This window comes from Pseudoneobacillus rhizosphaerae (genome assembly GCF_917563885.1).
Lineage (GTDB): Bacteria > Bacillota > Bacilli > Bacillales > Cytobacillaceae > Pseudoneobacillus > Pseudoneobacillus rhizosphaerae.
This window is the reverse complement of sequence record NZ_CAKJTG010000028.1, coordinates 1-54,983: the sequence shown is the minus strand read 5'-3', so window position 1 is coordinate 54,983 and position 54,983 is coordinate 1. Positions and strand designations below refer to the sequence as shown.

The 54,983-nt window shown below is 37.2% G+C and carries 56 protein-coding genes, 1 tRNA gene and 1 rRNA gene; 55 read left to right on the top strand and 3 right to left on the bottom strand.

Annotated elements, in window-relative coordinates:
• Positions 1 to 40: 40 nt before the first annotated feature.
• From rrf to rsmI, 10 genes are all read left to right on the top strand, one after another.
• A 5S ribosomal RNA gene (gene rrf / locus LRP83_RS19395) occupies positions 41 to 156 on the top strand.
• Positions 157 to 387: 231 nt separating this feature from the next.
• A complete protein-coding gene (locus tag LRP83_RS19390; RefSeq protein ID WP_290369587.1) occupies positions 388 to 591 on the top strand; it encodes a sigma factor G inhibitor Gin in 204 nt (67 codons plus the stop codon).
• A gap of 336 nt (positions 592 to 927) precedes the next feature.
• Positions 928 to 2,361 (top strand): aminotransferase class I/II-fold pyridoxal phosphate-dependent enzyme, encoded by a 1,434-nt coding sequence (locus LRP83_RS19385; RefSeq protein ID WP_230498357.1) that lies wholly within the window; start codon positions 928 to 930, stop codon positions 2,359 to 2,361.
• 10 nt (positions 2,362 to 2,371) lie between these two features.
• The gene (gene tmk / locus LRP83_RS19380) at positions 2,372 to 3,001 is read left to right on the top strand and encodes a dTMP kinase (RefSeq protein WP_230498356.1); all 630 of its coding nucleotides are present in this window, start codon (positions 2,372 to 2,374) and stop codon (positions 2,999 to 3,001) included.
• 110 nt (positions 3,002 to 3,111) lie between these two features.
• Positions 3,112 to 3,441 (top strand): cyclic di-AMP receptor DarA, encoded by a 330-nt coding sequence (gene darA / locus LRP83_RS19375; RefSeq protein ID WP_230498355.1) that lies wholly within the window; start codon positions 3,112 to 3,114, stop codon positions 3,439 to 3,441.
• A 20-nt stretch (positions 3,442 to 3,461) separates the two neighbouring features.
• A complete protein-coding gene (gene holB, locus LRP83_RS19370) occupies positions 3,462 to 4,466 on the top strand; it encodes a DNA polymerase III subunit delta' (RefSeq protein WP_230498354.1) in 1,005 nt (334 codons plus the stop codon).
• Positions 4,459 to 5,286, top strand: coding sequence for a PSP1 domain-containing protein (locus tag LRP83_RS19365; protein ID WP_230498353.1), 828 nt, complete (start codon positions 4,459 to 4,461; stop codon positions 5,284 to 5,286). Before holB ends, LRP83_RS19365 begins: the two co-directional genes overlap by 8 nt.
• Before the next feature lie 12 nt (positions 5,287 to 5,298).
• A complete protein-coding gene (gene yabA, locus LRP83_RS19360; protein WP_230498352.1) occupies positions 5,299 to 5,676 on the top strand; it encodes a DNA replication initiation control protein YabA in 378 nt (125 codons plus the stop codon).
• A gap of 60 nt (positions 5,677 to 5,736) precedes the next feature.
• A complete protein-coding gene (locus tag LRP83_RS19355) occupies positions 5,737 to 6,477 on the top strand; it encodes a tRNA1(Val) (adenine(37)-N6)-methyltransferase (protein ID WP_230498351.1) in 741 nt (246 codons plus the stop codon).
• Between the two features lie 53 nt (positions 6,478 to 6,530).
• Positions 6,531 to 7,412, top strand: a complete 882-nt coding sequence (rsmI, locus tag LRP83_RS19350) for a 16S rRNA (cytidine(1402)-2'-O)-methyltransferase (RefSeq protein ID WP_230498350.1) — start codon at positions 6,531 to 6,533, stop codon at positions 7,410 to 7,412.
• Positions 7,413 to 7,467: 55 nt separating this feature from the next.
• Here the strand turns inward: rsmI and abrB are convergent, their stop codons facing one another.
• Positions 7,468 to 7,752, bottom strand: coding sequence for a transition state genes transcriptional regulator AbrB (abrB, locus tag LRP83_RS19345; RefSeq protein WP_230498349.1), 285 nt, complete (start codon positions 7,750 to 7,752; stop codon positions 7,468 to 7,470).
• Positions 7,753 to 8,258: 506 nt separating this feature from the next.
• Here abrB and metG point away from each other — a divergent pair.
• The 18 genes from metG to mfd all read left to right on the top strand — a co-directional run bounded on the left by metG (position 8,259) and on the right by mfd (position 26,997).
• On the top strand, positions 8,259 to 10,214 hold the full coding sequence (gene metG / locus LRP83_RS19340; RefSeq protein WP_230498348.1) for a methionine--tRNA ligase: 1,956 nt from the start codon (positions 8,259 to 8,261) through the stop codon (positions 10,212 to 10,214).
• Between the two features lie 190 nt (positions 10,215 to 10,404).
• Positions 10,405 to 11,172 (top strand): TatD family hydrolase, encoded by a 768-nt coding sequence (locus LRP83_RS19335; RefSeq protein WP_230498347.1) that lies wholly within the window; start codon positions 10,405 to 10,407, stop codon positions 11,170 to 11,172.
• 237 nt (positions 11,173 to 11,409) lie between these two features.
• Positions 11,410 to 12,588, top strand: coding sequence for a G5 and 3D domain-containing protein (locus tag LRP83_RS19330; RefSeq protein ID WP_230498346.1), 1,179 nt, complete (start codon positions 11,410 to 11,412; stop codon positions 12,586 to 12,588).
• Between the two features lie 174 nt (positions 12,589 to 12,762).
• Positions 12,763 to 13,320, top strand: a complete 558-nt coding sequence (gene rnmV / locus LRP83_RS19325) for a ribonuclease M5 (protein ID WP_230498345.1) — start codon at positions 12,763 to 12,765, stop codon at positions 13,318 to 13,320.
• A complete protein-coding gene (gene rsmA, locus LRP83_RS19320) occupies positions 13,317 to 14,195 on the top strand; it encodes a 16S rRNA (adenine(1518)-N(6)/adenine(1519)-N(6))-dimethyltransferase RsmA (RefSeq protein WP_290369585.1) in 879 nt (292 codons plus the stop codon). The genes rnmV and rsmA overlap by 4 nt, the downstream gene beginning before the upstream one ends.
• A gap of 139 nt (positions 14,196 to 14,334) precedes the next feature.
• Positions 14,335 to 15,210 carry a sporulation peptidase YabG gene (gene yabG / locus LRP83_RS19315; RefSeq protein WP_230498359.1) on the top strand — a complete coding sequence of 292 codons (876 nt, stop codon included), beginning with the start codon at positions 14,335 to 14,337 and terminating at the stop codon, positions 15,208 to 15,210.
• Positions 15,211 to 15,538: 328 nt separating this feature from the next.
• Positions 15,539 to 15,802 (top strand): biofilm formation stimulator Veg, encoded by a 264-nt coding sequence (veg, locus tag LRP83_RS19310; protein WP_230498344.1) that lies wholly within the window; start codon positions 15,539 to 15,541, stop codon positions 15,800 to 15,802.
• Between the two features lie 132 nt (positions 15,803 to 15,934).
• Positions 15,935 to 16,114: a small, acid-soluble spore protein, alpha/beta type gene (locus LRP83_RS19305; RefSeq protein ID WP_230498343.1), complete on the top strand. Its 180-nt coding sequence runs from the start codon at positions 15,935 to 15,937 to the stop codon at positions 16,112 to 16,114.
• A 393-nt stretch (positions 16,115 to 16,507) separates the two neighbouring features.
• The gene (ispE, locus tag LRP83_RS19300; RefSeq protein ID WP_230498342.1) at positions 16,508 to 17,377 is read left to right on the top strand and encodes a 4-(cytidine 5'-diphospho)-2-C-methyl-D-erythritol kinase; all 870 of its coding nucleotides are present in this window, start codon (positions 16,508 to 16,510) and stop codon (positions 17,375 to 17,377) included.
• A 57-nt stretch (positions 17,378 to 17,434) separates the two neighbouring features.
• Complete coding sequence (gene purR / locus LRP83_RS19295; protein WP_230498341.1) at positions 17,435 to 18,271, top strand: pur operon repressor; 837 nt, start codon at positions 17,435 to 17,437, stop codon at positions 18,269 to 18,271.
• Positions 18,268 to 18,642: a RidA family protein gene (locus tag LRP83_RS19290; protein ID WP_230498340.1), complete on the top strand. Its 375-nt coding sequence runs from the start codon at positions 18,268 to 18,270 to the stop codon at positions 18,640 to 18,642. Before purR ends, LRP83_RS19290 begins: the two co-directional genes overlap by 4 nt.
• Before the next feature lie 124 nt (positions 18,643 to 18,766).
• Complete coding sequence (gene spoVG / locus LRP83_RS19285; RefSeq protein WP_230498339.1) at positions 18,767 to 19,057, top strand: septation regulator SpoVG; 291 nt, start codon at positions 18,767 to 18,769, stop codon at positions 19,055 to 19,057.
• 175 nt (positions 19,058 to 19,232) lie between these two features.
• A complete protein-coding gene (gene glmU / locus LRP83_RS19280) occupies positions 19,233 to 20,606 on the top strand; it encodes a bifunctional UDP-N-acetylglucosamine diphosphorylase/glucosamine-1-phosphate N-acetyltransferase GlmU (protein WP_230498338.1) in 1,374 nt (457 codons plus the stop codon).
• Positions 20,607 to 20,621: 15 nt separating this feature from the next.
• On the top strand, positions 20,622 to 21,578 hold the full coding sequence (locus LRP83_RS19275; protein WP_230498337.1) for a ribose-phosphate diphosphokinase: 957 nt from the start codon (positions 20,622 to 20,624) through the stop codon (positions 21,576 to 21,578).
• A 181-nt stretch (positions 21,579 to 21,759) separates the two neighbouring features.
• Complete coding sequence (locus LRP83_RS19270; protein WP_230498336.1) at positions 21,760 to 22,392, top strand: 50S ribosomal protein L25/general stress protein Ctc; 633 nt, start codon at positions 21,760 to 21,762, stop codon at positions 22,390 to 22,392.
• An 89-nt stretch (positions 22,393 to 22,481) separates the two neighbouring features.
• Positions 22,482 to 23,039 (top strand): aminoacyl-tRNA hydrolase, encoded by a 558-nt coding sequence (pth, locus tag LRP83_RS19265; protein ID WP_230498335.1) that lies wholly within the window; start codon positions 22,482 to 22,484, stop codon positions 23,037 to 23,039.
• Between the two features lie 103 nt (positions 23,040 to 23,142).
• Positions 23,143 to 23,373, top strand: coding sequence for an anti-sigma-F factor Fin (gene fin, locus LRP83_RS19260; RefSeq protein ID WP_230498334.1), 231 nt, complete (start codon positions 23,143 to 23,145; stop codon positions 23,371 to 23,373).
• A gap of 99 nt (positions 23,374 to 23,472) precedes the next feature.
• Positions 23,473 to 26,997: a transcription-repair coupling factor gene (mfd, locus tag LRP83_RS19255; RefSeq protein WP_230498333.1), complete on the top strand. Its 3,525-nt coding sequence runs from the start codon at positions 23,473 to 23,475 to the stop codon at positions 26,995 to 26,997.
• Positions 26,998 to 27,171: 174 nt separating this feature from the next.
• Here the strand turns inward: mfd and LRP83_RS19250 are convergent, their stop codons facing one another.
• Positions 27,172 to 27,318, bottom strand: coding sequence for a hypothetical protein (locus LRP83_RS19250; protein WP_230498332.1), 147 nt, complete (start codon positions 27,316 to 27,318; stop codon positions 27,172 to 27,174).
• Between the two features lie 89 nt (positions 27,319 to 27,407).
• Here LRP83_RS19250 and spoVT point away from each other — a divergent pair, with 89 nt between their 5' ends.
• From spoVT to LRP83_RS19210, 8 genes are all read left to right on the top strand, one after another.
• The gene (spoVT, locus tag LRP83_RS19245) at positions 27,408 to 27,944 is read left to right on the top strand and encodes a stage V sporulation protein T (protein WP_290369588.1); all 537 of its coding nucleotides are present in this window, start codon (positions 27,408 to 27,410) and stop codon (positions 27,942 to 27,944) included.
• A gap of 112 nt (positions 27,945 to 28,056) precedes the next feature.
• The gene (locus LRP83_RS19240) at positions 28,057 to 29,673 is read left to right on the top strand and encodes a putative polysaccharide biosynthesis protein (protein ID WP_230498330.1); all 1,617 of its coding nucleotides are present in this window, start codon (positions 28,057 to 28,059) and stop codon (positions 29,671 to 29,673) included.
• 5 nt (positions 29,674 to 29,678) lie between these two features.
• The gene (yabN, locus tag LRP83_RS19235; RefSeq protein WP_230498329.1) at positions 29,679 to 31,145 is read left to right on the top strand and encodes a bifunctional methyltransferase/pyrophosphohydrolase YabN; all 1,467 of its coding nucleotides are present in this window, start codon (positions 29,679 to 29,681) and stop codon (positions 31,143 to 31,145) included.
• A 187-nt stretch (positions 31,146 to 31,332) separates the two neighbouring features.
• Complete coding sequence (locus LRP83_RS19230) at positions 31,333 to 31,605, top strand: RNA-binding S4 domain-containing protein (RefSeq protein ID WP_230498328.1); 273 nt, start codon at positions 31,333 to 31,335, stop codon at positions 31,603 to 31,605.
• A 208-nt stretch (positions 31,606 to 31,813) separates the two neighbouring features.
• Positions 31,814 to 32,119 carry a sporulation protein YabP gene (yabP, locus tag LRP83_RS19225; protein ID WP_230498327.1) on the top strand — a complete coding sequence of 102 codons (306 nt, stop codon included), beginning with the start codon at positions 31,814 to 31,816 and terminating at the stop codon, positions 32,117 to 32,119.
• Positions 32,116 to 32,757 carry a spore cortex biosynthesis protein YabQ gene (gene yabQ, locus LRP83_RS19220; protein ID WP_230498326.1) on the top strand — a complete coding sequence of 214 codons (642 nt, stop codon included), beginning with the start codon at positions 32,116 to 32,118 and terminating at the stop codon, positions 32,755 to 32,757. Before yabP ends, yabQ begins: the two co-directional genes overlap by 4 nt.
• A gap of 12 nt (positions 32,758 to 32,769) precedes the next feature.
• Positions 32,770 to 33,162: an FtsB family cell division protein gene (locus tag LRP83_RS19215; RefSeq protein ID WP_230498325.1), complete on the top strand. Its 393-nt coding sequence runs from the start codon at positions 32,770 to 32,772 to the stop codon at positions 33,160 to 33,162.
• An 84-nt stretch (positions 33,163 to 33,246) separates the two neighbouring features.
• A complete protein-coding gene (locus tag LRP83_RS19210) occupies positions 33,247 to 33,741 on the top strand; it encodes a S1 domain-containing RNA-binding protein (RefSeq protein WP_230498324.1) in 495 nt (164 codons plus the stop codon).
• 317 nt (positions 33,742 to 34,058) lie between these two features.
• Here the strand turns inward: LRP83_RS19210 and LRP83_RS19205 are convergent.
• Positions 34,059 to 34,132 (bottom strand) — tRNA-Met (locus LRP83_RS19205).
• A gap of 343 nt (positions 34,133 to 34,475) precedes the next feature.
• Between LRP83_RS19205 and spoIIE the strand changes: the two genes are divergently transcribed.
• The 19 genes from spoIIE (at position 34,476) to lysS (ending at position 54,507) form a co-directional block, all read left to right on the top strand.
• Positions 34,476 to 36,953, top strand: a complete 2,478-nt coding sequence (gene spoIIE / locus LRP83_RS19200) for a stage II sporulation protein E (RefSeq protein ID WP_230498323.1) — start codon at positions 34,476 to 34,478, stop codon at positions 36,951 to 36,953.
• Positions 36,954 to 37,046: 93 nt separating this feature from the next.
• Positions 37,047 to 37,784, top strand: coding sequence for a VWA domain-containing protein (locus tag LRP83_RS19195; protein ID WP_230498322.1), 738 nt, complete (start codon positions 37,047 to 37,049; stop codon positions 37,782 to 37,784).
• On the top strand, positions 37,753 to 38,805 hold the full coding sequence (prkT, locus tag LRP83_RS19190; protein WP_230498321.1) for a serine/threonine protein kinase PrkT: 1,053 nt from the start codon (positions 37,753 to 37,755) through the stop codon (positions 38,803 to 38,805). The genes LRP83_RS19195 and prkT overlap by 32 nt, the downstream gene beginning before the upstream one ends.
• 121 nt (positions 38,806 to 38,926) lie before the next feature.
• Positions 38,927 to 40,315, top strand: coding sequence for a tRNA lysidine(34) synthetase TilS (gene tilS, locus LRP83_RS19185; protein WP_230498320.1), 1,389 nt, complete (start codon positions 38,927 to 38,929; stop codon positions 40,313 to 40,315).
• Between the two features lie 25 nt (positions 40,316 to 40,340).
• Positions 40,341 to 40,886, top strand: a complete 546-nt coding sequence (gene hpt, locus LRP83_RS19180; RefSeq protein WP_230498358.1) for a hypoxanthine phosphoribosyltransferase — start codon at positions 40,341 to 40,343, stop codon at positions 40,884 to 40,886.
• A gap of 98 nt (positions 40,887 to 40,984) precedes the next feature.
• The gene (gene ftsH, locus LRP83_RS19175; RefSeq protein ID WP_230498319.1) at positions 40,985 to 42,916 is read left to right on the top strand and encodes an ATP-dependent zinc metalloprotease FtsH; all 1,932 of its coding nucleotides are present in this window, start codon (positions 40,985 to 40,987) and stop codon (positions 42,914 to 42,916) included.
• Between the two features lie 224 nt (positions 42,917 to 43,140).
• Entirely contained in the window at positions 43,141 to 43,920 is a 780-nt protein-coding gene (locus LRP83_RS19170) for a type III pantothenate kinase (protein WP_230498318.1), read from the top strand.
• 22 nt (positions 43,921 to 43,942) lie between these two features.
• Positions 43,943 to 44,821, top strand: a complete 879-nt coding sequence (gene hslO, locus LRP83_RS19165; protein WP_230498317.1) for an Hsp33 family molecular chaperone HslO — start codon at positions 43,943 to 43,945, stop codon at positions 44,819 to 44,821.
• A gap of 77 nt (positions 44,822 to 44,898) precedes the next feature.
• Positions 44,899 to 45,801: a peptidyl-prolyl cis-trans isomerase gene (locus LRP83_RS19160; RefSeq protein WP_230498316.1), complete on the top strand. Its 903-nt coding sequence runs from the start codon at positions 44,899 to 44,901 to the stop codon at positions 45,799 to 45,801.
• 198 nt (positions 45,802 to 45,999) lie between these two features.
• Positions 46,000 to 46,926, top strand: coding sequence for a cysteine synthase A (gene cysK, locus LRP83_RS19155; protein WP_230498315.1), 927 nt, complete (start codon positions 46,000 to 46,002; stop codon positions 46,924 to 46,926).
• A 135-nt stretch (positions 46,927 to 47,061) separates the two neighbouring features.
• Positions 47,062 to 48,453, top strand: coding sequence for an anthranilate synthase component I family protein (locus LRP83_RS19150; RefSeq protein WP_230498314.1), 1,392 nt, complete (start codon positions 47,062 to 47,064; stop codon positions 48,451 to 48,453).
• Positions 48,450 to 49,055 carry an aminodeoxychorismate/anthranilate synthase component II gene (pabA, locus tag LRP83_RS19145; RefSeq protein WP_230498313.1) on the top strand — a complete coding sequence of 202 codons (606 nt, stop codon included), beginning with the start codon at positions 48,450 to 48,452 and terminating at the stop codon, positions 49,053 to 49,055. Before LRP83_RS19150 ends, pabA begins: the two co-directional genes overlap by 4 nt.
• On the top strand, positions 49,056 to 49,919 hold the full coding sequence (gene pabC / locus LRP83_RS19140; RefSeq protein WP_230498312.1) for an aminodeoxychorismate lyase: 864 nt from the start codon (positions 49,056 to 49,058) through the stop codon (positions 49,917 to 49,919).
• 11 nt (positions 49,920 to 49,930) lie between these two features.
• Complete coding sequence (gene folP, locus LRP83_RS19135) at positions 49,931 to 50,752, top strand: dihydropteroate synthase (RefSeq protein ID WP_230498311.1); 822 nt, start codon at positions 49,931 to 49,933, stop codon at positions 50,750 to 50,752.
• A 2-nt stretch (positions 50,753 to 50,754) separates the two neighbouring features.
• Entirely contained in the window at positions 50,755 to 51,114 is a 360-nt protein-coding gene (folB, locus tag LRP83_RS19130) for a dihydroneopterin aldolase (protein WP_230498310.1), read from the top strand.
• 2 nt (positions 51,115 to 51,116) lie between these two features.
• Entirely contained in the window at positions 51,117 to 51,635 is a 519-nt protein-coding gene (folK, locus tag LRP83_RS19125) for a 2-amino-4-hydroxy-6-hydroxymethyldihydropteridine diphosphokinase (RefSeq protein ID WP_230498309.1), read from the top strand.
• Positions 51,587 to 51,808 carry a helix-turn-helix domain-containing protein gene (locus LRP83_RS19120; RefSeq protein WP_230498308.1) on the top strand — a complete coding sequence of 74 codons (222 nt, stop codon included), beginning with the start codon at positions 51,587 to 51,589 and terminating at the stop codon, positions 51,806 to 51,808. The genes folK and LRP83_RS19120 overlap by 49 nt, the downstream gene beginning before the upstream one ends.
• Positions 51,809 to 51,833: 25 nt before the next feature.
• Entirely contained in the window at positions 51,834 to 52,820 is a 987-nt protein-coding gene (gene dusB, locus LRP83_RS19115; RefSeq protein ID WP_230498307.1) for a tRNA dihydrouridine synthase DusB, read from the top strand.
• A 202-nt stretch (positions 52,821 to 53,022) separates the two neighbouring features.
• Entirely contained in the window at positions 53,023 to 54,507 is a 1,485-nt protein-coding gene (gene lysS, locus LRP83_RS19110; RefSeq protein WP_230498306.1) for a lysine--tRNA ligase, read from the top strand.
• The last annotated feature ends 476 nt before the right edge of the window (positions 54,508 to 54,983 follow it).

The window sequence follows — 54,983 nt, the reverse complement described above, 5'->3', positions numbered from 1 at the left end:
AGTTTTTGCGTAAGCAAATAACATTTCCTTATGAATACAGTCTGGTGGCGATGGCAAGAAGGTCACACCCGTTCCCATACCGAACACGGAAGTTAAGCTTCTTTGCGCCGATGGTAGTTGGAGGATTCCTCCTGTGAGAGTAGGACGTCGCCAGGCAAATTAAAGAGCAACCCAATTGGGTTGCTTTTTTGTGCATAATAAAATGGTTACTGTTACTATTTTTTTAAAAAGGATAAGTAATCTCATGATAAATCTGCGTATAGACATACACCTAATGAACAATTGCATCATACAATAGTATTCAAGTAACCTATCGACGTGAATTTTCAAATTATTTGAATAGAATCGTTAATATTGAGCACACTAGGGGTATGGAGGTGGAGTATTTTGAGTTCGCTATTAACAGAAAGACAGATTGGGGAAAGTTGTGTCATTTGTGATCAAATGAAATGGAAAGGAATACATTTATACACTTCATTTATCTGCACTGACTGTGAACAAGATTTAATTCAAACCGAGACCGATCACCCTAAATATAAACATTACTTAAAACAACTAAGAAAAGTAACAACACCAGAGATTTTTTCATGAATGCTTTTATAAAGTCCGCAAAGGGCTTTTTTTTTATAGAATAAGAAAGTATAACTTTTTTTGACTTCGAGAATTGTCCAGCTCCAGCGCCCAGCGTCTAGTGGATTTCACACTCCTCCCTACGATAAGTCAACATCGAATCGCAAAAAACGCGATTCGTGTTTCCTTTATCTCAGTCAAAGTGCTCCAGTCCATACGCCGCTAAACGGGCGCTTGCGCTTTTCTTATAAAGAAATTGTCTAAATAATGTAGATATATTGAGATAATTCTCATTAGATGGGATTTTCCTCAACTATTTGATAAAATGAATGAGACAATTTAAAAGGATGTATGAGTATGGATCACAAAAGGACTCCTCTTATGGAGGCATTGAAGCAGCATAATAAAATAAGGCCAATTTCCTTCCATGTTCCAGGGCATAAAAACGGAGCCATTTTCCCACAGCAGGCTGGACAGTTTTATCAACCTTTACTATCAATAGATGTTACCGAGCTTACGAATTTGGATGATTTACACTCACCAGAAACAGTCATTCAAGAAGCGGAAGCTTTATTAACTGATTTTTATCAATCAAAGCAAAGCTATTTCTTAATTAATGGTTCAACGGTCGGAAACTTAACCATGATTTTAGCCTCCTTTAAAGAGGATGATATAGTTTTTGTTCAAAGAAATTGTCATAAATCCGTTTTGAATGGCCTAAAATTAGCAAAGCTAAAACCTATTTTTATTGAGCCTCATTATGATGAGGAGTGGAGGGTTCCAACTGGAATTTCTAAAGCTTCCATAGAAGAGGCTTATAAAGCCTATCCTACTGGTAAAGGAGTTATCCTAACCTATCCAAATTATTATGGTTTTGCTTTTGACATAAAATCCATTATTGATTTTTGCCATTTGCACGATTTAGTGGTATTAGTAGATGAGGCACATGGTGCTCACTTTATTGCTGGAGATCCATTTCCCCCCTCAAGCTTACAGCTAGGGGCAGACATAGTTGTGCAGTCAGCACATAAAACCTTACCAGCTATGACGATGTCGGCTTTCCTACATGTTAATAGTGAACGGATAGCTAGAGACAAGGTACGTTTCCTTTTACAGGCTTTACAGTCTAGCAGTCCATCGTATCCTTTAATGGCCTCATTAGACATTGCACGAAGCTATATTGGCACTTACAGTGATATAGATAAGGAATATTTGAAACAACAAATTAAGGCATTTATTACTGAACTAAAAGGAATCACTTCTATAAGTGTCCTATATCATTCAACAGGTGGGGATATCCTTAAAATAGCGATTCAGTCGAATAGAGGCTTAAGTGGGTATCAAATTCAAAAAAATCTTGAGTCAGTGGGAGTTTTTTCAGAGCTTGCTGATCCATACAATGTGCTTCTTGTTTTTCCTTTACTTAAAAGTGAAGTAGAATTCCATTTGTTTGAGATAACCAATCTATTTAAGAAGGCACTAGAAGAAACGGACGAGCATATTCATTCAGATAGATTTATTTCACAAAAGGCCAAACAGACATTTACTAGTTTAATGGTTGGGTATAAGATCCAAGAAGACACACCTTGTAGGGTTATTCCAATTATAGATTCGATTGGAAAAGGCTCTGCGGAGATGGTTATCCCATATCCTCCTGGGATTCCATTATTAATGGAAGGTGAGGAAATAACTGAAGATAAGATTGAAGAGTTACATCAGCTCATGAATCTTGGTGCAAGATTTCATGGTGGGGCTTACTTAGCAGAACAAAAAATAAAGGTATTTGAGTGAGGAACGAGTAATGAATAGAGGAATGTTTATTTCGTTAGAAGGTCCTGAAGGGGCTGGTAAAACGACAATTATTAGTATGTTAATGACTGAATTAAAGCTCCGAGGCTATCAGGTGTTACAAACCCGAGAGCCTGGCGGTATAGAGATAGCTGAGAAGATTAGAAATGTTATTTTAGATAAAAGCCACACGGCAATGGACCCACGAACAGAGGCGTTACTATATGCGGCTGCAAGAAGGCAACACTTAGTAGAAAAAGTAGATCCAGCGCTTGAAAGTGGAAAAATTGTCCTATGCGATCGCTTTATCGATAGTTCGTTAGCTTATCAAGGACATGCACGTGGTCTTGGAATAGATGATGTGTATTCTATCAATCAATTCGCTATTGGAGACCAAATGCCTGACCTTACCATTTATTTTGACATTGACCCAGTGATTGGTTTAAATCGTATCAATCAACACGACAATCGCGAGGTAAATCGGTTAGATTTAGAAGATATTCAGTTTCATTATAAGGTGAGAGAGGGATATGAGCTTTTGTTGAAGAGGTTTCCTGATAGGATGAAGAAAATAGATGCAGCAGACCCGTTAGAGGTTGTTTTTTCAAAAGCGAAGGATTTGATTCTTTCAAGCCTAAAGTAGTACAGTTATTAGAAAATTTAGTATTTTAATGAGGATTAGCCATGTATCGTTTAGAGATACCTGTTATAATATAGTAACAGGTAATCCTAAATGAAAAGGGGTTGGATGATATGAAATTAATTCTAGCTGTAGTACAGGATCAGGATAGTAATCGCCTATCTGCACAGCTTGTTAAACATAACTTTCGTGCAACAAAGCTTGCAAGTACTGGTGGGTTCCTAAAATCAGGTAACACGACCTTTATTATTGGTACGGAGGATATTCGTGTAGACAAATGTCTCCAGATAATAAAAGAAAACTGCCAATCAAGAGATCAGCTTGTAGCACCTGTTTCTCCTATGGGAGGTAATGCAGATTCCTATGTTCCTTATCCAGTTGAGGTAGCAGTAGGTGGTGCTACGGTGTTTGTATTACCGATTGAGCATTTTCATCATTTTTAAAACGTTAGTGAGTGATCATTTTGGTCAAAACTTGGGAGCAACTTCAGGAGCTTCAACCAATTGTGTTAAAAATGTTAAAAAACAGCTTAGAGAAAAATCGAGTGGCTCATGCCTATCTATTTGAAGGGGCAAGAGGTACTGGGAAAAAGGATTTTGCCTTTCTATTAACTAAGGCACTACTCTGCCTTGCTCCTATAGAAAATGTTCCATGTGAAACATGTATAAACTGTAAACGCGTAAATCATGGCAATCATCCTGATGTCCATTTAGTAGAGCCTGACGGATTGTCAATTAAAAAGGGACAAATTAAGGCGTTACAAGAGGAGTTTTCTAAAACAGGGGTTGAATCAAAGAAAAAGTTTTATCTTGTGACTCATGCCGACCGAATGACTACAAACGCTGCTAACAGCTTATTAAAGTTTTTAGAGGAACCAAATTCACAGACAGTTGCCATTCTAATGACCGAACAAATACAGCAAATACTACCAACTATTATCTCAAGATGTCAAATTTTATCGTTTCAACCACTTTCCTCAGAGAAAATGCTTGAAAAGCTTGTTGAATTAGGAGTAAAAAAGGAACAAGCTCCTTTATTAGCTTCTATGACTAACAACATAAATGAAGCATTTGCATTAAATGGGGATGATTGGTTTGCACAAGCGCAAAAAATAGTGGTAAAATTGTATGAGGTGCTTAGAAGGGGTTCACTGGAGGCATTAGTATTCCTCCAGGAAGAATGGTTCGGGCACTTTAAAGAAAAAGAGCAAATCGATCGTGGCTTAGATTTACTTCTTTTAATTTTTAAGGATTTACTATATATACAAGTTGGGAAATCAGACCAAGTTGTTTTCGTTAATGAGCGGCAGCGATTAGAACATTTTGCATTTACTTGCTCTCCTAACAGCCTTTCTAGACAATTATCTGCGATACTAGAGGCTAAAAGAAAATTGCAATCAAATATGAATCCCCAATTATTAATGGAGCAGCTTGTGTTGAATTTGCAGGAGGGATCTTCTTTTGTATGATGTTGTAGGCGTACGCTTTAAAAAAGCAGGTAAAATATACTACTTTGATCCCGGTGAAATATCTATTGAAAAGGACGATTTCGTCATTGTTGAAACCGTTCGTGGAGTAGAGTTCGGTAGATGCGTTATCGCTCCCAAACAAGTTGGCGAGAATGATGTCGTACTCCCGTTAAAAAAGGTTCTGCGCATTGCAGACCAAAAAGATCGGATGATTGTGGAAGAAAATAAACAAGCAGCACATGATGCATATCAAGTGTGTAGTGATAAGGTGAATGAGCATGACCTTGATATGAAGCTTGTTGATGTAGAATATACATTTGACCGAAACAAAGTCATTTTTTACTTTACTGCTGATGGACGAGTTGATTTCCGTGAACTAGTAAAGGATTTAGCGGCCATTTTCCGGACACGAATTGAGCTGCGTCAAATTGGTGTAAGAGATGAGGCAAAAATGCTCGGCGGAATTGGACCTTGTGGAAGAATGCTTTGTTGCTCTACTTTCTTAGGAGATTTTGACCCAGTGTCTATTAAAATGGCAAAAGATCAAAACTTATCTTTAAATCCTACCAAAATTTCAGGATTATGCGGTCGATTAATGTGTTGTCTTAAGTATGAGAATGATGAGTATGAAGCAGCTAAGGAGCAACTACCAGATCTTGGGGAAATCGTTCAGACATCATTAGGTAGAGGTAAAGTAGTTGGTTTAAATATATTAGAAAGAGTACTTCAAGTACAATTCAAGGACCAAGAACGAGTTCTAGAATACACTCTTGAAGAAATTATTAAAGAGGGCGCTGTTTCATTACAATCCACAGATTAAGAGGTGGAGAACGTGGATAAAAAAGAAATTTTTGACTCCGTAATTAATATGGAAACACAAATTGGTCAATTATATACCCAGCTAGGTGAGTTAAAGCAACATTTAGCAGAGATTTTAGAAGAAAATAACTCACTGAGGCTAGAAAATGAACATTTAAGACGCCGACTTGATCAAACAACAGTTCCCAAAAAGGCTAAGACCCAAAAAGGGCTAAAGCCCAATAATGATAATGTTGTAGAGATAGAGGATAAATCGATTGATATTGGTGAAGGCTATGACAATCTTGCTCGGCTGTACCAAGAGGGTTTTCATATCTGTAACCTCCATTTTGGAAGTCCACGTAAAGAAGGCGACTGTCTTTTCTGTTTATCATTTTTGAATAAAAAATAAGGAGGCTGCTTCATAAGTGAAATGCTTATGAGTCAGCTCCTTTTTTTTGGAGGTTAGATAATGGTTGAATTAAAGGGTGACGAGAGGCTAGACTATTTACTAGCTGAAGAATTACGTATTATTCAAAGTCCATCGGTATTTGCCTTTTCTTTAGATGCAGTACTTCTGTCTAAGTTTGTTTATGTACCGATTCAAAAAGGAACCTTAATTGATTTATGTAGTGGTAATGGTGTTGTTCCCTTATTTTTAAGCACTAGAACAAAAGGGAATATTACGGGTGTGGAAATTCAAGAACGATTGTTTGATATGGCATGTAGGAGTATTGAATATAATCAACTAGAATCAAGAATAAATATGATTCATGGTGATATTAAGGAAATAGCAAGTCAAATTGGTCACGGTAAATTTGATGTTGTAACTTGTAATCCACCGTACTTTCCGACCCCTTCTCAGGAGGAAATTAACAAAAATGAACATTTAGCCTATGCCCGACATGAAATATTATGCACATTAGAGGATGCGATTAAAGCTTCAAGCCAATTGGTGAGAGCAGGTGGTAAAGTAGCATTTGTCCATCGTCCAGGTAGGCTAATGGACATTGTCTCACTAATGAGGAAATATAAGCTTGAGCCAAAGAAAATTCAATTTGTCTACCCAAAGCAGGGAAAAGAGGCAAATACATTATTAGTTGAAGCCACGAAAAATGGTAGCCCGGACCTAAAAATATTGCCTCCACTATATGTCTATACTGATAACAATGAGTATACAGATGAGGTTAAAAGAATCTTATATAATGAATAAAGTCAATTAAGTCCAAATGATTACATATATAATTGAAGGATTGGGTGGTTAGTTTGTGGCAACAAAAAAGCTTTGAACATGAGCAGGACAAAGGAATATTGTATTTAGTTCCAACACCTATCGGTAACCTAGAAGATATGAGTATGAGGGCAATTAGAATCCTAAAAGAAGCGGATTGGATCGCTGCTGAGGATACAAGAAATACAAAAAGGCTATGCAATTACTTTGAAATTGAAACCCCACTCATTAGTTATCATGAACATAATAAAATGCCGAGTGGATATAAAATTATTGAGAAATTGAAGGAAGGGGCGAAAATTGCGTTAGTAAGTGACGCTGGGATGCCGACAATCTCAGATCCAGGCAATGAATTAGTAGCATTAGCAGCTGAAAATCAATTAACGGTAGTTCCATTACCAGGAGCAAATGCGGCACTCACAGCATTGATCGCATCTGGATTATCGACACAGCCCTTTTATTTCTATGGTTTTTTAGATCGTCAAAAAAAGACAAAACGCAAAGAACTCGAGCAATTAGCAACGATAACTTCCACTTTCATTCTTTACGAATCACCACATCGGTTAAAGGAGACATTAGATTTAATGGAGGTAGCTCTAGGTGATCGAAAAATCGTCCTTTGTCGAGAGCTTACCAAAAAGTTTGAAGAGTTTATTAGAGGGACAATTTCTGAGGTAAGAGAGTGGGCTTCTATTGATGAGATACGAGGAGAATTTTGTATCCTTATTGAAGGTGCAAAAGAAAGTCTGGAACCAGTTGAAATGAATTCTTGGTGGGAAGCATTAAATGCCAAGGAACATGTTGAACATTATATTTCAGTAAAAGGAATGACATCTAAAGAAGCAATAAAACAAACGGCAATAGACCGTGGCTTACATAAGAGAGATGTTTATCAGGAATATCATATAAATGAATAAATCTCAACAAAAAAAGTAGCTTCCTTTATGCACGAAGCTACTTTTTATTATATGATTATTTCGCTACAGTAAAAGCGTTTTGAATTTCATTTAATAATTGCTCTGCGCCTTCAGGGCTTAGAATTAATTTTCCACCAGCAAGAGAAATATTGTTATCAGAAACTTCACCAGTTACTTGACAAGTCATATTCGGCTTATATTTCTTCAAGATAATACGATCATCATCTACATAAATTTCTAAAGCATCTTTCTCAGCAATACCTAAAGTACGTCTTAATTCAATCGGAATAACTACACGTCCAAGTTCATCAACCTTACGAACAATACCTGTGGATTTCATTTTTTACAATCTCCTCTCCAAATGTGAAGCATCTATATCTGGTTTATCTTTCGTCATTATTCGACAAATTCTGTGCTAAATTTATAATACCAGTGTTTCCCATATACGTCAATTATTTTTCAACTGAAAAAATATGTAAATTTTATGAAGTGTGAAAATATCCAATTGTATCAACGGTTAAGAGGGGATGTGGTACAAGAAATTATGAAATTGCCATTTTAAAAAATGGGAATTAATCTACCATAAAAGTTATGCTTATATATAATCATTCGACAAAAAGCAACAAAGTTCCCGTTGGGTTCGACAATATAAGATTCGACAAGAGTGGAATCTTTTTGAGGGAATTACAGGTGGTAATATATCCCTTTATTGAGTTCCCTTTCTTTAATCAAGTTGCTTTCACTATTTTGTTTGCACTATTTACTTTTTTTAGGTATATTTTGTTGATATAAGAGGTTATGATGACGTATATCTAAGCGTTTGTAGAAATATAGGAGGGAATTCAAATGGAGGAAAAGTTAAAAACGTTTTACATTACAACTCCGATTTATTATCCGAGCGGTAATTTACATATCGGCCATGCTTATACGACAGTAGCGGGTGACGCGATGGCGAGATACAAGCGTTTACGTGGTTTTGACGTTATGTATTTAACTGGAACAGATGAGCATGGGCAAAAAATTCAACGCAATGCTGCGGAAAAGGGGAAATCACCACAACAATATGTGGATGAAATCGTTTCTGGAATACAAGATTTATGGAAAAAGTTAGATATTTCTTATGATGACTTTATCCGCACAACAGAAGACCGTCACAAAAATATTGTCGAGAAAATATTTGCAAGATTGATTGAACAAGATGATATTTATCTTGACCATTACGAAGGCTGGTATTGTACTCCTTGTGAGTCATACTTTACAGATCGTCAGCTCGTTGATGGTAATTGTCCCGATTGTAGTCGCTCCGTTGAGAAAGTGAAGGAAGAATCATACTTTTTTAGAATGAGTAACTACGCAGATAGATTGCTGAAGTTTTATGAAGATAATCCTGACTTCATTCAACCAGAATCGCGCAAAAATGAAATGATTAATAATTTTATTAAACCAGGTCTAGAGGATTTAGCGGTTTCACGTACTACCTTTGATTGGGGAATTAAAGTCCCAGGTAATCCAAAGCATGTCATTTATGTTTGGATTGATGCGTTATCCAATTACATTACAGCACTAGGCTATGGAACAGATAAAGATTCAAAGTACTTAAACTATTGGCCAGCAGACGTCCATTTAGTAGGGAAGGAAATCGTTCGCTTCCATACCATTTATTGGCCAATCATGTTAATGGCTCTAGATATTCCTCTTCCTAAAAAGGTATTCGCACATGGATGGTTATTAATGAAGGAAGGAAAAATGTCTAAGTCAAAGGGTAATGTAGTAGACCCTGTAATGTTAATCGACCGTTATGGCTTAGATGCTTTACGTTATTATCTGTTAAGAGAAGTTCCGTTTGGCTCAGATGGTGTTTTCACACCGGAAGGCTTTGTAGAACGTATCAACTTTGATTTAGCCAATGATTTAGGAAATTTATTGAACCGTACAATAGCGATGATAAATAAATATTTTGATGGCGAAATTCCAATATACAATGGTTCAGTAACCGAATTCGATGATTTACTTTTACAAGTCAATAATGATACGGTAACAAAATATGAGGATGCCATGGAAAAAATGGAGTTCTCGGTTGCATTGACAAATGTCTGGCAACTCATTAGCAGAACGAATAAATATATTGATGAGACACAGCCTTGGGCATTAGCAAAAGATGATTCGAACCGTGAACATTTAAGTAGTGTAATGGCACACTTAGCGGAATCATTACGTAGAACAGCTATTTTATTAAAACCATTTTTAACTCAAACACCAGATAAAATTTTTCAACAATTAGGGTTAGTGAATGAAAGTGAACAAACATGGGAAAGTTTACTGAATTTCGGGGCAATAAAAGCTGGTACTAGGACGGTAAAAGGTGAGCCTATTTTCCCTCGATTAGAGCTGCAAGAAGAGGTTGATTATATAAAAGGGCAAATGCAAGGGGCTGTCCCACCAGCGGTAACTGAAGTAGCAGAAGTAAAACCTGAAGTAGAGGAAATAACGATTGATGACTTTATGAAAGTTGATTTACGAGTTGCCCAGGTTACTCATGCAGAGCCGATTAAGAAGGCAAATAAATTACTAAAATTACAACTTGATTTAGGATATGAGAAAAGACAGGTTGTTTCAGGTATTGCTGAGTTCTATAAGCCAGAGGATTTAGTAGGTCGAAAGGTTATCTGTGTTACAAACTTAAAGCCTGTAACGTTAAGAGGAGAGCTTTCGGAAGGAATGATTTTAGCAGGGTCTAAGGATGGCAGCTTATCCCTAGCAACCATTGCGGAATCGTTACCACTTGGATCAAAGGTAAAATAGTAACGTATTCATCATCATTAGAGGGAATGTTTCACGTGAAACATTCCTGTTTTTTTGTCGAATCTAGCTGCAACGTTATCATTTTTTGAAAATGTGACAAATAATTCAATAAATTGTTACTAGGAAGACAAATACTTGGCAATGTTAATATGTTGAGAAGGTTTATAATTTGAAGTGAAGGAGACATAAAATGTTATTTGATACACATGCACATTTAAATGCAGATCAATATAAAGAAGATTTACATGAAGTTATGAAAAGAGCAAAAGAAGCAGGTGTATCAAACATTGTAGTAGTTGGTTTTGATACGCTAACGATTAATAGAGCGGTGGAGCTTGCTGAAGCACATGATTATATATATGCGTGTGTAGGCTGGCATCCCGTAGATGCAATTGACATGACTGACGATGATTTGAAATGGATTGAAGAGTTGGCGAATCATCCGAAGGTGGTTGCAATCGGGGAGATGGGTCTTGACTATCATTGGGATAAATCACCCCATGACATTCAAAAGGATGTTTTTCGTAAACAAATTCGATTAGCCAAAAAGGTAAAGCTGCCAATTGTCATTCATAATCGTGATGCAACAGCTGATATAGTCGAAATTCTAAGGGAAGAGGGTGCAGCGGAGGTAGGCGGTATTATGCACTGCTTTAGCGGTAGCGTAGAAATTGCAAAAGAATGCCTCGATATGAACTTTTATATTTCATTAGGTGGACCCGTAACCTTCAAAAATGCAAAAAAGCCAAAGGAAGTGGCGCTTGAGATTCCTTTAGATAAGCTGTTAATTGAAACAGACTGCCCTTATTTAACTCCTCATCCATATCGAGGACAACGAAATGAACCTAGCTATGTAAAATTAGTAGCAGAACAAATTGCTGAAATCAAGGGTGTAACTTTTGAAGAAATAGCTCGCGCAACATCCGACAATGCTAAAAAATTATTCGGCATAATCTGACATCAAATTCTGTCGAATTAAAGGATAGTTTGTCCCAATTTTTTAAAAAATAAAAAGTTCTACATGTCTCCTTTTCTTCATAGGATAAACGTGTCGATAAGTTTTCCTTTCCTTTTGCTCGACCACTATGCATAATAGGAAATACCTTGAAGTAAAAGTGTAAGGGTTGACAGACACGCATCTAGTACCATATAATCACTCCGAGAAAAGGAGGCGTTTTTCATCGTGATTCAAAACATGAAAAACCTGTTTTCCAAGTCTATGAGTAAGAAGAGATTGGCAGTCATAACTGCTAGTTTGGTAGTTTTTGCATCAACTCTAGGGGTCCTTACATATGAGGGAACGAAAGAGACGGTTGCACTAACGCTTGATGGAGAAAAGAGAGTCATCGAAACACATGCTGACACTGTCGAGGAACTTTTTAATGATCTCGATATTTCACTGCACTCAGAAGACTATTTGTCTCACAAACGGGACACGAGGGTAAAGGACAATTTAAAGATTGTTTGGAAACCAGCTAAACAGGTTCAAATGGTAGTAGACAACGAGAAGAAAACGATTTGGACAACAGCCGATACGGTTGCTGACCTCTTAATCGAGCAGAACATTGCTTTAAAAGAATTTGATGAAGTTGTTCCAAAACCAGATAAAGCAATCAAGAGCAATATGGACATCGCCATAGAAAAAGCGTTTCAGTTAACGCTCAATAACGGTGGCAAAAAGGAAAAGGTTTGGACTACTTCGACTACGGTCGCTGACTTTTTAGCAGGGCAAGGAATTACACTTCAACCATTAGACCGGGTTGAACCTACACTAGACACGTCTGTTAAAGCAAACACGGTTGTCAATGTTGTACGTATTGAAAAAGTCACCGATGTAGTGGAAGAACCAATTAGTTTTGCTGTAGTCAAGAAAAAGGATGCCAAATTACCAAAGGGGAAAGAAAAAATCGTTTCAACTGGTCAAAAAGGGTTAATGACTAAAGAATATGAAGTGGTTTTTGAAAATGGTAAGGAAGTATCGCGGAAATTAATAAACAAGAATTATATTAAGGATAAAAAGGACCAAATTGTTGCTGTTGGAACTAAGGTCAACAAAGTGCAAGTTTCTCGTGGAGCGGAAACAGGAGAAGAGTATTATGTTACTTCAACTGCTTACACGGCTAATTGTAATGGATGTTCAGGCTTTACGGCAACAGGAATTAATCTCCATCAAAATCCTAATATAAAAGTGATTGCCGTCGATCCGAGAGTCATCCCGCTAGGTACAAAAGTGTATGTGGAAGGGTATGGCTATGCAGTTGCTGCTGATACAGGTTCTGCAGTAAAAGGATATAAAATTGATGTCTTTTTTGCTACAAAAGCAGAAGCGTATCGTTGGGGTAGACGAACAATCAAAATCAAAATTTTACAGTAACCCTTCTTAGTGCAGAGGATTCGTTCCTCTGCATTTTGCTTTTTATCTAAATATCTTTATACTATAGAGTATCTTTGTTGCCATTATATCCATTTAGACGTTTTATATTACATAAATGTTTCAGTTTTTAGGCAAATATTTTTAGATGATTTTTACCTACTTTACGGAGGAATTATGAAGATTAAAGAAATTATTGTCGTAGAAGGAAAAGATGATACGGTTGCGGTTCGAAGGGCTCTAGATGCAGATACTATAGAGACGAATGGATCAGCAATAAATGAACAAACGATAAAAAGAATAAAGCTTGCCCAAGAAACAAGAGGGGTTATTATTTTTACCGATCCAGATTTTCCTGGTGAAAAAATTAGAAATACGATAGACCAACAAGTTCCTGGCTGCAAGCATGCATTTTTGCCGAAAGGTGAAGCCATTCATAAGTATGGTAAAGGTGTAGGTGTCGAGCATGCTACGATTGAATCGATTCAAAATGCTTTACGTAATGCTCACTTAATGCAAGAAGCCATCACAGAACAAATTACAAAGGAAGACCTTCTTACAGCTGGTTTAATTGCAGGACAAGGCTCAAAGGAGAAACGTGAAAGATTAGGGGAATTCCTGAAAATTGGTTATACAAATGGAAAACAGCTTCATAAACGACTAATGATGTTTCAAGTAAGTAAGGAAAGTTTTGCAGAAGCACTTAGGATGCTCGAGGCAGGAGGAAAGAAATGATTAAAGATATTGCCACCCCTATTCGAACAAAGGCTATTTTGGAGAAATACGGTTTTTCTTTTAAGAAGAGCTTGGGTCAAAACTTCTTAATTGATACGAATATATTAAATAGAATTGTTGATCATGCCGGTTTAACGAAAGAATCAGGTGCCATTGAAATTGGACCAGGGATTGGTGCCTTAACCGAACAGCTAGCGAAAAATTGTCAAAAGGTAGTGGCTTTTGAAATTGATCAAAGACTAATACCGATTTTAGAGGATACGTTATCACCTTATCCCCATGTAAAGGTGATACATGAAGACGTATTAAAAGCGGATGTCCTGTCCGTAATGGAAAATGAGTTCAAAGAAATAGATGATGTCATGGTAGTAGCTAACTTACCGTATTATGTGACAACGCCGATTATTATGAAACTCCTTGAAGATCAGCTACCAATTAGAGGAATTGTTTGTATGCTTCAAAAAGAAGTGGCGGACAGAATCTCTGCGAAGCCCGGAACGAAGGAATATGGTTCATTATCGATTGCTGTACAATATTATACAATGGCTGAAATCGTTATGATTGTACCGAAAACAGTATTTGTACCACAACCAAACGTAGATTCTGCTGTTATTCGATTAACAAGAAGACTAACTCCTATCGTGGAAGTTAAGGATGAAGCGTTCTTTTTCCAAGTTACAAGAGCAAGCTTTGCTCAAAGACGTAAAACGCTTTTAAACAATCTCCAAAGCGGCCTTAAAAACGGAAAGGAAAAAAAGGAATTAATACTATCTATTCTCGAAAAAGTCCAAATAGAGCCATCTAGAAGGGGCGAAACCTTAAGTATCGAAGAATTCGCACGCTTAAGCGATGCGCTATATGACCATTTTAAATAAATTGTCTAAAGACCTATCAACAATAGTTGGTAGGTTTTTTTATCACCTTTTCCTTAAGGTCTGCATAGGCTATGAAAGCAACGGTAATAATTTGGCTAATTCTTTCGTTAGCTCGTTTGGAGTGACGACAGTGAATAAAATGGATATTGTCGGAAGGCTTTCTTACAAATGTGATATCATATTTCGAATTATTGATATCAAAATAGAAAATGGAAAAAAAATCGCAATTCTATACGGTGAAGATTTTCGAATCATTGCAGATGCTCCATTTAACGATTTAGTGATGATTGATCCACAGGAAAGACAGAAACGTTCTAAAAAGCTTCAATCTTTAGAGGAACAATCCCTACAGCTTTTTCGTCAAGATGTGAGTTTAATAAAGGAAAGACAAGAATATGAAGTGACTAGAGGATACAGTAAAGAATCGAACTATTTTCAAATACCAGGTAAAGTGCTTCATCTAGATGGAGATCCTGGCTATTTAAAAAAGTGCACAGATTTATATGAGAAAATAGGTATCCCAGTTTACGGTGTTCATTGTCATGAAAAGGAAATGTCAGGAAAAGTGGGTCAACTAATTGATTATTACCGACCGGATATTTTGGTAATAACGGGACATGATGCATATTCGAAATCAAAGGGCGACTTTTCAGACATTAATGCCTATCGACATTCAAAGGATTTTGTCCAAACAGTAAGAGAAGCTAGAAGAAAGGTTCCTCACCTTGACCAGTTGGTTATTTTTGCAGGGGCGTGTCAGTCCCATTTTGAATCATTAATTCATGCTGGCGCGAATTTTGCTAGCTCTCCATCAAGAATTAATATACATGCTTTGGATCCGGTCTACATTGTTGCGAAGATCAGTTTTACTTCGTTTATGGATAGAATTAATGTTTGGGATGTATTACGAAATACATTAACAGGAGAAAAGGGTCTTGGGGGAATTGACACAAGAGGTGTTTTACGAACAGGAATGCCCTTTAGAACAGAAATAAATGATAAAACAGAGGAATAACTAGAAGGAGTACACTTTGTGTTCTCCTCTTATTTTTATGGGTATATATTTGTAGCTAAATAATAAGTAAGAAACCATACATAATTAGTCCATTAGTAGGATACTCTAAAAATTGTTTAGTGTTGTTGTTGAAGAATGAATGTAAGGAAAACCCCTCTATTTTCATTATTTATAGGGATGTTTTTCCTCTTGTAAGAAATGTTGAAAAAAGGATAGAAAAGTAGACGGAAAACCGTTGACAATTATTTTGTTGGACTGATATAATTTATAGTTTTTATTTGACTAAATTATGTCAACGTGTTATACTTAACAGAGTGAGGTGGACTTAATGGCAAAAACTTTAGCTGATATTAAAAAGTCCTTAGATTCTAATCTAGGGAAGAAACTTTTGCTTAAGGCGAACGGCGGACGTAGAAAAACGATTGAACGTTTTGGTGTTTTAGCTGAAACATACCCATCTGTATTTGTAATTGAATTAGATCAAGATGAAAATGCTTTTGAACGTGTTTCTTATAGTTATGCTGATGTGCTAACAGAAACTGTTCAAATTACCTTCTATGACGAATCACAAGAAAACATTGCGTTAAGTTAATTTCATAAAATATATAAATGAACAGTGAACAATTTGTTGACTGTTTTTTTATTTTCCCGGCCCCTTTTATCATCAATTGCACATAATCATCGCATACTATGGTTAGCACGTGTGGAGGAAGGGGTGTTTAGTTTGAGTAGACGAAGGGGCGTAATGTCTGAGCGTTTTAAAGAGGAGCTTGCGAAGGAATTAGGGTTTTACGATGTCGTCCAAAAAGAAGGTTGGGGTGGCATTCGTGCCAAAGATGCAGGTAATATGGTAAAAAGAGCCGTTGAATTAGCACAACAGCAACTTTTAGACACAAGACGTTAATTCCTTATAAGCACTGATGAACTTCAAAAAAACACAATCCACCGTGTAAGACCAAGGTTCCTGCCTTGGTCTTTTTTTTGAAGTTTTTCGAACAAATAATCTCTAAGATCAAGCAAAATCAACTAAATTTCTAATAAGTATAGATTGTCACGTCTTGATTTGCACATTTTGTGGTAAAATAGGACAAAATGTGCAGACCGCTCGAAATTCATTAACGCTATTCTCGCAAGGCTATTGTTTTTCGACTAAGTATGAACACGTATAAATTTGGAATTCGGGGCATCTTTTCGTACCGCTTAAAGTAAATAGCGCGCTATTCACAGTTTTGATTAATAATTCAGTAGGAATCGCACAAAGTTTACGAAAAGAGCCTTTATTAAAGAGGTGGACGTAGTGAAGCTTTTAGTTAAAGCTCCGGCTAAGATTAATTTATCTTTAGATGTATTAAATAAACGGCCGGATGGGTATCACGAAGTAGAAATGATCATGACAACGATAGATTTAGCTGACAGGATAGAATTGTCCTTGCTTGAAAAGGATCAGATTGTAATTCACTCTCACAATCGCTTTGTTCCTGACGATCAAAGAAATCTTGCTTATCAAGCAGCACATCTTCTAAAAGAACGTTATGAGGTTAAAAAGGGCGTTGTGATCACGATAGATAAATCTATCCCTGTTGCTGCTGGTCTAGCTGGAGGAAGCAGTGATGCAGCAGCTACTTTAAGAGGTCTTAACCAGTTATGGGGGTTAGGTTTAACCTTGGATGAGTTAGCAGTACTTGGAGCAGAAATTGGTTCAGATGTGTCCTTTTGTGTGTACGGAGGAACAGCTCTTGCAAAGGGAAGAGGAGAAGCGATTACTGAATTACCGGCACCGCCGACTTGCTGGGTAATCCTTGCAAAACCGTTTATTGGTGTATCTACTGCAGATGTTTATCGAAGACTTGACGTCAATCGAGTTGAACATCCAAATACTGCTGAAATGATTAAAGGTATTTCAAATGGTGACTATCAACAGGTTTGTCAAAACATGGGGAATGTATTAGAGAGTGTGACGTTAAATCTCCATCCAGAGGTTGCCTTAATCAAGGAACAAATGAAACGCTTTGGTGCAGATGCAGTATTAATGAGTGGAAGTGGGCCAACTGTGTTTGGACTAGTTCTACATGATTCAAGAATGCATCGAATTTATAATGGTTTAAGAGGTTTTTGTGATCAAGTATTTGCTGTTCGATTACTAGGTGAACGCCATACTCTTGATTAAATACGTACAATAATGGTATATTTACCTAAAATCATTCGTATTTAAGGATGGGGAAATATGAAATTTCGTAGAAGTGAACGATTAATCGATATGACTACTTATCTAATAGAACATCCTAGACAAGTGGTACCACTTACCTTTTTTGCGGATAGATACGGTTCTGCAAAATCATCGATAAGTGAAGATCTTGCGATTATAAAGCAAACCTTTGAAGAAAGAGGATTAGGTACATTACAAACCATTGCAGGAGCAACAGGTGGTGTTAAGTATTCGGTCAAAATAAGTGAACAAGAGGCACGTCCGTTTGTGGAGGAGCTTTGCCAATTAATCGCTAGTCCTGACCGCTTATTACCAGGTGGTTATTTGTATATGACTGATATTCTAGGCGACCCTTCAATCGTCCAGCGGGCGGGGAAAATTATTGCCTCGGCTTATGCAGATTCTAGTATAGATGTTGTCATGACCGTTGCTACTAAAGGAATTCCTTTAGCTTATGCAGTGGCTAGTCAACTAAATGTTCCTGTAGTTATGGTTCGTCGAGATAATAAAGTAACGGAAGGATCAACCGTTAGTATTAACTATGTATCTGGCTCTACAAAGCGCATTCAAACGATGGTTCTTTCAAAGAGAAGCCTTTCGGAAGGATCAAAGGTTTTAATTGTTGATGACTTTATGAAGGCGGGAGGAACCATTAAAGGAATGATAAGTATGCTAGAGGAGTTCAGAGCACATGTCTCAGGAATTGCTGTTTTAGTTGAGTCTGAAGAAATTGAAGAACGACTTGTTGATGATTACATATCACTAGTTCAATTATCAAATGTTAATGAAAAGGAAAAAACCATTAATGTTAAGACCGGTAATTTTTTCAATCAAAATAAGGAGGGCTTACAATGAAGGTTATTCAAACACAAAATGCACCTGCTGCTATTGGACCATATTCGCAAGGTATTATTGTTAATAATATTTTTTACAGTTCTGGACAAATTCCACTTACAACCGAAGGGCAAATGGTTACAGGTGATGTTAAGGATCAGACGCACCAAGTGTTTAAAAATTTACAAGCCCTTTTAGAGACTGCCGGTGCTTCTTTTGAAACGGTCATTAAAGCTACTGTTTTTATTAAAAATATGGATGATTTTGCAGCTATAAACGAAGTATATGGTCAATATTTTAATAGTCATAAACCAGCTCGTTCATGTGTAGAGGTAGCGAAACTTCCCAAAGATGCCTTAATCGAAATTGAAGTGGTAGCATTAGTGAAATAATTCTATCTAGTTCACTATTTTGCCCTATTTTCTAAAAAATTTTACAATTCAAGCAGGAAACTGAGAATATTTGTAGAATTTAGTTAATTAGCTTTTTAACTTCGAAGAAAAGGGTGTGAACAAGATGGAAGTAACTGACGTAAGATTACGCCGAGTAACAACTGAAGGACGTATGAGAGCTATTGCATCGATTACATTAGATAACGAATTTGTCGTTCATGACATTCGTGTTATTGATGGAAACAATGGTCTATTCGTAGCGATGCCTAGTAAGAGAACTCCAGACGGAGAGTTCCGCGATATAGCTCATCCTATTAATTCTGGTACTCGTGGTAAAATTCAGGAAGCTGTTTTGGCAGAATACCACCGTTTAGGTGAATTAGAAGTGGAATTTGAAGAAGCAGGAGCTTCATAGGTTAAATATAACAAGGGCCTTCTTCATGAGTTGGCTCTTTTTTAATATTCCTCGATTTTCCCTCTATTAAATCCATTTCCTTTAAAAATGTCGAAACCTTCCGTATCTTCCTTGAAATAAACCGCTATTTAAGATATATTTTTATATGGATAAAAAGGTGAATTGGAGGACGATTATGTCTAAAAGATATGCCATTATTTTGGCTGCGGGTCAAGGGACAAGAATGAAGTCTAAGCTTTATAAAGTACTTCATCCTGTATGTGGTAAACCAATGGTCCAACATGTTGTTGATCAAATTTCACATCTTCAAATAGAAAATATTGTAACGGTAATTGGACATGGCGCTGAGAAGGTAAAAGCCCAGTTAGGCGATACATGTTCTTATGCTTTACAGGCGGAGCAATTAGGTACAGCACATGCTGTTATTCAAGCAAGTGAGTCTTTAGAGAATAAAGACGGAACAACCATTGTCGTTTGTGGCGATACACCTTTAATTAAAGCAGAAACGATGGAGAGTTTATTTCAACACCATTTAGCTAATGGTGCGAAAGCATCTGTATTAACAGCTAAAGCTGATGACCCGACTGGATATGGTAGAATTATTCGAAACGCTTCCGGTCATGTTGAAAAAATCGTCGAGCATAAAGACGCTTCTGAAGCGGAGCGTAAAATAACAGAAATCAACACAGGCACTTATTGTTTTGATAATCAAGCCTTGTTTAACGCATTAAAAAATGTATCGAATGACAATGTCCAAGGGGAGTATTACTTACCAGACGTCATCGAAATCCTTAAAAAACAAGGTGAAATGGTCGTAGCGTATCAAACAAGTGATTTTAATGAAACCCTTGGGGTAAATGATCGTGTTGCATTAGCGGAAGCTGAAAGCACGATGAAGAAGCGGATTAACGAAGCGCATATGCGTGCAGGGGTAACGATTATTGATTCTCAAAATACGTATATAGATTCCGATGTGATAATTGGGAGAGATACAGTCATCTATCCAGGAACGACAATTAAGGGTAAGACTGTTATTGGTGAGGATTGCATTATTGGGCCAAATAGTGAAATTGAAGCCTGCGAAATCGGTAATGGTACGGTGATTAAACAATCGGTTGCTCATCAAAGCTCAATTGGCTCACAAGTTAATATCGGTCCTTTTGCACATATTCGACCTGAATCAGAGATTTCTGATGATGTCAAAATTGGAAATTTTGTTGAACTTAAAAAAACAAAGTTTGGAAAAGGAAGCAAAGCCTCACATCTAAGCTATATTGGAGATACTGAAGTGGGCGAAGATGTGAACCTAGGCTGTGGTTCTATTACTGTAAATTATGATGGAAAACGGAAGCATTTAACGAAAATTGAGGATGGTGTTTTCGTTGGATGTAACTCTAATTTAGTCGCTCCTGTAACCATTGGTAAGGGAGCTTATATTGCCGCTGGCTCAACCATTACACAAGATGTACCTGGAGATGCTCTTTCAATTGCTCGAGCAAGACAAGTAAATAAAGAAAATTATGTACAAAAGCTGGACCTAAAGAAATAAACTTGGAGGTACGATATGTCTAACCAGTACTTGGATCCGAAAATGAAATTATTTAGTTTGAATTCTAACAAGGGACTAGCTGAAGAAATTGCGAAGGTAATTGGACTAGAGCTAGGAAAGACCTCTGTTACACGTTTCAGTGACGGGGAAATTCAAATTAATATCGAAGAAAGTATCCGTGGCTGTGATGTTTTCGTTATTCAGTCTACAAGCGGACCAGTTAATGAACATCTTATGGAATTATTAATTATGATTGATGCTCTTAAGAGAGCTTCTGCGAAGACAATTAATATTGTAATGCCGTATTACGGTTATGCTCGTCAAGACCGTAAGGCACGTGCACGTGAGCCAATTACGGCTAAATTAGTAGCAAATCTTCTTGAAACAGCAGGGGCAACTCGTGTTATTACACTTGATTTACATGCACCGCAAATTCAAGGATTCTTTGATATTCCAATTGATCATTTAATGGGTGTACCTATCCTTTCTGAGTATTTTAAAACAAAGAAATTTGACCATGATATTGTTATTGTATCTCCAGACCATGGTGGTGTAACGCGTGCTCGTAAGCTTGCAGAGCGTTTAAAGGCACCGATTGCGATTATCGACAAACGTCGTCCGAAACCAAATGTGGCTGAAGTGATGAATATTGTTGGTCATATTGATGGTAAAGTAGCTATCCTAATTGATGATATTATTGATACTGCCGGAACAATCACATTAGCTGCAAACGCCTTAATTGAAAATGGTGCCGCTGAAGTTTACGCTTGCTGTACACATCCAGTCTTATCAGGACCAGCCATTAATCGCATCGAAAATTCAAAAATTAAAGAGCTAATTGTTACAAACTCAATTGCCTTACCAGAAGAAAAGAAAATCGAGAAAATTCATGAATTGTCTGTAGCACCACTGATCGGTGAAGCTATCATCCGTGTTCATGAAGAGCAATCTGTTAGTACATTATTTGATTAATATTAAACACGAAGGGCTTGCTAACGATGCAAGCCTTTAAGTGTTTGTTGTCAAAGGCGCTTACACCTTCTTGTAAATATATTCATTTTTCTAAATTAGAACTTCAGGGTTTAGACCTTCTTGTTTTGGGGCATTTTCTTATATAGACACATTACTTCAAAATGAGGAAGGGGTTCTATTAATGAGTAGTTTATTACAAGCAACAGTCAGAGATGAGTTTCGTAATTCTGCACTTCGAAAAATAAGACAGGCAGGCAACATTCCAGCTATTGTTTACGGTAGTAAGGTAGAGAGTAAGCCGGTTTATGTTAATGGCCTAGAATTAATTAAAACGATTAAGACTGTTGGTAGAAATGGAGTTATTTCGTTAGATATTGGTGGAAATAAGCAGGATGTCATCTTATCTGAATACCAAGAGGATCATATTAAAAGAGAAATCGTCCATGCAGACTTTCTAGCTGTTGATAAAACGTCTAAACTTACAGTCGAAGTACGTGTAGTTTTAACGGGTGAAGCTGCTGGTGTGAAGGATGGAGGCGTGCTGCAACAAGCATTCCATGAATTATCGATAACAGCTACTCCAGATAATATACCGCAATCTATTGAAATAGACGTAACAAACCTTCAAGTTGGAGAAACGGTTACGGTTTCAGATATCCTTTACCAAGGGAAATTTGACATTAATCACGAACAAGAACTAACGATAGCTTCCATCCTACCTCCGAAGCAAGAAGAAGAGATTAGCACAGGAGAACAACAAGAAGGTGGAATTCCTGATAATCAAGAAGGAAGAGAGACCGAAGCTAGCGAATAGTATTAATAACTAAAATAAAAGCCTTATCACAACCATTGTTGGTAAGGCTTTTTAGATTTAATGTATGGGGTAAATGGGGGAACGTGATAATGAAGTTAATAGTTGGATTAGGCAATCCTGGCAAACAATATGAGAAAACGAGACATAATGTTGGTTTTGATACTATAGATGAACTCTCCAATCAATTAAATATAAACCTAGATCAATTAAAATTTAAAGGTATATTTGGAATGGGATTTGTAGGTACAGAAAAGGTTTTATTACTGAAACCATTAACTTATATGAACTTATCTGGTGAATCCATACGTGCAGTGATGGACTTTTATGGTATTGATGAACAGAATCTTGTTGTTATTTATGATGATTTAGACATACCTGTAGGAAAGTTGCGATTAAGGCAAAAAGGAAGTGCTGGTGGCCATAATGGGATTAAGTCTACTATTGCCCATTTAGGTACACAAGAATTTAATCGTATTCGGATAGGGGTAGATCGTCCTCAAAATGGTATGAGCGTTTCTAATTATGTTCTTAGTAAATTTACACAAGAGGAGCAACCAATCATTAATGAAGTTATTAAGAAAAGTACAGATGCTTGTAGAAGTTGGATTAATCAACCATTTTTACAAGTAATGAATGATTTTAATTAATTTTAAGTTTACATAGGGTTATGGATACATACATACAATTGTATAAGTTACCTCTATTCAGTAAATAATAGCAATATTGGTTATGTGAATAGGAGGGACAAAATTGGCGATTCATTATCATTGTCGTCATTGTGGTCAAAAATTAGGTTCATTAAATGATTTAACGCTTGATTATGAGCCTCTAGGTTTGCATACTTTAAATCAAGAGGAAAAAAATGATATGGTTCATCATCATTCATCAGGTGATGTTTATGTTCAGGCCATATGTGAAGATTGCCAAGAATCATTAGAAAGTAATCCTGATTTCCATCAATACGATTATTTGATCCACTAAAAGAACCTTACGGGCTTTGGATGCTATCCAAAGCATTTTTCCGTTTCTACTTATAGATAATTTTAAAATACATATTTTTGCTAGAGAGGAGGACCACTTATGAAGGGACTAATCAACAGTTTTTCGCAACAGGAAGAATTGAAAACGATTATAAACGGAATGCAAGAAGGCTTAAAAGAACAATTAGTCGCTGGGCTTTCAGGCTCAGCACGTACTTTATATTTAGCTTCCATTTACGAGCAAACGCAAAAATCATTATTAGTAGTCACTCATAATCTACTTCAAGCACAAAAGCTATATGATGATTTAGTAAGTATTATTGGGGAAAAAGAGGTTTTCTTATATCCTGCAAATGAATTAATCGCTGCAGAAATGAGTATTGCAAGTCCTGAGCTCAAAGCGCAAAGGATTGAAGCTTTAAATTATTGGAGTAAGAATAAAAATGGAATCGTGATTGCTCCAATGGCAGGCTTGCGTAAGATTCTTCCATCAAAGGAACAGTGGTCTCACTATCAAATTAAACTTACCACGGGGGAAGAAGTTGATATTGAGGCATTGTTACTCCGATTAGTAAGGATGGGGTATGTGCGTGCTGGTATGGTGTCTACGCCCGGAGAGTTTAGTATGCGCGGAGGAATCTTGGATATATATCCGCTAACAGAGCTTGACCCCATTCGTATTGAATTGTTTGATACCGAAGTTGATTCAATTCGATATTTTTCACTAGAAGATCAACGTTCAAAGGATAAGATTACGGAAATTATTATAGGTCCTGCTACCGAATTACCGATAGAAGATGATCAATTTCATATCATCATTCAAAAGCTTCAGGATAGCCTAGCTACCAGTTTAACAAAACTGAAGGATGTAAAGTTAAAGACAAAGCTAAGCCAAAATATTGGATATGAACTAGAACAATTAAGAAACGGTCAAAAGCCAGATCAGCTATTTAAATATTTATCATTTGCCTATCAGAATAGTTTAGTAGACTATTTACCTCGACAAGGTCTTATTTTTATAGATGAAATTAGTAGAGTTCATGAAATGAATGATTCATTAGAAAAAGAAGAAGCGGAATGGTACACATCTCTTTTAAGTGAGGGAATGATGGTTCATGATGTGAAAATCTCACATCAGCTTACAGGAGTTTTACATAAACAGCCTCATCCGATTGTGTATTTGTCCTTATTCTTAAGACATGTCCCGAATACTAATCCACAAAATATCCTTAATGTTTCTTGTAAACAAATGCAAAGCTTCCATGGACAAATGAACGTGCTTAAATCAGAAATTGACCGATGGAAGAAAGGGAAGTTTTCCGTTCTTCTTTTAGGACCAGATGAAGATAGAGTGAAAAAGCTTCATAGGGTATTAGAGGACTATGATATAGAGGCTGCTACGGTAAATAATACCGAACAAGTATTACCCGGAGTGGTACAAATCTCCCAGGGTGGTTTGCAAACGGGGTTTGAGCTTCCACTGCAAAAGCTTGTAGTCATAACGGAGCAGGAGCTATTTAATAAAAAAACTACAAAAAAGTCAAATCGTAGACAAAAGCTTTCTAATGCAGAAAGAATTAAAAGTTACTCAGAACTAAAAGTGGGTGACTATGTTGTTCACGTTAATCACGGTATTGGTAAGTATCTAGGAATTGAAACGTTAACGATTAATGGAATCCATAAAGATTATTTACACGTCCGATATCAAGGATCTGATAAATTATATGTTCCTGTAGACCAAATTGATTTAGTTCAGAAATATGTAGGCTCTGAGGGTAAGGAGCCGAAAATATATAAGCTTGGTGGAACGGATTGGAAACGAGTTAAGAAAAAGGTTGAATCCTCTGTACAGGATATTGCTGATGACTTGATTAAACTGTATGCCGAAAGAGAAGCAGCTCGTGGGTATGCATTTGCACCAGACGGGGATATGCAAAGGGAATTTGAAATGAACTTTCCTTATCAAGAAACGGAAGATCAGCTACGGTCGATTCATGAGATTAAAAGGGATATGGAAAAAGAAAGACCAATGGACCGCTTACTATGTGGAGATGTCGGTTATGGAAAAACAGAGGTTGCTATTCGTGCAGCATTTAAAGCGATTGCTGACGGAAAGCAGGTAGCTCTTTTAGTACCAACAACGATTCTTGCACAGCAGCATTTTGAAACAATGAGAGAAAGATTTCAGGATTACCCAATCAATATTGGCTTGTTAAGCCGTTTTCGAACAAGAAAGCAGCAAAATGAAACAATCAAAGGCTTAAAGGACGGCACAGTGGATGTGGTTGTTGGTACCCACCGCTTGTTATCTAAGGATATTATCTATCGTGATATTGGCCTACTTATCATTGATGAAGAACAACGATTTGGAGTGACACATAAGGAAAAAATTAAACAATTAAAGACAAATATCGATGTGTTAACGTTAACCGCTACACCTATTCCGCGGACTTTGCATATGTCTATGCTAGGAGTAAGGGACTTGTCTGTAATTGAAACTCCACCTGAAAATCGTTTCCCAGTCCAAACTTATGTAATGGAATACAATGGTGGGCTTGTAAGAGAATCGATTGAACGTGAGTTAGCAAGGGATGGACAGGTATACTTTCTTTATAATCGCGTTGAGGATATTACCCGTAAAGCAGAAGAAATATCGATGCTCGTTCCAGAAGCTAGAGTTGCTTGTGCACACGGACAAATGACAGAAAATGAACTTGAATCCGTTATGCTTTCGTTTTTAGCTGGAGAATATGATGTCCTTGTTTCCACGACCATTATTGAAACAGGCGTAGATATTCCAAACGTAAATACGTTAATCGTCTTTGATGCTGATCGTATGGGACTTTCACAGCTTTATCAGCTTAGAGGGCGTGTTGGTCGGTCTAACCGTGTCGCGTATGCTTACTTCACATACCGCAAAGATAAAGTTCTAACAGAAATAGCTGAAAAACGATTACAAGCTATTAAAGAATTTACTGAGCTTGGTTCAGGGTTTAAAATTGCGATGCGAGATTTATCAATACGTGGTGCTGGTAACCTCTTAGGAGCCCAACAGCATGGCTTTATCGACTCCGTCGGTTTTGATCTATATTCTCAAATGTTAAAAGAGGCGATTGAAGAACGAAAGGGTGGCAACGAGTTCGAAAAACAAACAAGTGTTGAGATTGATCTAGAGGTAGATGCCTATATTCCAGACACCTATATTTCAGATGGCCATCAAAAAATCGAGATGTATAAACGCTTCCGGGCACTTGTAAACCTAGAGGATGTCGAAGAGCTTCAAGATGAAATGGTGGATCGCTTTGGAGAGTACCCTGATGAAGTGGGCTATTTATTCCAAATTGCTGAAATGAAGGTATATGCCCTACAGTCTGGGGTTGAACATATTAAGCAATCGAAGGATGAAGTAACCATTTTAACTTCGGAAATGGGAACAGCTACAATGGATGGAGAAACAGTCTTTAAAAAGAGCAATGACTATCCAAGAATAATCGGATTAGGAATGGAAGGAAAGAAATTCAAAATGACCATTAAAACAAAAGGAATTGCTCCAGATAAATGGTTAGAAATTGCCTTTGAAATGCTTAAGGTTATGTATGAATCCAAAAAGGAAGGCGTCATATAAATTTCTTGAATTTCTGGTTTCAAAAGGTATAAAAAGGGTATTGTATAACGGAAGCTGCTTTCTTTTACATTAAATATTTTATTTTTTGGTAAAACCTTACAATAGAGAAAAAATCTTTGATTGTGTATAGAACTTTCCAGATGAAAGATACTAAGTTCAAACTTGGAGATGATTTCAAGTAACCAAAGTTGTTTTCGCATCTATTGTTGCTTTTCGAATAATGAAGAACACGTTCATAATTCTACTTCTTGGCATCTTTTCGTAAGCTTTCTCTACACGAATGGAGCCGTAAATAAAAGTAAATGGAATGAATGATGTCAAAATAGCGACAAAGTTACGAAAAGAGCTTTGAACAAAGTGTTGAAGCCGTTTCCAAAATCAATCATCAGATGAAAGTGAGGCAACGTTGGATGAAAGCAACTGGTATAGTTCGTCGAATTGATGATTTGGGTCGTGTAGTAATACCTAAGGAGATACGCAGAACCTTGCGTATCCGTGAAGGCGACCCATTAGAGATTTTTGTTGATCGTGATGGCGAGGTAATATTAAAAAAATATTCCCCTATCAGTGAGTTAGGGGACTTTGCAAAAGAATATGCTGAAGCGTTATATGACAGTTTAGGTAATCCTATTTTAATTTGTGACCGAGATACGTATATTGCAGTAGCAGGAAGCTCGAAAAAAGATTATTTAAATAAGAACATTGGTGAAATCATTGAGAAAAAAATGGAAGATCGAAATGCTGTTCTAGTAACGACACAGAGTGATCTAGCGTTAATAGAAGGAAATGAAGAACCTGTATCTTCCTACACAATTGGGCCAATCATTGCAAATGGAGATCCAATTGGAGCAGTAGTCATTTATGCTAAGGAAGGTACCCTTGGCGAAGTGGAGAAAAAAGCAGTCGAAACTGCAGCAGGCTTCTTAGCAAGACAAATGGAAAGTTAAATAACTATGAAAATGAGGTAGCGATTCGCTACCTTTTTTCATGCAAATAAACATTTAAGGTAGTGATGTGCTATAATACTTTCGAAATTCAAAATTGGAAGGAGTTGGGCTAGTGCGGCCCAATCGTAGTTCAAATGATTGGTTTAAAGGAGCATTTATCTTAACACTAGGTGCCCTCATAACGAAAATATTAAGTGCATTTTACCGTGTCCCCTTTCAAAACATTGTTGGGGATATAGGGTTCTATATATATCAGCAAGTATATCCCTTCTATGGATTAGCATTAGTGTTATCTACATATGGGTTCCCAGTCATTATATCGAAGCATTTCACTGAACTAAAAGAAAAGAATCAAATGGAAAAAGCTTTCCGATTTTTAGCCCTATCCTATTTGGTTTTATCAATCCTAGGGATTCTCTCCTTTTTAATCTTATACTTTGGGGCTTCATGGCTTGCTAACCAAATGGACGACCCAAGCTTAACTCTTCTATTTAGAGTAATTTCTGTTGTCTTCCTCGTTTTCCCAATTATCTCTGTTTTAAGGGGATATTTCCAAGGGATAGGGAATATGATTCCAACGGCAGTTTCCCAAGTAGGCGAGCAATTAATTAGGGTAATGACGATATTAACTGTAGCGATTCTGTTTACAAGAGAAGGTTTTTCACTTTACGTTATCGGTGGTGGAGCAGCATTTGGTTCAGTTACTGGCGGGTTAGTTGCCATTTTGATCCTGATTACCTTTTTCCTGAAAGAAACGAAGGATGCAAACTATTCGATTAAATTAAGGAATATACAGCTATTTTATGACCTAGGAAAAGTCATCAAACTCTTATTGATACAGGGTTTTGCAGTATGCATTAGTAGTATGGTTATAATTTTCATACAATTAGCTGATTCTCTTAATATGCTTTCCCTTTTAGTTACTAATGGTGTTGAACTAGAAGCTGCAAAAGGCCTAAAGGGAGTATATGATCGCGGTCAACCATTAATCCAGCTCGGAACTATTGTAGCTACATCCATGTCATTATCATTAGTACCCGTCATTTCTAGTGAACGAATGAAGGCAAATGAAAACTTACAGGGGAAAATTAGTTTTGCTGTACAAATAAGTTTGATTATCGGAGCTGCAGCTACCGTGGGCTTACTAGCTATCATTCAACCTACAAATGTGATGTTGTATGAGAATCAAGCTGGTTCTTCGGTGTTGGCAGTTTTAACAACGGTCATTTTCTTTGGCTCTGTGACATTAACTGTTATAGCCATTTTACAGGGATTAGGATTCATGTTCTTCCCTGCTATCGTGATCCTGTTAACCTTCGTTTTGAAGTACGTGCTAAATATCCTACTCATTACAAAATTTGGTCCTATAGGAGCGGCTATCTCAACAAATATTAGTATGGGCTTGTGTATGTTACTTTTATGGTGGAAGCTTGCGATGCTTGTTAGAAAACCGCTAGTATCAGGAGTATTTTTGCTTAAATTAACAGGAACCTCTATGCTTATGTTTTTTATATTAAAAATGTATCTGTTTGTGATTCAACCATTAGATCAATGGTTTGATTCAAATCGTCTTTTTGCTGCGATTCAAGCATTTGGTGGGGTTTCTATTGGAGGTATCCTATTTATATTTGTCATTCTACGAGTGAAAATGATTCAATCAGAAGATTTAGCCTTATTACCCTTTGGAAGTAAGCTCCTGTATTTCCAAACTCGAAAAGAAAAGGAGTAAAAATCATGCAAAAGAAAAAAATTGAAATTATTGGCTTAGGTGCAGGTGATCTAAACCAATTACCATTAGGGGTTTATAAAAAGCTTTTAAGTCATAACCGCTTATTTTTACGGACAAAAGAACATCCTGTTGTGGAAGAGCTGGAAAAAGAAGGGGTAGGTTATACTTCCTTTGACGATATTTATGAAGCAAATGACCAGTTCGAAGCTGTCTATGAAGAAATTTGTCGGAGGTTATTAAAAGAAGCAAATGACGGTCCTGTCGTTTATGCTGTTCCAGGTCATCCACTTGTCGCAGAAAGAACGGTACAAATTCTATTAGAGCTTCAAAAGAGTGGGGAAATAACCGTTGAAATTGGTGGTGGTCAAAGTTTTATCGATGCTTTATTCCAAGCGCTTAAAATTGATCCTGTTGAAGGGTTTCAGCTTCTCGATGGAACATCGTTCAAGAAAGAACAACTTCAGATTCAGCAACATATGATTGTTTCCCAGGTATATGATCGTTTTGTTGCTTCTGAAGTCAAGCTTACGTTAATGGAGTTGCTTCCGGATGAATATCCTGTAACAATTGTAACGGCTGCCGGTAGTGGCGAACAGAGTATAAAAGAAGTCCAACTCTATGAATTAGATCGAGAAGTGACGTTAAATAATTTAACCTCCCTATATGTTCCACCGGTAAAAGAAGAAGTTTTATTGAGAAAGCAATTTTCTAACCTCAGAAATATTATTGCAACATTAAGAGGGCCAGATGGCTGTCCATGGGATAAGAAGCAAACACACGAATCGTTAAAGAAATACTTAATCGAAGAAAGCTTTGAGGTAATTGATGCGATTAATCGTGGAGATGAAGACCTATTGATTGAAGAATTAGGGGATGTTCTGCTTCAAGTCATGCTCCATGCCCAAATAGGAGAAGATGAAGGGTTTTTTACTATTGATGATGTGATAGAAGGTCTATCGAACAAAATGGTTAGAAGGCATCCTCATGTATTCGGTAAAGAAAAGGCTCAAAATGCGGAAGAAGTTGTGACCATTTGGGATGACATAAAAAGGCAAGAAAAAGGTAAAGTAGAATCGCTTCTTGACGGTGTTGGTTATGAAATACCTAATCTCATTCGTGCCTATGAGATTCAGAAAAAGGCAGCTAGTGTTGGCTTTGATTGGGATGACATAGGTCCAGCCCTTGATAAGGTACAGGAAGAAATTAAAGAATTAGAAGAAGAACTAGGAAAGAATACGGTTAGTGACGAATTATTAATGGACGAATATGGTGACATCCTCTTTGCTCTCGTCAATGTGGCCAGGTTTTTAAAAATCCAACCAGAGGAAGCGCTTTTTAGAGCTAATGAGAAATTTAAACGCCGATTTCAATATATTGAGAAGCGTGTGATAGAAAGCGGAAAAGTATTTAGAGACTATTCATTGGAAGAGCTTGACCGGTATTGGGATGAGGCTAAAAAACAAGGTCTTTAAACAAGGCTCTTTTCGTAAACTTTGTTGCTATTGCTACTAACATAATAAACAAAAAAAGATATAGCACATAAAACTTCGATCAATGACGAAAAGATGCCCCGAAGCCTAAATTAAAAACGGGTTTAGATTAAGTTCGAAAAACAACAATTTTTGCGAAAATAGCCTTAAAAAAGGAGAGATAAAATCTATGCGATTAGATAAATTTTTAAAGGTTTCTAGATTAATTAAGCGTAGAACATTAGCAAAGGAAGTTTCTGATCAGGGGCGTATTTCCATTAACGGAATCCAAGCAAAAGCAAGCTCCAATGTTAAAGAAGGTGACGAGTTAACTGTACAGTTTGGAAACAAACTCGTTGTTGTAAGAATCGATCGTGTGCAGGAAACAAGTAAGAAGGAAGAAGCGGCTGAGATGTATACAATTATTAAAGAAGAACGAATTGAAATGGAAACGGAGTTTTAGTAATCTAGCTGCAGCGCCTAGCCCCTCGAGGTCACAAGTCACTCCAAGTAAGAAGGCAAAAAAACGCCTTCTTACTTGGAGCGTCTTATGCTTGTCGGGGCTGATCAAGGCGCTTCCGCTTTTTTTAATAGCTTGTTCTAATTTTCATTCTCACTCATAAACTTGTACAAAAAGGTTTTACCTTGTAAAGGAATATGGGGGGAAAAGAATGAGCCAATTTTATGACACGAATAATAATCCTAAAGGTACAGTCCAAGAGCATGATGTGATTATGAGAGGCAGACGTTTACTTGATATCACAGGTGTAAAACAGGTTGAGAGCTTTGATAATGAAGAGTTTTTGTTAGAAACAGTAATGGGGATTCTTGTGATCAAAGGACAAAACCTTCAAATGAAAAACTTGGATGTGGACAAAGGAATCGTATCGATTAAGGGAAAAATCTTTGATCTTGTGTATCTGGATGAACATCATGGGGAGAAGGCTAAAGGATTCTTTAGCAAGTTATTTCGATGACACTTTCGACTCAGTTTATTACCATGCTTTCCATGGTAGGTATGGGGGTACTATTCGGTACCTCCCTAGATACTTATCAAAGATTTCTAAATCGGCCTAAAAGAAAACGGTGGTTTGTATTTATTAATGATTTATTATTTTGGCTGGCCCAAGGCTTATCTATTTTCTATACCTTATTTCTTGTAAACCAGGGGGAAATAAGGTTTTATATATTTCTAGCCTTATTATGTGGTTTCGCAGCCTACCAAAGCTTATTTAAGCGTCTTTACTTAAGTCTATTAGAAATACTAATCCAAATCTGTATCTCTACTTACCTTTTTGGCAAAAAAACCTTTATTTATGTTGTTTGGAAGCCAATATTTTGGATAATCGGTCTTATCATTTCGCTATTTTTTGCATTATATAAAGGATTGTTGGCTCTGATTCGACTTATTTATAGAATAATCAAATGGGTCTTAAGTATCATTTTTAAGATTATTCTGTGGATTTTGTCATTATTATGGAAACTTGTGCCGAAAAAGGTTAAAAAATCCGTCGAGAAGTTATATAATAAAGGAGCAGGACTTTTCTTACGAATCAAGAATTATTTCCATAGATGGGTGAAAGCCTGGAAAAAGCCAAAAAAGCCGAAAGAGTAGGGAGGTAAAGAATTGAGCGCTATCAGGTCAAGGAATATAGCCAAACTTCAAACACAGTATGCTATTCAACAGGAAAGTGCGGAATTATCCTCTGCGAGAAAGCGCAAGCTTCTTTATCGTAGATTAGCAGCTTATGTTGTCCTAGCTGGTGTCATTTCTTTTTTTATGATTTCAACCTATATATCACAATTGTCTGCCTTAGAAGAAAAGGAAGCAGAAAAAAAGCAGTTACAAAAGCAGCTCTCCGGTCTAGAAAAACAGCAACAAATATTGGAAGAAGAGATTGTAAAATTGAATGACGATGAGTACATTGCAAAATTAGCTAGAAAAGAGTACTTTTTATCTGAGGAAAATGAAATAATATTCAATCTTCCTAAAGAAGAAGAGGAAAAGTCCTCCCAATAGTTGACTTATTGACACTTATTTTTTACATTCTGTATAATATGTAGTAATATGATTTCTTAATCTTTAAGGAGGAAGTTTCTTTTTATGTCAATCGAAGTAGGCAGCAAGTTACAAGGTAAAGTAACAGGGATTACGAATTTCGGAGCGTTTGTGGAGCTGCCGGAAGGTTCAACGGGTTTGGTTCACATTAGTGAGGTTGCGGATAACTACGTAAAGGATATCAACGACCACCTAAAAGTTGGTGACATGGTTGAAGTAAAGGTTATCAATGTTGAAAAAGACGGTAAGATTGGATTATCGATTAAAAAGGCAAAAGATAGACCACAACCGGAAAGACCAGAAAGACCGGAAAGACCATCAAGACCAGAACGTCCATCATACGGTGGTGGCGGCGGTGGTGGTTATGGCGGCGGTCGTCCTCGCCAAGGTAGACCCAATGACCGTGGTGGCCAAGGTGGAACTAGAGAGAACTTTGAATCTAAAATGGCTCGTTTCCTAAAGGATAGTGAAGATCGTTTATCCTCTCTAAAACGTCATACCGAATCAAAACGTGGCGGTAGAGGAGCTAAACGCGGTTAACTTGCTGCTCACTCTTTATACATTTAAAGTTAAACAGGTCTGTTATGGGCCTGTTTTTTTATTTTAAGTTTGTTATAGGATATTGTTGGTTTAATAGGTTTTAAGGACAAAACCACATACTGGGATTCGGAAACTGTCTTTTATAAGGGTTTTTAAGGACAAAACACACACGAAAAACAATCATAGTGTTCTTCATAAGGCTTCTGAAGGAGATAACCACCCATTGAAATCATAAAACTATCCATAAAAGCCTAACCAAGAATAAAAATAGCCAAAAAAAGAGGATTCGCAAAGCGATTCCTCTTTTTCATCATATGTAGCGGCGGAGGGGTTCGAACCCCCGACCTTTCGGGTATGAACCGAACGCTCTAGCCAGCTGAGCTACACCGCCACAATAACGGCACAATGAATATAATACATTCGACAAATAATAATGTCAATAAATATTTTTTAAAAACAAAATTCGATGTTATTTGTCGTAATCCAGCTGCAGCGCCTAGCCCCTCGAGGTCATAAGCCACTCCATGAATGAAGGCAAAGAACGCCTTCTTTCATGGAGCGTCTTATGCTTGTCGGGGCTGATCGAGGCGCTTCCGCTTTTTGTTTGATTTTGTTTCCTCAACAAGAAATCAGTCGAACAAAATATATTTGCCTGTCCTCCATTTTGACAAACTTCTAATAGTTTGACTTTTATAATTATTTCTAACGATATTAAAATGGGGAGTGTAGTCGAAATGGAAAAAGTAGAAAGGAATTTAATCGAACCGATTGGTGAAGTGACGTTTGAACGTTCTCATATGAATTTATCAAAAGGGTTAAAAAAGTTTCAATTAAAGCTAGAAAACATTTTGGTCCGTAAAGGGTTCCTCCTCCTATTGATTGGCTTTTTGTTAGGACGAGCGTTGATACTAGCAAAGCTAACCCCGTTTTGTCTACCATTTTTTGCAGCAGTCTACTTTATTAGAAGGGACAAAGCCCCAATAGCTCTGATAGGTCTAGTAGCTGGTGCGGCAACTCTATCAATCGTTCAAGCATCCTATACATTTTTCACAATAGCCTTATTTCTAATAGTCTACAAACTACTAAGAAATTTTATAAAAAATGAAATGAAGGTTTTGCCGTTCTTTGTTTTTTTTATTCTTTTAATTGGTAGTGCAGCTGAGAGTTTCATTTTAACAAGTCAAGTGAGCTTGTATGATGGAATGATGGCAGGCGTAGAAGCAAGTCTAGGGTTTATACTAACGCTTATTTTTATACAAAGTATTCCATTACTAACCTTTAGTAAGCGAAAACAAGCATTAAAAACGGAAGAGATTGTTTGCTTAATCATTATGTTGGCTTCCGTTATGACTGGAACGATTGGTTGGGAAATATACGATTTATCAGTAGAGCATATTTTATCTAGATACTTAGTGTTAATCTTTTCATTTGTTGCTGGAGCGACCCTCGGTTCAACAGTCGGGGTTGTCACCGGTTTAATTTTCAGTCTGGCGAATATCTCCAGTTTCTATCATATGAGTTTACTGGCATTTGCAGGTGTACTAGGGGGACTTCTCAAAGAAGGGAAAAAAATTGGTGTTTCCTTAGGTCTATTTATCGCTACACTCCTTATTGGTATGTATGGAGAAGGTATTGGATCGATTTCTATTACAATTCTAGAAACAATAGTTGCGATTGCTTTATTCCTTCTAACTCCACAGCTATTTACAGCGAGAGTGGCAAAATTCATTCCAGGTACAACCGAGCATATGGCTGAACAGCAGCAATATATGAGAAAAATGCGAGATGTTACTGCTCAAAGAGTAGAAAAGTTTTCAACTGTTTTTGAAGCGCTTTCTAATAGTTTTTCAAATATTGATGGTAAGGTTGAAGAGTTAGATTCTGAAAGAGAATTAGATTATTTCCTAAGTAATGTCACGGAAAAAACGTGTCAGACTTGCTTTAAAAAGGAACAGTGCTGGACAAAGAACTTTAATACAACCTATGACCAAATGCGAGATATTATGCTTGAAATGGATGAAAATAATGGAGTAGTTTCAGGGAAATTAATGAGAGATTGGGACAAGCACTGTACCCGATCAAAAAGAGTCATAGATGCCATGCAGCAGGAGTTAACGTTCTTTCAAGCCAATCAAAAGCTCAAAAGGCAGGTACAAGAGAGTAGACGCCTTGTCGCAGAGCAATTGTTAGGCGTTTCCGAGGTCATGGGCGATTTCGCAAAAGAGATTCAAAGAGAACGTGAAAATCATCATAAACAAGAAGAGCAAATACTAGAGTCATTACAAGAATTTGGTGTTCATATTGAGCATGTTGAAATTTATAGTTTAGATCAAGGGAATGTTGATATTGATATGACCATACCTTACTGCCAAGGGCATGGTGAATGTGAAAAATTAATTGCTCCAATGCTATCAGATATTTTAGGTGAAACGATTGTTGTGAATTCAGAAGAATGTGCAACGTATCCAAACGGATTTTGCCATGTTACCTTTCGTTCAGCAAAAGCTTATTCCGTTGATACAGGGGTAGCACATGCTGCAAAGGATGGTGGATTAGTTTCAGGTGATAGTTATTCGATGATTGAATTAGGTTCAGGGAAGTATGCGATTGCCATTAGTGATGGGATGGGAAATGGTGAAAGAGCCCATTATGAAAGTCAGGAAACGTTACAGTTATTACAAAAAATTCTCCAATCTGGAATTGAAGAGAAAGTGGCTATTAAATCGGTTAATTCGGTTCTTTCTTTACGAACAACAGATGAAATGTTTTCGACACTTGATTTAGCGATGATAGATATGCAAAATGCTTCAGTTAAATTTTTGAAGATTGGTTCAACACCTAGTTTTATAAAAAGGGGAGGAAAGGTAAATAAAATTCAAGCTAGTAACTTACCAATGGGAATTATTCAAGAGTTTGATGTAGATGTGGTAAGTGAGCAGTTAAAAGCAGGTGATTTATTGATCATGATGAGTGATGGGGTCTTTGAGGGACCTAAGCACGTAGAAAACTTTGACTTGTGGATGAAACGTAAAATTTCCGAACTCGAAACCAATAAGCCACAGGAAATAGCCGATCTGATTATGGAGGAGGTTATTCGCTCGCGGGCAGGTTCCATTGAAGATGATATGACAGTTATAGTAGCGAAAATTCAACATAATACACCGAAGTGGGCGACAATACCAGTCGTTCAAAAACAACGTAAAAGGGCATAACCATTTAATTTATCCAATAAGACTATTAATATGTATAAATCCCCTCCTATTCGTCGAAAATGGTAATACTTTTACCATGGAGGGGAGTTATTTATGAATACGGGAAAAATTAAACAAATTCTCTTAATAACAGATGGTTGTTCGAATTCAGGAGAAGATCCAATTGCCATGGCAGCACTGGCAAAAGAGCAAGATATAACGGTAAATGTTATTGGAGTTGTCGATCAAGATACTATTGATGAGCAAGGAAAAAGAGAGATAGAAGGAATTGCCCTATCAGGTGGAGGAGTTAGTCAAATTGTCTATGCAACCCAACTCGCTCACACCGTTCAAATGGTAACACGCAAAGCAATGAATCAAACCTTATACGGTGTGGTTAATCGTCAGCTCCAACAAATTTTGGGCTCTTCAAAATCAGTTGAAGATCTACCTCCTGACAAAAGAGGCGAAGTTATGGAGGTTGTCGATGACCTATCAGAAACTGTCGAATTAGAGGTGTTGATTCTTGTCGATTCTAGTGCGAGTATGAAGCATAAATTACCGACTGTTAAAGACGCTTTATTAGACTTATCCCTTAGTCTTAACGCGCGTTCTGGAGAAAATAAGTACTCCGTTTTAGTATTTCCCGGGAAACAGAATGATGTCGAAAAATTGCTAGATTGGACCCCGAAACTTGAAGCTTTAACGAGTATTTTCCCGAAATTAACTACTGGTGGGCTAACCCCAACAGGTCCAGCTATTCGCGAAGCATTGTCTTCATTTAAGAAAAAACGCTCATTGAGGAGTTTGTTAGGCCGTGATGATGAATCATTCTTTGAAGAATCAGTGTAAGCTAAATGTCGGTCAGGTTATCACTGGGAAATGGCATCACAACCAATATACAATTACAAAGGAACTAGGCTTTGGGGCAAATGGGATTGTGTATTTAGCTCAAAGTAAAAATCAATATGTGGCATTGAAGTTAAGTGATAACGGTATGTCCATTACCTCGGAGGTTAACGTTTTAAAATCCTTTGCTAAGGTCCAGGGGTCTACCCTAGGGCCTTCTTTGCTTGATGTAGATGATTGGGTAAGGGGAACTGGAACCATTTCCTTTTACGTAATGGAATATATTCATGGATTAAGCTTTTTGGAGTTTGTTGAGCAGAAGGGAAAGTCTTGGATGCCAGTTCTGGTACTTCAATTATTATCAGATTTAGAAAAACTACATTCTAGTGGCTGGGTATTCGGTGATTTAAAGCCTGAAAACTTAATTGTTACGGGTCCACCACCAAAGATTCGTTGTATTGATGTTGGGGGTACGACGATTCAAGGAAGGGCAATAAAAGAATTTACCGAGTTTTATGACAGAGGCTATTGGGGGTTAGGCTCAAGAAAAGCAGATCCGAAATACGACCTCTTTGCTGTAGCTATGATCATGATAAATACTTCCTATCCTAAAAGGTTTAATAAAACGACAGGTGGAATCAATCAACTAACTCAGGCGATAAATGAAAAAATGGAGCTATCCAAATATAAGAATTTTATATTGTCTGCATTATTAGGGCATTATACAACTGCAAAAGAAATGAGAAAGCAGTTACTGTATATAGTTGGTGAAGACCAGTCAAACTCATCAAGAGTTACTCGAGCGCAATTTAGAACACAAACTCAAACAAGAACAAAAACATCATCAGTATCAATAAGTCGTTCAAACACTTATGCAGCAAATACGCCTAATCATCAAAATCAAGCTCCACAACAACGACAATTACAAAAGAAAAAAAGAAAGAGTAAAGGAATACTTGAAACGGTTTTTATTGTATTTTTCGTCACCCTTCTGTATGCCTTTTATGTCATTGAGAAATTATAAGAGCTATTTTTTTAAAAAAATAAGCTATAAATTGAAACCTTTGTCAATTTAAAACGTATAGACAATCTCGGGAGTAAATACAAATCAGTTAATTTTAAAAAACAATTTAAGGAAGAAAATCATGTTAGAACAAAAGGTTGAAGCGTTTTTAGAGAGACATTCCATATCACTGTTTGGAAAAAAGGTGATAGTTGGTGTTTCAGGAGGGCCAGATTCGTTAACATTACTTCATTATCTTTGGAGGAAACGTGACAGTTGGAGATTAAATCTAATAGCTGTACATGTGGATCATATGTTTCGTGGGGAACAATCTTATTTGGAGGCAATATTTGTAAAGGAATTTTGCCATACATTACATATTCCCTTCGAATGGACACAAATTAATGTGACAGATTATATGAAGGAGACTGGTAAATCAACTCAGGTAGCTGGCAGAGAATGCCGTTATGAATACTTTGAGACAATGATGCGGAAATTTGAATCTGACTACCTTATTCTTGGTCACCATGGCGATGATCAAATCGAAACTATGCTGATGAGAATGACGAGGGGAAGCTCTGGAAAAGCTAGAGCAGGGATTGCGATAACGCGTCCTTTCTCAATTGGTGAGATCATACGTCCACTTTTAGCAGTAAACAAAGAGGAAATTGAACAATATTGTTTGATGCATGAATTAAATCCTAGAAGAGACCCTAGTAATCAAAAGCCATATTATAGCCGAAATCGATTTAGACTTGAGGTTGTACCATTCTTAAAAAATGAAAATCCTGCTGTACATGAACATTTTCAGAGGATGAGTGAGGAACTTTATCAAGATGAAGCCTTTCTAGAGGAATTAACTGTGAATGAAATGAATAAAGTATTGAAAAGCAGAGACGTTGAACAAATTACCCTATATACTGAAAAGTTTCTAGCAATACCTCTGCCTTTACAAAGAAGAGGTATTCAACTAATATTAAACTATCTTTATAAGGTAAGACCTTCGTCCTTATCTGCTTTACATATTGATTTAATCATGATGTTATTAAAAAGTCCTCATCCTTCGGGAAGGCTAGATTTTCCAGAAGGTCTTCATATTAATCGATCCTATCAACTGTGTGAGTTTCATTTTACACAAAGGGAAGCTGAACCTTTTCGGGTCGAATTAGAATATCCTGGATCTGCTCAATTACCTAATGGTAGTACAATTACGTTAGAGTATGTTGATACTACAAAAGAAATAGATGGTCTCAATAAATGTTTGTTGAACCCGTCAGAAATCGAATTTCCAATTATTATTCGAACAAGAATGAATGGAGACCGAATTCATCCTAAAGGTATGAGTGGGACCAAAAAGATAAAAGATATATTTATTGATTCTAAAATCCCACTTAAGGATAGAAGCACTTGGCCCATTGTTACAGATGGTACAGGTTCGATTCTTTGGATACCACAATTGAAGGTTTCAAATCATGAATCAAGACATGAGGCATTGGATTCTTATCTACTTTTAACTTATAAAAAGCATTGATTCTTCTAGGGGGCAAATAGCAATGATGGAAAAAGATATTGAAAAAATATTATTTTCTGAAGAGGAAATACAGGCAAAAATAAAAGAGCTTGCTTTGCAACTAACAGAGGACTATAAAGATAAAGTTCCTCTCGCTATTGGTGTTTTAAAAGGAGCTTTGCCATTCATGATAGATCTCCTTAAAAGAATGGATACATATTTAGAAATGGACTTTATGGATGTTTCTAGCTATGGTAGTGGGTTTGTTTCTTCTGGTGAAGTGAAAATTATTAAAGATTTGGACACTTCAGTAGAAGGAAGAGACATTTTAATAATAGAAGATATTATCGACAGTGGACTTACCTTAAGTTATTTGGTTGATCTTTTCCGCTATCGAAAAGCAAAATCGATTAAAATTGTGACACTCTTGGATAAACCAACAGGCAGAAAAGCAGACATCCAAGCAGATTATGTTGGATTTATCTGTCCAGATGAATTCGTACTTGGTTATGGACTAGACTATATTCAAAAATATAGAAACCTTCCATATATTGGTGTTTTAAAACCAGAAGTGTATACGAAGAATGAATAAACAACAATTCATGATTCAAAAGGTCAATTTCTTGAATTACCATGATTTTCTATGATACTATTTAGTATAGTTTGTTTACCCGTGGGAGGAGGTAAGGGATGAATCGGATCTTCCGTAATACGATTTTCTACTTATTAATATTTTTGGTCATTATTGGTGTAGTAAGCTTTTTTAATGGTAACAACGAACCAACTAAAAATATAACTTATAATGAGTTTGTTAGTCACTTAGAAAAAGGTGAGTTGACTGAGGTCACAATGCAACCTGATGGTGGGGTGTATGTTGTCCGAGGTACATTAAAAGATGGTAAGGAATTTATTACTAATATCACAAACAATGACCCAATGTTAGCTCGACTTGATCAAGCAGCTGTAAAAGGTCAGAAGTTAGATGTACTAAAAGCAAAGGAAACTAGTGGGTGGGTTACCTTCTTCACTTCCATTATTCCGTTTGTGATTATCTTTATTTTATTCTTCTTCCTATTAAACCAAGCCCAAGGTGGCGGAAGCCGGGTAATGAATTTCGGTAAAAGTAAAGCTAAGCTTTACAATGATGATAAGAAGAAAGCTCGTTTTAAAGATGTTGCAGGTGCCGATGAAGAAAAGCAGGAACTTGTTGAAGTGGTCGAATTTTTAAAGGACCCTCGTAAATTTGCTGAACTTGGCGCACGTATCCCTAAAGGGGTTTTATTAGTAGGACCTCCAGGAACAGGTAAAACCTTACTTGCTCGTGCGGTTGCAGGGGAAGCTGGAGTACCATTCTTCTCGATAAGCGGTTCTGATTTCGTAGAAATGTTTGTTGGGGTCGGAGCTTCTCGTGTTCGTGACCTTTTTGAAAATGCTAAGAAAAATGCACCTTGTATTATTTTTATCGATGAAATTGATGCTGTGGGCCGTCAACGTGGTGCTGGATTAGGTGGAGGTCACGATGAACGTGAACAAACACTGAACCAATTACTAGTTGAAATGGATGGATTCGGTGCTAATGAGGGAATTATTATCATCGCTGCAACTAACCGTGCAGATATTCTAGACCCAGCTTTATTACGTCCAGGTCGTTTTGACCGTCAAATCACGGTTGATCGCCCAGATGTAAAAGGACGTGAAGCGGTTCTTAAGGTTCATGCCCGTAACAAGCCACTTTCTAGCACAGTAAACTTAAAGAGCATTGCCCAGAGAACTCCAGGTTTTTCTGGTGCTGATTTAGAAAACCTTTTAAATGAATCGGCATTAATTGCTGCTAGACGTGATAAAAAGAAGATTGACATGGAAGATATTGATGAAGCAACAGACCGTGTCATTGCTGGACCTGCGAAAAAGAGTCGAGTTATTTCTAAAAAGGAACGTAACATCGTTGCTTTCCATGAAGCAGGTCATGTAATCATTGGAGTAGTACTAGACGAGGCTGATATGGTTCATAAAGTTACAATCGTTCCTCGTGGTCAGGCTGGCGGTTATGCCGTTATGTTACCTAGAGAAGATCGTTTCCTTATGACAAAACAAGAGCTTCTTGATAAAATCGCTGGATTACTCGGTGGTCGTGTCGCTGAAGAGGTTGTTTTTAATGAAGTAAGTACTGGTGCTCATAATGACTTCCAACGTGCGACAAACATTGCACGTAAAATGGTTACAGAGTACGGTATGAGCGAAAAGCTTGGTCCACTTCAGTTCGGTCAAGTTCAAGGTCCAGCATTCTTAGGCCGTGATATCAATAATGACCAAGGTTATTCTGATAAGATTGCCTATGAAATTGATATGGAAGTCCAACGTATTATTAAGGAAACCTACGATAGAGCGAAAAAGATTATTATTGAAAATCGCAGTAAGCTTGATCTTATTGCTAACACTTTATTAGAGGTTGAAACGTTAGATGCAGATCAAATTAAGGGACTTGTGGATAACGGTGTTCTACCAGAACGCCCAACAGAAGTGATTTCAAGTGACAAAAAACAAGAGGATATTAAGGTTAACATCAATTCCAAAAAGGATGATGAAACCACTCCTACAACAATAGAAGAAGATCCAAAGTAATATGACTAGAGCACCTTTTTAGGTGCTCTTTTTTTTGCCGAAATTCATATTTATGTTATGATGTTGGCAGTGTGATAGAAAAGTGGAAGCGGCTTGTCCAGCCCCGACAAGCTTAAGACGCACTGGGAAAGAAGGCGCTTTTTGCCTTTATTCCCAGTGTGGCTTAAGATCTCGAGGGGCTAGCCGCTTGAGCTGGCCAGAAAAAATGAAAAGTGGTGAATTTAGTGATTTTTGTTTTTGATATTGGGAACACAAACACGGTTCTTGGAGTATACGATGGTGATGAATTAAAATACCAATGGAGAATTGAGACGAACCGTAATCGTACAGATGATGAATATGGTATGGTCATAAAATCCTTATTTAATCATGTTGGGTTAAGTTTCTCTCACATAGATGGAATTGTGATTTCTTCAGTCGTACCTCCGATTATGTTTGCCTTAGAACGTATGTGTGAGAAGTATTTCAATCTTAAACCATTAGTCGTTGGACCTGGGACGAAAACAGGATTAAATATAAAATATGAAAACCCTCGTGAAGTGGGTGCAGACCGGATTGTAAATGCAGTGGCAGCTATTCATGACTACGGAAGTCCACTCATTATTGTAGACTTTGGTACTGCTACTACCTATTGCTATATAAATGAGGAAAAGCAATATATGGGTGGAGCTATTGCACCTGGAATTAGCATCTCTACAGAAGCTTTATATTCGAAAGCGGCTAAATTACCAAGAATTGAAATTACACGGCCAGAAGGGGTTATTGGTAAAAATACCGTTTCCGCTATGCAAGCTGGAATTGTTTATGGATATGTTGGACAAGTTGAAGGTATTGTTAAGCGTATGAAAGAACAAAGTAAAAAAGAGCCAACTGTCATTGCAACCGGAGGGTTAGCACAGTTAATTTCCCAAGAATCTAATGTGTTTGATGTGATTGATCCATTTTTAACTTTAAAGGGTTTACAGCTCATTTATAAACGAAATATGGATACAACTAAAAGGTAGACATCAAGAGAGGGGCATATAAATGGAAGATTACTTAATAAAGGCACTCGCATTCGATGGGCAAGTCCGTGCCTATGCTGTTAAAAGTACTAATACTGTGGGAGAGGCACAACGTCGACATTATACTTGGCCAACTGCTTCAGCCGCATTAGGAAGATCAATGACCGCTGGTGTTATAATGGGTGCCATGCTTAAAGGCGACGAAAAGCTAACCATCAAAATAAATGGTGGTGGTCCAATCGGTGGAATAATAGTTGATAGTAATGCAAAAGGTGAGGTAAGGGGTTATGTCCACCATCCGCAAACGCATTTTGATTTAAATGACAAAGGTAAACTCGATGTTCGTCGCGCGGTTGGAACAGATGGAATGTTAATGGTAGTAAAAGATATTGGTATGCGTGATTATTTTACTGGTCAAGTTCCGATTGTTTCCGGTGAATTAGGTGAGGATTTTTCTTATTATTTCGCTTCCTCAGAGCAGGTTCCTTCTGCAGTAGGTGTCGGAGTTTTGGTAAATCCAGACAATAGTATATTAGCAGCTGGTGGATTTATTATTCAATTAATGCCTGGTACAGATGAATCTACCATTACAAAAATTGAAGATAGTATACAATCCATACCGCCCGTTTCGAAATTAATTGAAAAGGGTTTATCGCCTGAGGAATTATTATTTGAAATTCTAGGTAAAGAAAATGTAAAAGTCTTAGAAACGATGCCAATAAGCTTCCAGTGCACCTGTTCAAAGGAGCGTTTCGGAAACGCTATTATTAGCTTAGGGACTGAGGAAATAGAACAAATGATAGAAGAAGATGGAAAAGCGGAAGCGCACTGCCACTTCTGTAATGAAAAATATCTTTTCACCGTAGAAGAATTAGAAGAATTAAAAAGCCAAGCGAAATAAATAGAAAAGCGAAAGCGGCTTATGTCCTCGGGGGGGGCTAGCCGCTGCAGCTAGACAATATACAGGGGGAGGAGCATGTGAAAAATAATCAGCTTTGGATCATCATAGCAGGTCTCTTACTTTTAAATTGTCTTACCGTTGCCTTTTTTATCAAGCCACCTGAATGGGCTGGGAAAATAGGAGTTCTTTCAGGAACAAAAGAAGTAGTTGCAAATGTTGGGAATGAAGGTGTTTCTCGTCAAGAGTGGCTAAACGAAATGGAAAATCGGTATGGGCAAGTCGTATTAAAAGATTTAATTGACCAAAAGGTAATTGAGCAATTAGCAAATAAATATAAGATTAAAGTTTCGGATGAAGCTGTTGAACATGAATTAAGACTAGTTCAAACCATGTATGGATCAAATGGACAAATAAAAGGATCTGACGAGCAAAAGTGGAAGGAACAAATTCGATATAGCTTATTACTAGAGGAATTGCTAACAAAAGATGCCATTGTAACCGAAGAAGAGATGAAGGATTATTATAACGATAATAAAGACCTATTTAATGTTCCTACCTCCTATCTTTTATCACATATTGTAGTCAAAACAGAAAACGAAGCAAAAGAGACAATAAAAGAACTTGAGCAAGGCTCTAGCTTTTCAACTCTTGCAATGGAAAGGTCTATTGAAGAATTTTCTGCTAATCAAGGTGGAGATATTGGCTTTGTTAGTGAGGAAGATGACCGTTATCCCCATGCTTATGTTGATCAGGCAAAAAAGCTGAAAACTAAAGAGTGGTCAAAACCGCTTGAAGTGAAGAATGGATATGCCATTATAATGCTTAAACAAAAATTAGAAGGCAAAAAGTATTCATTCAAACAAGTTAAAGGCCAAATTCGCCGACAAATTGCTCTTGAACAAATGGATACCCCTGTTTCGGCAAGTGCCTTTTGGAATGAGTTAAAGGTAGATTGGTTTTATGGGGAAAAGAATGAATAAATAAAACAAGGACACCATACTAGAGTAAATTTCTCTAAGAATGGTTCTTTTTTTTGCTCAATAAACAATACATATTAATTGACAGAATCTTAAAAGATTGATAAATTTTAATAAAACCAATAAAAATAGTCGGGATTGAAAGAAAAGCGGAAGCGACTTACACGACCTGATAATTTAATAAGGATGAGGTGGGGCAAAATGGTTAGAGTGGCAAATTCAATTGCTGAGTTAGTTGGCGAAACACCGATTGTTAAACTTAACAGACTGGTAGATGAAAATAGTGCTGATGTTTATTTGAAATTAGAGTATATGAACCCTGGTAGTAGTGTAAAGGATCGCATTGCTTTAGCTATGATTGAAGCTGCTGAAGAAGCAGGAGCACTTCAACAAGGCGACACCATCATTGAACCAACAAGTGGTAACACTGGAATAGGGCTAGCAATGATTGCAGCTGCCAAAGGATATAAAGCTGTACTTGTCATGCCTGAAACGATGAGTTTAGAGCGTCGAAACCTATTACGAGCTTATGGTGCTGATTTAGTATTAACACCTGGACCTGAAGGAATGGGTGGGGCGATTCGTAAAGCAGAAGAACTAGCTCAAGAAAACGGATATTTTATGCCACAACAATTCAAAAATGAAGCCAACCCTGATGTCCATAGACGTACAACAGGAAAAGAGATTGTCGAGCAAATGGGTTCGCAGTTAGATGCTTTCATTTCAGGAATTGGAACAGGTGGAACAGTAACAGGTGCTGGCTCTGTATTAAAAGAGGCATACCCAACAATCCAAATATATGCTGTAGAACCAACGGATTCTCCAGTTTTATCAGGTGGTAAACCAGGCCCACATAAGATTCAAGGGATTGGGGCTGGGTTTATTCCAGATATACTTAATACTGAAATATATGATCACATTATTCAGGTGAAAAACGAAGAGGCATTCGAATATGCACGTCGTGCCGCTAAGGAAGAGGGAATTCTGGGAGGAATTTCATCGGGAGCTGCAATCTTTGCAGCATTGAAAGTAGCGAAGGAATTAGGAAAAGGTAAAAAGGTTCTTGCGATTATTCCTAGTAACGGTGAACGCTATTTAAGTACACCACTTTATCAATTTGAAAACTGAATAATGAATCCTCGTGCCATAGTCCTCGTACTATGGTATTTTTTTTGTCAAAAACAGTTTGATATAATTAAAAATATGAAAGTAATTCATTCTTCATGTATGATGATAAGAGAATCTATTTAGGAGGAAATTTTGTTGACTACCTTTAAACTAAAAACAGCAAAAATCCCTTTTTCACTTGAACAATTTTTTCAGCAATACCTTCATTTATCATCTGCATATACTCATCATGTATTTCTTGAAAGTGGTCGAGGAGGTCGCTATAGTATCGCAGCCTTTGAGCCGTTCGCGAAGTTGGTTGGGAAGAACAGCGAGTTAGTTATTAATACCGATGGGGAACGTCAACAACTTAATGGCAATCCTCTTCATCAAATGCGCGAATGGATGAGGCAATACCAAATTGAAACCAATGAAGAAATACCAGATTTTAAAGGTGGAGCGATTGGATTTATAAGCTATGATTACGCCCGTTATATCGAGAAGCTCCCGACTTGGGCAGAGGATGATTTGGGTATCCCGGAGATTTACTTCCTAGTTTATAAGGAATGGTTTATTTTTGATCATCAAACCTCTGAAATGTGGCTGTTATTTTTACATAATGAAAACGAAAACATAGAAGACAAATTAGAGTATTGGCTTAACCAGTGGCAAAAACCACTTGAGTCAGCAGAACACAATGAACCAATCGCTATAGATGAAACATTAAAGGTTTCTATGACTGAAGAACAGTTTATTGATGCCGTAATAAAGGTACAAGATTATATATCTGCTGGTGATGTTTTTCAGGTTAATCTATCTGTTCGGCAATCAAAACCATTGGCGGTTAAGGCAATGGATATATATGAGCAACTGCGTATTCTTAATCCATCACCCTACATGAGCTACTTCCATACTCCAGATTTTCAATTAGTTAGTGGCTCCCCTGAGCTCCTAATCAAAAAGAAGGGGTTAGAGGTAAGTACACGTCCGATTGCAGGTACCCGTTCTAGAGGTAAGGATGAAGCTGAAGATTTACAGCTTGCCAATGAATTAATACAAAATGAAAAAGAACAAGCAGAGCATGTCATGCTTGTTGATTTAGAGCGTAATGATCTTGGGCGTGTTTGTCAGTACGGGACCGTTGAAGTAAACGAGTTCATGGTGATTGAAAAGTACTCCCATGTTATGCATATCGTCTCGAATGTTAGAGGTGAGCTAAACCAGGAGAAGGATGAGTTTGATGTCATCGATGCGGTATTCCCTGGTGGGACTATAACAGGAGCTCCCAAAATAAGGACGATGGAAATTATAGAAGAGCTTGAACCTGTGCAAAGGGGAATTTATACAGGCTCGTTAGGTTGGATTGGCTTCGATCACGATATGGAATTGAATATCATCATTCGAACAATGCTGGTGAAAGATGGCCAGGCACATGTACAAGCCGGAGCTGGAATCGTCATAGATTCAAGTCCAAAAGACGAATACAAGGAATCGTTAAAAAAGGCGCTTGCTCTTTGGAAGGCGAAGGAAAAGGCGGAGAACCTATGATACTAATGATAGATAATTATGATTCATTTACATATAATCTTGTGCAATATTTAGGTGAATTAGGTCAAGATCTGGTGATTAAAAGAAATGACCAAACCTCTATAGAAGAAATTGAAAGGCTGAATCCAAAATTTTTAATGATTTCACCTGGCCCGTGTAGTCCGAATGAAGCTGGTATAAGCCTAAAGGCCATCGAATATTTTGCTGGGAAAATTCCGATTTTGGGAGTATGCCTCGGTCACCAATCTATTGCACAAGTTTTCAAGGGTGATGTCGTTCAAGCTGATAGGCTAATGCACGGAAAGACTTCACAAATGTTTCATGATGGCAAAACGATTTTCACGGGGATGGATAACCCCTTTCCTGCAACACGATATCATTCACTGATTGTAAAAAAAGAAACACTGCCTGATTGTTTAGAGATTTCTGCTTGGACAGAAGAGGGCGAAATTATGGCGATTCGCCACAAAAGTCTTCCCGTTGAAGGTGTCCAATTTCATCCTGAATCGATTATGACGAAAGATGGGAAGAAGCTCTTAGAAAATTTCATTTCTTATTATGAAAATTTTACTTGTTTAGAGCTTGAAGAAGGTCGAATATAAATGTTTGTCTATTTAAATGGGAAGCTTGTACCGAAGGAAGTAGCTTTAATCTCAGCATATGATCACGGCTATTTATATGGTGTTGGCTTATTTGAGACGTTTCGAGTGTACGACGGACATATTTTTCTTTTAGACGATCATTTACAAAGGCTGAACGACGGTCTAAGTAGCCTCCTGATAGAAAAGTGTTTTACAAAGGAAGAGATTGAGGAAGCTATTTCGCTTTTACTAAAAGCAAATGGATTTAAAAACGCATATATTCGCTTGAATATCTCAGCAGGTTTGGGAGAGCTAGGGTTAACCGTAGATCCCTACGTTGAACCAACGATAATTATATACTCTAAACCCCTTCCTCCTTTAGGAAGTGAAATCTCTGAAAAAAAAGCACAACTTTTAAAAATAGTTCGCAACACTCCAGAGGGGAACTATCGTTTAAAATCTCACCATTTCCTCAATAATATTTTGGCAAAACGTGAGATTGGAAACCGGATGGATGTGGAGGGAATCTTTTTAACTGCAGAAGGAGACCTTGCTGAAGGGGTTGTTTCCAATTTGTTTTGGGTGAAGGGTAATACCGTTTTTACACCTTCAATAAAAACTGGAATACTAAACGGAATTACGAGGCAATTTGTGATTCAATTAGTAAGGCAACGAGGGATGAAGCTCGAAGAAGGTTTTTTTAAACCTGAAGCACTAAATGATGCGGATGAGCTATTCATTACGAATAGCATTCAAGAAGTAGTAGGGATCAATCAGTGGAACAATCGGGTTTATCCTGGTAAAGAAGGTAGCACGGTCGTATATTTACATGAGCAATATCGTCACTATTGTTCAAAATTAAGTAGCAGAAATGAAATAAGATAGGAGCATACATCATGGGTGTAATTCAATGTGGGCCATATGAGCTTGACTATGCGCAAAAGACACTAATTATGGGAATCCTCAATGCAACACCAGACTCTTTTTCAGATGGAGGTCGTTTTAATCAAATAGAATTGGCTGTTGAACGAGCAATCGATCTTGTCCAACAAGGGGCAGATATTATTGATATTGGTGGAGAGTCAACACGTCCAGGTCATGTAGAAGTATCGATTGAAGAAGAATTAGAACGAGTAATTCCCATTATTCAAGCCATTACAGCGGCTGTTAAGGTACCAATCTCTATCGATACATACAAAGCAGAGGTTGCGGAGCAGGCTTTAAAGGCAGGGGCCCATATTATTAATGACGTTTGGGGAGGGAAAGCAGACATCCGAATGGCTGAGGTAGCGGCTAACTACCAAGCTCCGATTATCCTTATGCATAATCGAAATGATCGTAACTACGGTCAATTTTATCGAGATGTTGTGAATGACCTCTTTGAGAGTATTGCGATGATGAAGGCTGCAGGGGTAAAGGATGAGAATATTATTTTAGATCCAGGTATTGGTTTTGCGAAAAATTTAACTGAAAACATTCAAATGATGAGAGATTTAGATAAACTAGTGGCTATTGGGTACCCTGTGTTACTAGGTACGTCACGTAAAACGATGATTGGGCAAGTTCTCGATCTTCCTATTTCAGAAAGAATGGAAGGGACAGGAGCAACCGTTTGTTATGGTATTCAAAAGGGATGTCAAATCGTCCGTGTTCATGATGTAAAGGAAATAAGTCGAATGGCAACTATGATGGATGCCCTTACTAGGAAAGGGTTTTAAGAATGGATAAAATAAGTGTAAATGAAATGACCTTTTTCGGTTACCATGGTGTTTTTCCAGAAGAAACTCGGCTAGGACAAAGGTTTATAGTAGACTTAGCTGTCTATTGTAACCTACAGGAAGCCGGTACGACGGATGATTTAAGCTACTCCATAAATTACGCAGAGTTATATTTTTTAACACGGGAGATTGTCGAAGGCGAGCCATTTAAATTAATTGAAGCTGTTGCTGAAAAAATTGCTAGTGAAGTTTTAGGAAAATTCCCACAGGCGTTAGAAGTTAAGGTAAAGGTAATGAAACCTGATCCCCCCATACCTGGCTACTACAAGTCCGTTTCGGTTGAAATTACAAGGAGTAGATAAATTTGCAAAATCAAGCCTATATTGCTCTTGGTTCCAATATTGACGATCGCAACACTTATTTAACAAATGCGATTAAAGAATTAAATAAACATGAAAAAATAAAGGTGGTAAATGTTTCTTCTATTTATGAAACAGACCCTGTTGGGTATACAGAGCAAAATCCCTTTTTAAATATGGTTGTGTCTGTCATGACAACCTTAAATCCACATGAATTATTAGCAGAATGTTTACATATTGAGTTAGTTTTAGGAAGAAAAAGAGAAATTAAATGGGGGCCACGAACAGTAGACCTTGACATTCTCTTATATAATCAAGAAAATATGGAAACAGACACTTTGATTATTCCACATCCACGGATGCACGAGCGAGCATTCGTTCTAATTCCATTGTTGGAAATAGCTTCTCATTTATCTGTAACGTGGTTACGTGATATAAATATAGTAGAATTTCAAGAAAAAGAGGGTGTTCGATTATGGAAGCGGAAAAGTGGGGAAGACGCATTCGCGCCTATCGAAAACTAAAAGGTTTTACCCAAGAAGGCTTCTCCAATGAACTTGGTATTTCAGTTTCAATTATGGGTGAAATTGAAAGGGGAGGTCGTATGCCGTCAAAGGAAATGTTAACTAAGATTTCGAATGCCCTAAAGGTGAGTATAGAAGAACTATCTCCACCAGAGAACGGCAATATATATTAATTAAGATGGTTGAAGGAGGAAAACATTGTTAAAAATCGGTAATATTAAAATGAAGAATCAAGTAGTTCTTGCCCCGATGGCAGGCGTGTGTAATTCGGCATTCCGATTAACGGTTAAAGAGTTTGGTGCTGGATTAGTTTGTGCTGAAATGGTAAGTGATAAAGGGATTATTTTAAAAAACGATAAGACGATGAATATGTTGTATATCGATGAGCGCGAAAAGCCTTTGAGCCTTCAAATTTTTGGTGGTGAAAAGGAATCTTTAGTCGAAGCTGCAAGATTCGTAGATAAAAATTCTAATGCTGATATTATCGATATCAATATGGGCTGTCCTGTTCCGAAAATCACTAAATGTGATGCTGGTGCAAAGTGGTTATTAGACCCGAATAAAATCTATGAAATGGTGTCTGCTGTAGTTGATGCAGTCGAAAAACCAGTAACAGTAAAAATGCGTATGGGTTGGGATGATCAGCATATTTATGCTGTTCGTAATGCTCAAGCTGTAGAGCGTGCTGGTGGAAAGGCGATATCTCTACATGGTAGAACTCGTGTCCAAATGTATGAAGGGGAAGCGAATTGGGATATCATTAAAGAAGTGAAGCAATCTGTTAACATTCCGATTATTGGAAATGGAGATGTTCAAACTCCACAAGATGCAAAACGTATGCTTGATGAAACAGGTGTAGATGGTGTAATGATTGGACGTGCTGCACTTGGAAACCCATGGATGATTTATCAAACGGTTAAGTATCTTGAAACGGGTGAGCTTATTGGTGAACCATCTGTAAAAGAAAAAATGGATGTTTGTATTCTTCATTTGGATCGTTTAATTGCTTTAAAAAGTGAATATGTGGCTGTCCGTGAAATGCGCAAGCATGCAGCATGGTATTTAAAAGGCGTAAGAGGTAATGCCAAAGTACGTAATGGTATCAATGAATGTGTAACGAGAGATCAATTAGTTGACCTTCTCCTTAGCTTAGCTGAAGAGCAAGAGGTAGTAAACGTAGGCTAATGTTTGACACTCTTTAGCTACTTTCCTATAATACTTTTAATGTAAGCTTGAGCTGTCAGTAGAATTACTGGCAGTTTTCTTTATATTTTTTTGTCTGTTTCAATAAGATTGTGTAAAATAATATAGAATGTAAAAAGATAAACGTTTTTTATGCGTACCTGCGTGTTACATAAAAGAAGAAATTGTATTGGAGATGAACAAAATGAGTCATGAAGAATTAAATGACCAGTTGCAAGTAAGAAGAGAAAAAATGAATGCTATTCGTGAAAAAGGAATGGATCCATTCGGAAAAAGATTTGAACGTTCGCACCAATCGCAAGACCTTGTTCGTGAATATAGTCAGCTGGAAAAAGAAGAGATAGACGCTAAAAACATTTCGGTTACACTTGCAGGTCGTGTCATGACAAAGCGTGGTAAAGGAAAAGCAGGCTTTGCTCATATTCAAGATTTATCAGGTCAGATTCAAATCTATGTTCGTACAGATGCAGTTGGGGAAGAACAATATGAAACTTTTGATACAGTTGACCTAGGAGATATCGTTGGGGTTACGGGTGTTTTATTTAAAACTCAGGTAGGTGAGTTATCTGTAAAAGCACAAAGCTTTGAGCTTTTGACTAAATCACTTCGCCCTCTACCAGATAAATTCCACGGCTTAAAGGATGTAGAACAACGTTATCGCCAGCGCTATCTTGACTTAATCATGAGCCAAGAAAGTAAAGAAACGTTCATCAATCGTTCTCGTATTATTCAATCTATGCGTAGATACTTGGATGATCATGGATATTTAGAAGTTGAAACTCCTTTAATGCATTCAATAGCAGGCGGAGCTTCTGCAAGACCATTTATTACACATCATAATGCTTTAGATATGCAATTATATATGCGTATTGCTATCGAGTTACATCTTAAGCGTTTAATTGTTGGCGGTCTTGAAAAAGTCTATGAAATTGGACGTGTTTTCCGAAATGAAGGAGTATCGACAAGACATAACCCTGAGTTCACAATGATTGAACTTTATGAGGCATATGCAGATTATCGCGATATCATGAGCTTAACTGAAAATCTAATTGCTCATGTAGCGAAAGAAGTACTAGGTACAACAACCGTTCAATATGGTGACCATATGGTTGAGCTTGAGCCTGAATGGCGCCGCCTTCATATGGTAGATGCCATTAAAGAATATACTGGTGTAGACTTCTGGAAAGAAATGACCACCGAAGAAGCTCATAGACTTGCTAAAGAGCACGGGGTAGAGATTAAAGACACTATGCTTTATGGGCATGTAGTAAATGAGTTTTTTGAACAAAAAGTAGAAGAACATTTAATCCAACCAACATTTATCACGGGCCATCCAGTGGAGATTTCTCCATTAGCTAAGAAAAATGAAGAGGATCCACGTTTTACAGATCGTTTTGAATTATTTATTGTTGCTCGTGAATACGCTAATGCCTTTACAGAGCTAAATGACCCAATTGATCAACGTGAGCGATTTGAGGATCAATTAAAAGAACGTGAGCAAGGAAACGATGAAGCACATATGATGGATGACGATTTCGTAGAAGCTCTAGAATATGGAATGCCACCAACTGGCGGTTTAGGTATTGGAATTGATCGTTTAGTCATGCTATTAACGAACTCTCCATCCATTAGAGATGTTTTATTATTCCCATTAATGCGTCATCGTTAATATCAAAAGGCAGAATCCGATTTTAGTTGGATTTTGCCTTTGCTTTTTTATATAAAATTATTGTAGAAAAATCCTTTGTATCTAGGATTTTGCAATAAATTATTATTACAATTGACTTATAGAAGTAAATGATATTGAATGAAAAACAAAAAAACTATTGCAACGATAACAAATAGGTGATATATTATTACTTGTCGCTAAAGACGCGGGCAATATATTATGAATTTGAATGGTAATGAACTTTAAAAAGTTCTTGACTAGAAAAATTGATTCTGTTAATATTAAAAAGTCGCTTATGGGCGTACAAAAACAAAAATTGTTCTTTGAAAACTAAACAACCAAACAATAACAAATTAAGTGAAAACTTTCTTTTAAAGGAAGTTGGAACTAAGCCAGAGTAAACTTTATGAGCTAATCAAACACTTTATTGGAGAGTTTGATCCTGGCTCAGGACGAACGCTGGCGGCGTGCCTAAT

What these genes read in the sequence shown, in the direction of transcription:
- ftsH (WP_230498319.1), top strand. Translation starts at nt 40,985, where the DNA reads ATGAATCGGATCTTCCGTAATACGATTTTCTACTTATTAATATTTTTG.
- LRP83_RS19230 (WP_230498328.1), top strand. Translation starts at nt 31,333, where the DNA reads ATGCGATTAGATAAATTTTTAAAGGTTTCTAGATTAATTAAGCGTAGA.
- tilS (WP_230498320.1), top strand. Translation starts at nt 38,927, where the DNA reads ATGTTAGAACAAAAGGTTGAAGCGTTTTTAGAGAGACATTCCATATCA.
- tmk (WP_230498356.1), top strand. Translation starts at nt 2,372, where the DNA reads ATGAATAGAGGAATGTTTATTTCGTTAGAAGGTCCTGAAGGGGCTGGT.
- spoVT (WP_290369588.1), top strand. Translation starts at nt 27,408, where the DNA reads ATGAAAGCAACTGGTATAGTTCGTCGAATTGATGATTTGGGTCGTGTA.
- LRP83_RS19330 (WP_230498346.1), top strand. Translation starts at nt 11,410, where the DNA reads ATGAAAAACCTGTTTTCCAAGTCTATGAGTAAGAAGAGATTGGCAGTC.
- yabP (WP_230498327.1), top strand. Translation starts at nt 31,814, where the DNA reads ATGAGCCAATTTTATGACACGAATAATAATCCTAAAGGTACAGTCCAA.
- hpt (WP_230498358.1), top strand. Translation starts at nt 40,341, where the DNA reads ATGGAAAAAGATATTGAAAAAATATTATTTTCTGAAGAGGAAATACAG.
- folP (WP_230498311.1), top strand. Translation starts at nt 49,931, where the DNA reads ATGGGTGTAATTCAATGTGGGCCATATGAGCTTGACTATGCGCAAAAG.
- hslO (WP_230498317.1), top strand. Translation starts at nt 43,943, where the DNA reads ATGGAAGATTACTTAATAAAGGCACTCGCATTCGATGGGCAAGTCCGT.
- prkT (WP_230498321.1), top strand. Translation starts at nt 37,753, where the DNA reads ATGATGAATCATTCTTTGAAGAATCAGTGTAAGCTAAATGTCGGTCAG.
- LRP83_RS19275 (WP_230498337.1), top strand. Translation starts at nt 20,622, where the DNA reads ATGTCTAACCAGTACTTGGATCCGAAAATGAAATTATTTAGTTTGAAT.
- glmU (WP_230498338.1), top strand. Translation starts at nt 19,233, where the DNA reads ATGTCTAAAAGATATGCCATTATTTTGGCTGCGGGTCAAGGGACAAGA.
- darA (WP_230498355.1), top strand. Translation starts at nt 3,112, where the DNA reads ATGAAATTAATTCTAGCTGTAGTACAGGATCAGGATAGTAATCGCCTA.
- LRP83_RS19270 (WP_230498336.1), top strand. Translation starts at nt 21,760, where the DNA reads ATGAGTAGTTTATTACAAGCAACAGTCAGAGATGAGTTTCGTAATTCT.
- folB (WP_230498310.1), top strand. Translation starts at nt 50,755, where the DNA reads ATGGATAAAATAAGTGTAAATGAAATGACCTTTTTCGGTTACCATGGT.
- LRP83_RS19195 (WP_230498322.1), top strand. Translation starts at nt 37,047, where the DNA reads ATGAATACGGGAAAAATTAAACAAATTCTCTTAATAACAGATGGTTGT.
- abrB (WP_230498349.1), bottom strand. Translation starts at nt 7,752, where the DNA reads ATGAAATCCACAGGTATTGTTCGTAAGGTTGATGAACTTGGACGTGTA.
- LRP83_RS19210 (WP_230498324.1), top strand. Translation starts at nt 33,247, where the DNA reads ATGTCAATCGAAGTAGGCAGCAAGTTACAAGGTAAAGTAACAGGGATT.
- spoIIE (WP_230498323.1), top strand. Translation starts at nt 34,476, where the DNA reads ATGGAAAAAGTAGAAAGGAATTTAATCGAACCGATTGGTGAAGTGACG.
- cysK (WP_230498315.1), top strand. Translation starts at nt 46,000, where the DNA reads ATGGTTAGAGTGGCAAATTCAATTGCTGAGTTAGTTGGCGAAACACCG.
- rsmA (WP_290369585.1), top strand. Translation starts at nt 13,317, where the DNA reads ATGATTAAAGATATTGCCACCCCTATTCGAACAAAGGCTATTTTGGAG.
- pabA (WP_230498313.1), top strand. Translation starts at nt 48,450, where the DNA reads ATGATACTAATGATAGATAATTATGATTCATTTACATATAATCTTGTG.
- pabC (WP_230498312.1), top strand. Translation starts at nt 49,056, where the DNA reads ATGTTTGTCTATTTAAATGGGAAGCTTGTACCGAAGGAAGTAGCTTTA.
- LRP83_RS19385 (WP_230498357.1), top strand. Translation starts at nt 928, where the DNA reads ATGGATCACAAAAGGACTCCTCTTATGGAGGCATTGAAGCAGCATAAT.
- yabQ (WP_230498326.1), top strand. Translation starts at nt 32,116, where the DNA reads ATGACACTTTCGACTCAGTTTATTACCATGCTTTCCATGGTAGGTATG.
- purR (WP_230498341.1), top strand. Translation starts at nt 17,435, where the DNA reads ATGAAATTTCGTAGAAGTGAACGATTAATCGATATGACTACTTATCTA.
- spoVG (WP_230498339.1), top strand. Translation starts at nt 18,767, where the DNA reads ATGGAAGTAACTGACGTAAGATTACGCCGAGTAACAACTGAAGGACGT.
- yabG (WP_230498359.1), top strand. Translation starts at nt 14,335, where the DNA reads ATGGATATTGTCGGAAGGCTTTCTTACAAATGTGATATCATATTTCGA.
- mfd (WP_230498333.1), top strand. Translation starts at nt 23,473, where the DNA reads ATGAAGGGACTAATCAACAGTTTTTCGCAACAGGAAGAATTGAAAACG.
- LRP83_RS19355 (WP_230498351.1), top strand. Translation starts at nt 5,737, where the DNA reads ATGGTTGAATTAAAGGGTGACGAGAGGCTAGACTATTTACTAGCTGAA.
- metG (WP_230498348.1), top strand. Translation starts at nt 8,259, where the DNA reads ATGGAGGAAAAGTTAAAAACGTTTTACATTACAACTCCGATTTATTAT.
- pth (WP_230498335.1), top strand. Translation starts at nt 22,482, where the DNA reads ATGAAGTTAATAGTTGGATTAGGCAATCCTGGCAAACAATATGAGAAA.
- LRP83_RS19120 (WP_230498308.1), top strand. Translation starts at nt 51,587, where the DNA reads ATGGAAGCGGAAAAGTGGGGAAGACGCATTCGCGCCTATCGAAAACTA.
- yabN (WP_230498329.1), top strand. Translation starts at nt 29,679, where the DNA reads ATGCAAAAGAAAAAAATTGAAATTATTGGCTTAGGTGCAGGTGATCTA.
- LRP83_RS19335 (WP_230498347.1), top strand. Translation starts at nt 10,405, where the DNA reads ATGTTATTTGATACACATGCACATTTAAATGCAGATCAATATAAAGAA.
- rnmV (WP_230498345.1), top strand. Translation starts at nt 12,763, where the DNA reads ATGAAGATTAAAGAAATTATTGTCGTAGAAGGAAAAGATGATACGGTT.
- veg (WP_230498344.1), top strand. Translation starts at nt 15,539, where the DNA reads ATGGCAAAAACTTTAGCTGATATTAAAAAGTCCTTAGATTCTAATCTA.
- LRP83_RS19290 (WP_230498340.1), top strand. Translation starts at nt 18,268, where the DNA reads ATGAAGGTTATTCAAACACAAAATGCACCTGCTGCTATTGGACCATAT.
- lysS (WP_230498306.1), top strand. Translation starts at nt 53,023, where the DNA reads ATGAGTCATGAAGAATTAAATGACCAGTTGCAAGTAAGAAGAGAAAAA.